This window comes from Mycobacterium sp. NGS29 (genome assembly GCF_059812965.1).
In genome coordinates, this window is the sequence record NZ_JCALDR010000004.1 from 55,278 (window position 1) to 111,796 (window position 56,519).

A 56,519-nucleotide genomic window follows, 5' to 3' on the forward strand; every position below is an offset into this window, starting at 1 on the left:
GAAGTCGGCGACATGCACGTCGACCGCATGGTCGGCGCGCTCCGGGTCGTAGGGCGCTTTGCCTTCCGAGGACACGTTGCGGCCGGTGACCCGGGCGGGCTTGAGGCCGGTGAGGTGGTCGTAGGTGTGGAAGTCGCGGTAGGCGGCGTGCCCGGGGTAGCCGGACTTCGGCGACCACACCCGGTAGCTGACCTGCAGGTCCCGCCCGAAGGCGATGACATCGGTGTCGGCGACGGGCCGGCCCAGCGCGGTGTCGCCGTGCAGCGACGGGCCGTCGACCATGAAGTGGCTGACCCCGGCGCCCGCGTAGTCGTGTTCCAGGCCGGGAGCGTAGGCGCATTCCGGCGCCCAGATTCCCGTCGGGGCACGTCCCAGCCGAAGCCGAGCGTCGGCCAGGCCTTCGCGCAGCGCGAACTCGCGCAGCCGCGGTGCCAGCAGCGGCTGGAACGGGTGGGCCAGCGGGCCGCCGAGCAGCTCCACCGTGCCGGCGTCGACGAGACCGCGCAGCAACGGGCTGCCGCCGTGCCGCCACCGGGTCGCGAATTCCTCAAGAGCCGCGCCGGCCTCGGCTGACTCACGAATCCCGAAGGCGCGCAAGGCTTCCGGTGTGCAGGACTGATAGTTGGCCGATTTCGACGCCGGAATGGTCCGCACGCTGGCGGCTTCGGCCGCGCGCAGCTGCCAGTTCGCCAGCCAGTGGTACACCCCGTCCAGGCAGTACGGATCGTCGAGCTGGGCGTTGACCACCGGCGTCATGCCCAGCGTGATCAGTCCGCGGCGGTCCTCCTCGGCCAGCGTGCGCAGCACCCGGAACAGCGGCAGGTAGGCCGCCGACCACGACTGGTAGAGCCATTCCTCGCCGACCGGCCAGCGGCCGTGATGGGCCAGCCAGGGCAGGTGGGTGTGCAGCACCAGGGTGAACATGCCGGGCACCGGCGGTGGGGAGGAGGTCAACGGCGCACCGCGATTGCCACGAGGTCCAGGCTGGCGTCGATGTCGTGAGTTGCGGCGCCGGCCTCGACGAGGTCGAAGTCGGCGGTGGTGACGGCCGCGACGTCGGCCATCAGTTCGGGCGACCAGGGGGCGTCCTTGACCGCCCGGTCGATCTGCGCGTCGATGATGGACCCGCCGTGCCGGGCATCCATCTCCTGCAACCGCGGACCATGAAAGATCCCGTACTGGCCGACCTCACCGAAGCCGCCGTCCTGCAGCAGGTCGGTGAGCTCATCGGCGTTGAGCTCGCGGGTGTGGAACGGGTTGATCGGGGTGTCGCGGCCGGGGGAGAAGGTGATCCGATTCGGGGTCGAGATCAGCAACAGCCCGGACGGCCGCAGGACCCGCGCACACTCGCGAATGAACTGGCCCTGGTCCCACAGATGCTCGATGACCTGGAAGTTCACCACCACGTCCACCGACTCATCCGGCAGCGGCAACTCGGTGAGGTTGGCCTGCAGCACTTCGACCCGGGGGTATCGGCTGCGCACGTGCGCCACCGCGGCCTCGTCGTAGTCCACCGCGACCACCCGGCGGGCCGACCCCGCGATCAGGTCCGCGCCGTAACCCTCGCCGCAACCGGCCTCCAGCACGTCCTTGCCCGCGCAGCGCGGCGCCAGGCGCTCATAGACCACCTCGTGACGGCGGAACCAGTAGTTCTCGATGTCCAGGTCGGGGATGGTGCGCTCCCCGGTCAGCATCATGACCGGATCGCTCGCGGGCGGACTCCCGGCGGGAAGGTGGGGGACGAATGCGCTCATTGCTAAGGCAGGCTAATGCCTGGCACCCGATTCGCGAACCGGACAGTGGATCCAGCCGAAAGAACGTGCACTACGACCCGCTATGGTGTGAGAGCGGACCGCACAAAGTTACCCACTAGTAACATGCGCTGTGCGGTTGCGGAACACGTGACCCAGGTCTTGCAGCGTCGCTGCCGGACGCCTTCGAGGAGGACGAACCCCACTCATGACGAACATCGTGGTCCTGATCAAGCAGGTCCCAGACACCTGGTCGGAGCGCAAGCTGTCCGACGGCGACTACACGCTGGACCGCGACGCCGCCGACGCAGTCCTGGACGAGATCAACGAACGCGCCGTGGAAGAAGCCCTGCAGATCCGCGAGCGCGAGGGCGGCGAAGGCTCGGTGACCGTGCTGACCGCCGGCCCGGAGCGCGCGACCGAAGCGATCCGCAAAGCCCTGTCGATGGGCGCCGACAAGGCCGTTCACCTCAAGGACGACGGCCTCAAGGGTTCCTGCGTGGTGCAGACAGCATGGGCGCTGGCCCGCGCACTGGGCACCATCGAGGGCACCGAGCTGGTCATCGCCGGCAACGAGGCCACCGACGGCTCGGGCGGCGCCGTGCCCGCCATCATCGCCGAGTACCTGGGCCTGCCGCAGCTCACCCACGTGCGGAAACTCGCCGTCGAGGGCGACAAGGTGACGGCCGAGCGCGAGACCGACGACGGCGTCTTTGCCCTGGAAGCCACCCTGCCGGCGGTGGTCAGCGTGAACGAGAAGATCAACGAGCCGCGCTTCCCGTCCTTCAAGGGCATCATGGCCGCCAAGAAGAAGGAAGTCACCGTGCTCACGCTCGCCGAGATCGGCGTCGAGCCCGACGAGGTGGGCCTGGAGAACGCCGGTTCGACGGTCACGTCGTCCACCCCGAAGCCACCGAAGACCGCCGGTGAGAAAGTCACCGACGAGGGCGAGGGCGGCAACGACATCGTCAAGTACCTGGTCGGTCAAAAGATCATCTGACGCAACTCCACGAAACGAGAGAGCGAAAATTCATGGCTGAAGTATTGGTGCTTGTCGAGCAAGCCGAGGGTGCGCTGAAGAAGGTCACCTCCGAGTTGATCACCGCAGCGCGCGCATTGGGCGAACCGGCCGCCGTCGTCATCGGTGCGCCGGGCACGGCCGAGCCGCTCATCGACGGATTGAAGTCCGCCGGTGCGGAGAAGATCTACGTCGCCGAGTCCGAGGTGGTGGACAACTACCTGATCACGCCGTACGTGGACGTGCTGGCGTCGCTGGCGGAGTCGTCGCAACCGGCCGCGGTACTGGTTTCCTCCAACGCCGACGGCAAAGAGATCGCCGGTCGACTCGCGGCCCGCATCGGGTCGGGCCTGCTGGTCGACGTGGTCGGCGTGCAGGAGGGCGGCAAAGGCGTGCACTCCATCTTCGGTGGGGCCTACACGGTCGAGTCGCAGGTCAACGGCGACACCCCGGTGATCTCGGTCCGGGCCGGCGCCATCGACGCCGAGCCGTCCGACGGCGCCGGTGAGGTGGTCAATGTGGACGTGCCCGAGCCGGCCGAGAACGCGACGAAGATCACCTCGCGGGAGCCTGCGGTAGCCGGTGACCGGCCGGAGCTCACCGAGGCCACCGTCGTGGTGTCCGGCGGCCGTGGCGTCGGCAGCGAGGAGAACTTCAAGGTCGTCGAGGAACTGGCCGACTCGCTCGGCGCCGCGGTGGGTGCCTCGCGCGCCGCCGTCGACTCCGGCTACTACCCGGGCCAGTTCCAGGTCGGCCAGACCGGCAAGACGGTGTCGCCGCAGCTGTACATCGCCCTGGGCATCTCGGGAGCGATCCAGCACCGGGCCGGCATGCAGACGTCCAAGACCATCGTCGCGGTCAACAAGGACGAAGAAGCGCCGATCTTCGAGATCGCCGACTACGGCGTGGTCGGCGACCTGTTCAAGGTGGCCCCGCAGCTGACCGAGGGAATCAAGGCCCGCAAGGGTTAACACTCCCCTGCGCGAGCAGACGCAGAATCGCCCCGGAACATCTTTTCCGGGGCGATTCTGCGTCTGTTCGTCATCTGACGTGCACCGACCCGTCAGCACGCCGATGCCGATTAGCTGAACGGCTACGCCACGTTGTTGGCATGAGTATCGCTTCTGTCCTCATACCCAGTGAAAAACAACGTGGTCGGGCGGCTTCGACCAGGGCGGGGTCGGCCGCCGGCCCGCACTACTCCCTTTTGCTGTCCACCGATCCCAGCCTCATCGAAGCGGCACAACGGTTGCGTTACGACGTGTTCAGCAGCACCCCGGGCTTCTCGCTACCCGCGGCCTGCGACGGCCGCGACAGTGACCGGTTCGACGAATTCTGCGACCACCTCCTGGTGCGCGACGACGACACCGGCGAACTGGTGGGTTGCTACCGGATGTTGCCACCGGCCGGTGCCATCGCCGCCGGCGGCCTGTACACCGCAACGGAATTCGATGTCCGCGCCTTCGATGCACTGCGTCCGTCGCTGGTCGAGATGGGCCGCGCGGCGGTGCGCGACGGGCACCGCAACGGCGGCGTGGTGCTGCTGATGTGGGCGGGGATTCTGGCCTATCTGGATCGCTGTGACTACGACCACGTCACCGGCTGCGTATCGGTGCCGATCGACACCGACGGCGAGGCGCCCGGCAGCCAGCTTCGCGGCGTGCGTGACTTCGTGCTCGCCCGGCACGCCGCGCAGTACCGGGTTCGGCCGTACCGGCCGGTGCGCATCGACGGCAAAGGGCTCGGCGAGATCACACCGCCGGCCCGCCCGGCGATCCCGGCGCTGATGCGGGGTTACCTGCGCCTGGGCGCCCGGGTCTGCGGCGAGCCCGCCCACGACCCGGACTTCGGCGTCGGGGATTTCTGCGTACTGCTGGGCAAAAAGGACGCCGACACCCGCTATCTCAAACGGCTGCGGTCGGTTTCGGCTGTCGCGCAACTGGGCGCGGGGACCGGCCGGTGACCCAGCTCGCCCCGGCCGGGCACTCCTGGTTGCCCCGCGCATCGTGCGACGCAAGCTGTGTACGTTCGGGTGCTTCCGTTGCGCCACAGTCGATTCGGGTTCATCTGCGGGTCGCGCTGCGGATCGCGTTGTTGCTGTTGCTGGCGCCGGGCCTGCCGTTGCTGGGCGTGCCGCTACCCGGTCGCACGCATCTGCAGCGCGCCTACTGCCGACTTGCATTGCGCGTCCTCGGCGTGCGAATCACGGTGTCGGGCAGCCCCATCCGAAATCTACGGGGCGTTCTGGTGGTCAGCAGCCACGTGTCCTGGCTGGACATTTTCGCCATCGGTGCGGTGCTGCCCGGCTCGTTCGTGGCCCGGGCCGACATGTTCAGCGGGCCCGCGACCGGCATCGTGGCCCGCATCCTGCAGATCATCCCCATCGAACGGACCAGTCTGCGACGGCTGCCCGGCGTGGTGGACGCCGTGGCGCGCCGGCTGCGGGCCGGTCACACGGTGGTGGCCTTCCCGGAGGGCACCACGTGGTGCGGTCTGGCTTACGGGAGCTTCTACCCGGCGATGTTCCAGGCCGCGATCGACGCCGCCCGTCCGGTGCAGCCGCTGCGGCTGACCTATCACGACATCGACGGCAGCGTGTCGACCGCGCCGGCCTTCGTCGGGAGCGACACCCTGCTGCGATCGGTCTACCGGGTGGTTCAGGTGCGCCGCACGATCGCCAGGGTGCGGGTGGAATCCCTGCAACTGCCGGGTGCGGACCGGCGGGCACTGGCCCGACGGTGCCAGTCCGCGGTACGGGGACCCACCGAGACCGTCGGTCAGGGTCACGGATACGCGCTGACGGCGTAGTCGCATGGACAATGGGGCGATGGTGCTGAGTCGTTGGCCGCAGCCCGATCCTGCGGGACCCGGACAGGAATCGGTGTGGGACTATCCGCGGCCGCCGCGGCTGGACGTTTTCACCGGTTCGATAACCATCGAACTGGGTGGTCAGACCATCGCCAGGGCAACCCGTTCGTGGCGGGTGTTGGAGACCAGTCACCCGCCGACGTACTACCTGCCCCGCGAGGCCTTCGTCGAGGGCGCGCTACATCCGGCCCCCGGGGCGTCCTGGTGCGAATGGAAGGGCCGGGCCAGCTACTTCGACCTGGTGACCGCCCAACGGCAGGCACCGGGCGCGGCATGGACCTACGAGCGGCCGACAGCGCCGTTCGCCGCGATCGCGCACGCGATCGCGGTGCTGGCGGCCCGGGTGGACCGGTGCACGGTGGACGGCGAGGAGGTGACTCCGCAACCCGGCGGCTTCTACGGCGGCTGGATCACCAGCCGGATTGCCGGTCCGTTCAAGGGAATTGCGGGATCGAGCGGTTGGTAGCCGCGCAGCGGGGAAACCCCTGCAGATGCTCAGTGTGCACCGAACCATATCCGCGTCGCCCGAGGCGGCCTGGCAGCTCCTGGTCGATCTGGACGCATGGCCCAAATGGGGGCCTTCGATCAGCGGCGCCGAACTGGACCCGCTGTACTCCGAGCTCGCGCTGGGAGCAACGGGTGTGGTTCAGACATCGCTGCTGGTGCGAGTGCCGTTCCTGATCACCGAGTTCCAGCCGGGCAGATTCTGGGCGTGGAAGGTCGCCGGTATCCCCGCGACGTCACACCGCGTCGACCCGACCGAGGGCGGAGCGCGGGTCACATTCAGCGCGCCGTGGTGGGCGTCGGCCTACCTGACGGTGTGTGCGCTGGCGCTGCATCGCATCGAAAAGTTGCTACTGGCCGCCAATTAAGGTGGGCGATTGCCCATTGCACGCTGCTGGGCCAGTACTTCGTCGAGATCCTTGAGCCGGCCCAGGCCGGCCAGCGGCTGCTTCATCCGGTGGTTGCCCTGCAGCGCTTCGCTATTCCGGGACAGGAACGACCAATACCCGGCAGTGAACGGGCAGGCGTCGTCGCCGACGCGGACACCGGGACGATACCGGCAGCCACCGCAATAGTCGCTCATCCGGTTGATGTATGCCCCGCCCGCGGCGTACGGCTTGGTCGCCATCAACCCGCCGTCCGCGTGCAATGACATGCCAACGACATTGGCGACCATCACCCAGTCGTAGCCGTCGACGAAACAACGGTGAAACCAGTCGGTGACCGCACTCGGGTGCCAACCCCGTTGCAGCGCATAGTTGGACAGCACCATCAGCCTCGGGATGTGGTGCACCCAGCCGTGGTCGCGGACCTGGGCCAGTACGTCCCTGAGGCAGTGCGCTTCGACGGCGTCGGCGTCCAATTCGGCGAACCAGTCCGGGAGAGCGGCGTGGGCCTGTAATGCGTTGCGGCGGCGGTAATTTCGGCCGAAATGCCAATAGACGTGCCAGATGTAGTCGCGCCAGCCGATGAGTTGGCGGATGTAACCCTCCACGCTTGCCAACGGCGCAGTGCCGTCCCGGTAGGCGTCCTCGGCGGCATAGGCGCACTGCAGCGGATCCAGCAGGCCCAGGTTCATCGGGGCCGAGAGCAGGCTGTGCGCCATGAAACGGTCACCGGCGAGCATGGCGTCTTCGTGCGGACCGAAGTGCGGCAACCGATCCCGGAGGAACACCTCGAGCGACTGCTGGGCTTCGGTTGCGGTGACGGCGAATTCGCGGGGGCCGTCGGATCCGACGAACGCGACCTCGCCGTCGCGTTCCCAGCGGTCCAGATCCGCGCGGACCTGTTCGTCGATCTCGTCCTCGTCGGGCCGCCACGGGGCGGGCACCCCCAGGGCTGGTTCGTTCTTCGGCGCGGGCTCCCGATTGTCGGCATCGAAGTTCCATCGACCGGTGACCGGTTCGTCGCCGTCCATCAGCAGATCGAACCGGCGGCGCGCGCTGCGGTAGAAGTTCTCCAGCCGCAGCGTGCGCTGCCCGCCCGCCCACCGTTCGAACTGGTCGCCGGTGGTGCAGAAGCCGCGGGCCGGCAACACCTCGACCGACGGCAGCGAACGCACGAATCGGTCCGCGGCCCACGACGTGGGCTGGCATACGCTGAGCGGGCCGTCAACCTGTGCGAGGGCTTCACGGTAGGTGCGGGTCTGCAGGAACACGGCCTGCCCGCCGAGTTCGGCGGCGCGATGCCGTAGCGCGGAGAGCACCAGATGGGCCTTGCGGCGATGGAAACGCCGTCGTTCGAACACCGCCCTGGACTCGATCAGCAGCGCGAGCTGATCGGGTCTGTCGAGGAAGTGCGGGCCGAGTTGGTCGGCAAAACACCAGCGCCGGGTTTCCCGGGCGGAGTCAGCCTCGGATCGGTCGGTCACGGCAGTTCGGGTTGCGCGGGCGGGGCTGGGCTGGGCACTTCTTCACCCTACGGCCGGCTGCGGCCGCTGCGGCCTGCGTCGTCGCCCGGACAGGCCGGTATCGTAAGCCGGGTCATGGTCTACCTCGATCACGCCGCCACCACCCCGATGCACCCCGCCGCCATCGAGGCGATGACGGCCGTCCTGGGCACCGTCGGCAACGCCGCGTCGCTGCACACCGCGGGCCGGGCGGCGCGCCGCCGGGTCGAAGAGTCCCGTGAGCTGGTTGCCGACAAGCTGGGCGCGCGTCCCTCCGAAGTGTTGTTCACCGCCGGCGGGACCGAAAGCGACAACCTGGCCGTCAAGGGGATCTTCTGGGCCCGCCGCGACGCGGAGCCGGGCCGGCGGCGCATCATCACCACCGAGGTCGAACACCACGCGGTGCTGGACTCGGTGAACTGGCTGGCCGAGCACGAAGGCGCCGAAGTGAGCTGGCTGCCGACCGCGCCCGACGGCTCGGTGTCCGCCGCCGATCTGCGCGCGGAGCTAGAGACCCACGAAGACGTGGCGCTGGTATCGGTGATGTGGGCCAACAACGAGGTCGGCACGGTCATGCCGGTCGCCGAGCTGGCCGCGGTCGCCGCCGAATTCGGCGTTCCCATGCACAGCGACGCTGTCCAGGCCGTCGGCCAGTTGCCGGTCGATTTCGCGGCCAGCGGCTTGTCGGCGATGAGCGTGGCCGCGCACAAGTTCGCCGGCCCGCCGGGGATGGGTGCGCTGCTGCTGCGGCGCGACGTCAGTTGTGTGCCGCAATTGCATGGCGGCGGTCAAGAGCGCGATATCCGTTCCGGCACACCGGATGTCGCGGGGGCGGTCGGAATGGCCACCGCCGCCCGCCTCGCCGTGGACGGACTGCAAGCCAATAGCGCGAGGCTGCGCGCATTGCGCGATCGCCTGGTGGCGGGTGTGCTCGCCGAGATCGACGACGTTCACCTCAACGGCGCCCTCGATCCGCTGCGACTGCCGGGCAACGCGCACTTCACCTTTCGCGGGTGTGAAGGCGACGCATTGCTGATGCTGTTGGACGCCAACGGAATCGAATGCTCGACAGGGTCGGCCTGCACGGCCGGTGTCGCGCAGCCCTCGCACGTGTTGCTCGCGATGGGCGCCGATCCGGCCAGTGCCCGTGGGTCGTTGCGACTGTCGTTGGGGCACAGCAGCGTCGACGCTGACGTCGATGCCGCGCTGCAGGTGCTGCCCGCCGCGGTGGCGCGGGCGCGCCGGGCGGCTTTGGCCGCAGCGGGGCTTTCGTAATGAAGGTCCTCGCCGCAATGAGCGGTGGCGTCGACTCCTCGGTCGCCGCCGCCCGCATGGTCGATGCCGGACATGACGTCGTGGGCGTGCATCTGGCGCTGTCAACCGCGCCGGGCACCCTGCGCACCGGATCCCGGGGCTGCTGTTCCAAGGAAGACGCCGCCGATGCGCGCCGGGTGGCCGATGTACTCGGAATACCGTTCTACGTCTGGGATTTCGCCGAGAAGTTCCAGGCGGATGTGATCGACGATTTCGTGGCGTCCTACGCCCGCGGGGAAACTCCGAATCCCTGCGTGCGGTGCAATCAGCAGATCAAGTTCTCGGCACTGTCGGCGCGTGCATTGGCACTCGGCTTCGACACGGTTGTCACCGGGCATTACGCGCGACTCGCCGACGGCCGACTGTGCCGCGCTGTCGACCGCGCCAAGGACCAGTCCTATGTGCTGGCCGTGCTCAGTGCCGCGCAATTGCGGCACGCGGCGTTTCCGATCGGCGACACCCCCAAGGCGCAGATCCGCGCCGAGGCATCGCGCCGTGGCCTGGCCGTCGCCGACAAACCGGACAGTCACGACATCTGTTTCATCCCGTCCGGCAACACCCAGGCGTTCCTGGGCGCCCGGATCGGCGTCCGTCCGGGCAGCGTGGTGGACCAGCACGGGACCGTAGTGGCCGAGCACGACGGCGTGCACGGGTTCACCATCGGGCAGCGCAAGGGGCTGGGCATCGCCGGACCCGGCCCGGACGGCCGGCCGCGGTATGTGACGGCCATCGACGCCGACACCGCGACGGTGCACGTCGGCAACGTGGCCGACCTCGACGTGCTGGCAGTGACCGGCCGGGAGCCGGTCTTCACCGGCGGCCACCCGCCGTCCGGCCCGATCGAGTGCGAGGTCCAGGTCCGGGCACACGGTGAAATCACCAGTGCGGTAGCAGAATTGGTGGACGACGAACTCGTCGTGCAGTTGCGTGCCCCGTTGCGCGGGGTGGCGCGCGGGCAGACCCTGGTGCTTTACCGTCCCGACCCCGACGGCGACGAGGTGATCGGCAGCGCGACTATCGCGGCTACGTCCCGGGGGTCGTGATCGGGCGGCCGGATGGTCAGCCGGGCACGTTGGCAGCGATGTTCGTCAGCACGATCTCCGACACCGATTCCGGGAAGCCGCAGAAGGTGACTTCCAGCAACGCCACCGAGAGCACCCGGTAGTCACGGCCGCAGTTGCCCGGCCGCATCCGCAGCGAGTCGGCACCGGCCTTCCACTCGTCGACGAGCAGCCAGCCCATCGAACTGGCCGCGCAACTGTCGACGGTGGCCACCAACGCGTCGAACGCGCGTCGGGCGGTGTCGGTGTCGGTGTAGCTCGCCGCGCCCTCCGAGATCAACCGGCCCTGTGGCGGGTCCTGAAACGTCGTCTTGTGAAACGCCTTCACTTCCGGGCCGAAGGTGGCGGTCTCGGCGAACACGAAGCGGCACTCCGGCGGTGCGGTGGCAGCGAGGCTGTCGACGTCGACGGGGTATCTGCCGTCCATCGACGGGATGATCGTCAGATGCTCACCCGCGCCGGTGATGGCGCGCATCCGCGACTGGTCCAGCAGCACCGCGCCCGCGTCGAGCACCCCGACCGGGACGGCGCCGAACTTGGGCAACGCTTCGCCGGCCACCACCCGGGTACACGCGGCGGTCAGCAACAGCGCGCAACACCACAGCAGTCTGGCCATCTGCCACCCTTCTGCGCCAAACCTACCCGCGCGCCGCCTGTTGCCGACGGAAAATCGTGACCCGTGCAACGCACTAAACACCCCTGCCAGCCGGTGCGCAAAGCGAAGTCGAATACGGTTGGCCGGTGAGTGTTTTCGCGGACCTGCCGGTCAAGGCCACCGGGATCGGCTCCTGGCCCGGGACTGTCGCGCGCCGGGCCGCAGAGGTCGTCGTCGGCGAACTGGCGGGCGCGATGGCCCATCTGACCGAGTTGCCTGGCAGGGGAGTGGGTGCCGACCTGATCGGACGCGCGGGCGCGCTGCTGGTCGACGTTGCCGTCGACACGGTGCCGCGCGGCTACCGCGTGGTGGCGCGCCCGGGCGCGGTGACGCGCCGCGCGATCAGCCTGCTGGACGAGGACATGGATGCGCTGGAGGAGGCCTGGGAAACAGCAGGTCTGCGTGGTGGCGACCGGGTGGTCAAAGTGCAGGCTCCGGGACCGGTCACGCTGGCCGCCGGGCTGGAGCTCAGCAACGGCCACCGCGCGATCACCGATCCCGGCGCACTACGGGACCTGGCCGCTTCGTTGGCCGAGGGCGTAGCCCGCCATCGCGCGACGCTGGCGCGCCGCCTCGACACGCCGGTGGTGGTCCAATTCGACGAACCGACGCTGCCGACCGCACTGGGCGGGGGCCTGACCGGGGTGACGGCACTGAGTCCGGTCCGCCCGCTCGACGAAACTGTTGCCGCCGACCTGCTGAACACCTGCGTGCAGGCGGTCGGCGGGGACGCGCTGCTGCACAGCTGTGCCCCGGACCTGCCTTGGAATCTGTTGCAGCGCAGTCAGTTCAGCGCGGTGTCGGTGGATGTCGGCACGCTCAAGGCCGCCGACTTGGACGCCATCGCGGCCTTGGTCGACTCGGGTCGTGGCATCCTGCTGGGCGTGGTGCCCGCTGCCGCCCCGGAGCGGCGGCCGTCCGCCGAGGAGGTCGCGGTCGCCCTGGTCGGCGTGGTCGACCGGCTCGGGTTCGGGCGTGCGGCCTTGCGGGACCGGGTGGGCGTCACTCCGGCTTGCGGCCTGGCGGACGCCACGTCGGAGTGGGCGCGCACTGCCATTGAGCTTGCTCGCCGGGCCGCTGAAGCGTTCGCCGACGATCCCGACCAGATCGGCGACTAGCGGCAGACCGGCATCAGGATCGGCAGCAGGACGCTGCGGGCGATCGAGCGTAGATAGTGGTCGTCCATCTCGCGATCCGGTGGGGCGTTGGACATCGAGTGCGCCAGCCGAATCGTGGCGAGCGCGGCGGCGTCCAGGCTGGCCGCGGTGTACGCGGACGCGTCCGGCGCCTCTGCGAGTGCTTTGCGGGTGACTTCGGTCGCGTATTCCAGCAGCCGGCCCGCGTCGGGACCTACCAGGAATGCCATCGCCGCCACCGGGTCGCGGTCGAGCAGCGCCTGCAGGATGTGCTGTTCGCGGCGACGGGAGACGCCGGCGACGAAACCTTCCTCGACTCGGGCGCGGAGGGTGTCCCCGGCGATGCGCTGGCCCACGTTGGCCAGGTAACGCCGCGCCTCGCGCACCATCACCGCGTCGGCCAGCGAAGCCTTGGTGAACTTCTGCGTCACGGTCCTGGGGTCGACACCGAGTCGTCTGGCCACGCTGTCGATGCTCGACCGATGGATGCCGAAGTCCATGTACTCCGCCAGCGCTGCGTCGAGGATGCGGTCTTCGAGATCGTCGCCCGCCACCGGCCTGCCGGCCTCGGCTGCCGCCCGGGTCGGTGGGCGTCGCGGTGCCATCGTCAAACTGTAGTCGGACCGTCCGAGGACCTGTCCAGCTGCGGCGGTCTGTTGCCGGGCGACGTGTCGGAGCGCTCGGTTAGCCTGCGAGAGTGAGCTCCTCAGCAGCCGACCAGACTGCCCCCGAAATCCTGCGGAAGTGGCAGGACCTGGCTGAGGAGGTCCGTGAACACCAGTTCCGGTACTACGTGCGCGACGCGCCGATCATCACCGACGCGGAGTTCGACGTGTTGTTGCGCAAGCTGGAAGCGCTCGAGACCGAGCATCCCGAGCTGCGTACTCCCGATTCGCCCACCCAGCTGGTCGGCGGCGCCGGATTCGCCACCGACTTCGAAGCCGCCGAGCACCTGGAACGGATGCTCAGCCTCGACAACGCGTTCAGCAGCGAGGAACTGGCCGCTTGGGCCGCCCGCGTGCACGCCGAGGTCGGCGACGCGGCGCACTACCTGTGTGAGCTCAAGATCGACGGCGTGGCCTTGTCGCTGGTGTACCGCAACGGCCGGTTGACCCGCGCGGCGACCCGGGGTGACGGGCGCACCGGCGAAGACGTCACCAACAACGCACGCACCATCGACGACGTCCCGCACCGGCTCACCGCCGACGATCGTTACCCGGTCCCCGACGTGCTCGAAGTACGCGGTGAGGTGTTCTTCCAGGTGGATGATTTCCAGGCGCTCAACGCCAGCCTCGTCGAAGACGGCAAGCCGCCGTTCGCCAATCCGCGCAACAGCGCAGCGGGATCGTTGCGCCAGAAGGATCCGGCCGTCACCGCGCGCCGCAAGCTGCGGATGATCTGCCACGGCCTGGGCCACACCGAAGGCTTCCGCCCGCCCACCCAGCACGACGCGTACCTGGCGCTCAAGGCATGGGGACTGCCGGTGTCGGACCACACCGCGCTGGTCGACGACCTCGACGGCGTGCAAGAGCGCGTCGACTACTGGGGTGAGCACCGGCACGAGGTGGCCCACGAGATCGACGGCGTCGTCATCAAGGTTGACGAAGTGGCCCTGCAGCGGCGGCTGGGCGCCACGTCGCGGGCTCCGCGCTGGGCGATCGCCTACAAATATCCGCCCGAGGAAGCTCAGACCAAGCTGCTCGACATCCGGGTCAATGTGGGCCGCACCGGGCGGGTGACGCCGTTCGCCTGGATGACACCGGTCAAGGTCGCCGGTTCGACGGTGTCCCAGGCGACCCTGCACAACGGCTCGGAGGTCAAACGCAAGGGTGTGCTGATCGGTGACACCGTGGTGATCCGCAAAGCCGGCGACGTCATCCCCGAGGTGCTGGGCCCCGTGGTCGATCTGCGGGACGGCTCCGAGCGCGAATTCCTCATGCCCACAACGTGTCCCGAATGCGGAACCACGCTGGCGCCAGCCAAGGAAGGCGACGCCGACATCCGGTGCCCCAACACCCAGCGTTGCCCGGCGCAGTTGCGGGAGCGGATCTTTCACGTCGCCAGCCGCAACGCCCTGGACATCGAAGGGCTGGGCTACGAAGCGGGTGTGGCGTTGCTGGGGGCGCATGTGGTCGACAGTGAGGGCGACCTGTTCGATCTCACCGAAGAGGACCTGCTGCGCACCGACTTGTTCCGCACCAAGGCCGGCGGTCTGTCGGCCAATGGCAAACGGCTGCTGGCCAATCTGGACAAGGCCAAGGCCGCGCCGTTGTGGCGGGTGTTGGTGGCGCTGTCGATCCGGCATGTCGGTCCGACCGCGGCTCGCGCCCTGGCCACTGAGTTCGGCAGCCTGGACGAGATCGTCGCCGCGTCCACCGAGCAACTCGCCGCGGTGGAGGGGGTGGGGCCCACCATCGCGGCCGCGGTCACCGAGTGGTTCACCGTCGACTGGCATCGCGAGATCGTCGAGAAATGGCGGGCGGCCGGGGTGCGGCTGGCCGACGAGCGCGACGACAGTGTGCCGCGCAATCTGGTGGGGCTGACCATCGTCGTCACCGGTTCGCTGACCGGTTTCTCGCGCGACGAGGCCAAGGAAGCCATCGTGTCCCGCGGCGGCAAGGCGGCCGGCTCGGTGTCGAAGAAGACTTCCTACGTGGTCGCCGGCGACGCGCCCGGGTCGAAGTACGACAAGGCCGTCGAACTCGGGGTGCCCCTGCTCGACGAGGACGGTTTCCGAAAGTTGCTGGCTGAGGGGCCGGCCGTCGAGGAAGGCGGCGCCGACTGAACGCACTCAGAAATCGGTGCGCACCGAGCCCACGGTCAGCAGTCGCTGGGTGGCCGCCGCGGTCAGCGGCGGGCTGAACAGGAAGCCCTGGGCGCGGAAGCAGCCCAGATCGAGCAGGGCTCGGGCCGCGCCTGCGGTCTCGACGCCCTCGGCGACGACGTTGAGGTCCAGCGCCTGAGCGAGGCCGAGGACCGCGCGCACGATCGCCAGATCGTCGCTGTTGGTCTCCAAATCGTGAACGAACCCCCGGTCGATTTTCAACGTGCTCACCGGCAGCGTTCTGAGCAGGCCCATCCCGCTGAACCCGGTGCCGAAGTCGTCGATGGCGATGTCGATCCCCATGTCGGTGAGCCCGCTCAGCACCGTTCTCGTGCTGACCAGGTCTCTGATCAGCATGCTCTCGGTGATCTCCAGGCCGATCGCGGTGCCGTCGAGTCCGCACCGGCTGATCGCGCGGTCCACCGCGCGCACCAGGTCGTGCGCCACCAGCTGGGCCGGCGAGACATTGACACGCAGCATGGTGGCGGCCCCCACCCCGGCCGCCCGCCAGCGCGCCATGTCGGCGCACGCGGCGTTGAGCACCCACTCACCGAGTTGCCCGGCCAGGTTCAACGATTCCGCGACCGGAATGAACAGGTCGGGCAACAGCAGCCCCCGCGTCGGGTGCTGCCAGCGCACCAACGCCTCCACCGCCAGGATGTTGCCCGTCACCATGTGAACTTCAGGCAGGTAGACGACGGTCAGTGCGCCGGTTTCGATGGCGTGCTGCAGATGCAATTCCATCTCGGCGCGCAACTCCCGCCGGCTGAGCATCTCGGGGGAGAAGACGCCGATCCGCTCCCCGGACGCCTTGGCTGCCGACAGCGCCTCGTCGGCGTACCGCAGCAAACTCAGGCTGGAATCTTTGCCGGGCGTACCGAATGCAACGCCGACGCTGACGGTGCGATTGAGAATCTCGCCGTCCACCCGCACGTGGTCGGTGAGCCGAACACTGAGGTCCTCCGCCAGTCGTCGCGCCTGCGCCAGGTCCATCGTCGCCGTGGGCACCACCACGAAGTCGTCACCTCCGACCCGGGCGATCAGGCCCCGACCCTGCAACGCCGCCCGGGTCTCGGTCGCGAAATCGCGGATGAACTGGTCCCCGGCCGCGCGGCCCAGATAGTCGTTGATGGCTTTGAGCCGGTCGAGATTGAAGGACAGCACCGCCACCGGTCCGTCATCGCCGGCCAGCCGCCCGTCGAGGTGCGCCAGCAGACTCTGCCGGTTGGGCAGCGCTGTCAGGTCGTCGTGCGCGGCCTGGTAGGTCAACCGGTCTTCGACGGTTATCCGGGCTTGGACCTGGGAGAACATTGTGGCGATGATGGTCATCGCATTGATCTCGTCGTCGTCCCACCGGCGGTCGCCCAGTTTCACAAAACCGAGCACGCCGGTGGTGACGTCACCGGACAACAACGGGAAGCACGCCGCCGAGACAGCCGGTATGCCGGTGGCCTCCGCGACGATTCGCCGGTATACGTCGCTCTGGGCGTCAGGCCGCAGCAGCACCGGCTTCTTGGCGTTTTCCGCCATCGCGAAAATCGGGTCGGCGTCGGCGAAGTAGATGGTGTGCAGCGGGTCCGGATCCGGGATGTTCGGCCGCTGCGGCCATTCGGCCACCAACACCGTTGCATGAATGCTGTGGTCGTTGTGCCGCAGGAAACTCACGTCGACATCGAGGAAACTCACCAGGTCGGCCAGCACCTCGGTGCTGATCTGCGCGGCGTTGCCGGTGGTCGCACCCAGGAGTTTGGTGGCGACCGCGGTGATGATCGCGTTCAGACTGAGAGGAGCGGAGCTGTCCATCGGTTCCTTGCCGCGTTGCCTGTCGCACAGTTCGCTGCGCTTGCAGCAAAGTCTCGCCCCGCCTGGATGGGAACCTCAATATAGCGCCACAGCGCGACCAGGACGACCGAGTCGCAGGTCGTCAGCGCAACATCGTCGCGACAATGCCTGCGAGGTAGCCCAGCCGAGCTACCTCCGACGGGCGAAACTCCGGGCCCGGCCGGCCCAGCACCACCGCCGTCTGCGGGTCACCCAACGGCGCGGCGGCCATGGTGGTGTCCAGGTCCCGCCAGGCCGGCGGGACCCAGTCGGCGCCACCGTCCAACGCCGCGGCGCGCTCGATCGGCAACCAGGGAGCAGCGTCGGCGCGGGTCTCCGGCGCTCCGGCGCTGGCGGCCAGTCGCTGCAGCTTGCCCTGTGTGCTGCGCAACACCGTGCACCAGCCCACCCGCAGGATTCGGGGAGCGTGATCGGCCAGCACCTGCAGTTTTGCCTCCGGGCCACCGGCCGCGGCCACCAAGTCGAGAAGTTCCAGCTCGCGGTGCGCCTCCAGCAGTCCGGTATGCGGGCGGACGCTGTCCACCCGCACCCCGGGCAGCGCTTCGGCGGCGGTGATCAGCGTGTCCGGCATGGATCCCGCCGGCAGCTCGATCACCAGATCGTCGATGGCATACCCCGAACTGCGCTCCACCACGTCCAACGACAGGATGTCGGCCCCCACCGAACCGAGTGCAACCGCGAGCGACCCCAGACTGCCTGGTCGGTCGATCAACTCGATGCGCAACAGATACGACGGCACGGCCAACACTGTTGCACAGCCGAGCCGCGAGGGCATGTCGGCTCTCAGCTGAAGCGCACCGCTGCGCGCAGCGCCGCCGCGAGGTGGCTGGCCGTCGGGATGCTGATGTGCGGAGCGTCGGTCACGGCGTCGTCGATCACGGCCGCGAGTCGCGGCGGCACCTCGAGGTTCAGCCGGCGGATCGGCGTAGCTGTCGTGCTCATCACGACCTCGGCGGGATCTCTGCTGTCCGAAGGCTGCCGGGGCGCGGCGCCGGACAGCATGTAGTACAGGCAGGCTCCCATCCGCCAGGTGTCGACGTCCCGGGCCGCGCGGTCGGGTCGGACCACCTGCGGCCGCGGGGTGAACTCCGGGTCCGGCGGTGTCGGCGTGGCGAAGCCGAAGTCGGCGATCTTGGTGACCGGATGCGGGCCGGTCCAGGTCAGCAGCAGGCTGGCCGGGGTGATGTTGCGGTGCATGACGCCCATCGAGCCGTCGCTGCGCATGAAGCTGTGCGCCGCGTCGATCCCGTCCAGGCACGGCAGGACCACTGACATCGCCTGGCGGACCGAGAGCCGGCCCAGCCGCCGGACGAGTCCCTGCACCGTGTCACCCGGGCAGTATTCCGAGACGACCAACAGGAACTCGCCGAGCGGTATGACTTCCTGCAGGGCGACGACGTTGGGGTTGCGCAAGCCCGACAGGTCCGCCAATGGCGCCGACCGCCGGGCCTCGTCGGGGGCTACCGCGGTCTTCGCCACCACGCGCAACACGCAGATGTCCCCGGTGACCTGCTTGCGGGCGCGAAACACCTGGCCGGGTCCGCCGCCCCGGTCCAGCGTCTCCAGCAACACGAAACCGGCGACGGTCACCGGCTCGTCCGAGGCGCCCTGCAGGCGTCGAACCAACTCGCCCGGCAATCCCTGCCGTCGGCAGCTCTCGCACAACAACTCGTCGGCCTGCGACCGGCCGCTGTCGACGACAACGCCGTGGCCGCACACGCCACAGCCCGGCAGCTGCAGCGGGACGGTGACCGCAGAGATCTCCGCGGTAGGAAGCGGGATGGCTTCCTCCATCGTCGGCGCTGCCACCGACTCCAGCGCTGCGCGGGCAGCCGCCGCCAGCTCTCCCGCGCTCTGGTAGCGCTGCTGCGGGTCTTTGGCCATGCCGCGCGCGATCACCGCATCGAAGGTGCGCGGCACCCACGTGTTCACCTCGCTGGGTCTGGGCGCGTCGTTGGCGAGCAGTCCACGGATCTGCTCTGCGGCGCTGCCGCCGAACGGCGACACACCCGTCAGACACGCGTACAGGATGCACGTCAGCGAATACCGGTCCCCGGCATTGGTGCGGTCGCCGGTCTGGAAGCGTTCCGGAGCCAGATACCCGAAGACAGGCGGTTCGGTGTCGAGGGGACTCGAGTCGGGATCGTCGTCCTGCAATACCGGTTCGCACAGCAGGTAAGCCAGGTGGTGTCGGCTCACCAGAATCCGATCCGGCACCACCGCTCCCGGTAGCGGCACCGCGCCGTGCACCGCGTCGAGCGCACCCGCGATGTGGCTGACGACCTGCACGGCCCGCGACGGGCTCAGCGGTCCGTACCGATCCAGCAACGTGCCCAGCGCCACGCCTTCGATGTAGGGCAGCTGCACGTAGAACTGGCCGTCGACCTCACCGACGTGATCGACCAGCACCAGCTGTGGCTCCCCGAGCGGCCGCAGCACCAGCGTCGCCATGCTCACCTCGCGCTTCACCCGACGCACCAGGGGATCGTCGGCATCGCGTGCCCTGAACATCTGCACCGCAACCCGCGCCGAGGTGGTGGTGTCCTCGGCCTCGTAACACGCATGGCGCCGGCCCGGCAGTCGCCGCAGCAACCGATACTGCCCGAACTGAGCCGGCGGCTCGTCGACGTGCGGTTCGACCAGTGCGTCGCGGATCGCGTGGGCCAGATGTGTCGCAGTGGCGAAGCGATCCGCGGGATCCCGGGACATGCCCCGATTCACCACGTCGTCGACGGCCGTGGGCAGGCTCGCGCGCAGCTGGCTGGGCGTCGCAGTGCCGGCCCGGTCGGCGGGCGCGCCGGTCAGGCAGGCATACGCCACCGCGGCCAGGGCGTAGACATGGGCGCGCTCGGACAGCCCGTTGCCGGTGAACTGTTCAGGGGGCCAACCGATCCGGGCATCGGCGAGCGTGTGGCCCGGGTCCAGAACGTCGTCGTACGCCTCGCATTGCGCAAGGAAATCGCGGTAACCGAGACCCAGCAGATACGCCGAACCGTCGTCCCCGACCAGGATGTTCTGCGGTGCGATCCCGGTGTGGATCAGACCGGCCCGGTGCGCGGCCTCCAGTGCCGCGGCGAGCTGATCCACCAGATCGGCTGCTGCCGCCGGTTCGAGTGGACCGTCGCGGTCCAGCAGGGTCTGCAGATCGCTACCGGCCAGCAGCGGCATCTGCAGGTAGAACCGGCCGTCGAGTTCGCCCCACTCGTCGACGGGAACGAGATGAGGTTCGTCGCGCAGCTGCACCGTGATGGTCATGTCCTGGCGCAACTGCGCGCGCAGCGTGTCGGGCGCGCGGCGCGTCGGCAGGATCTTCAGGGCGACCCGCTGCCCGCTGATCGTGTTCTCGGCCTCGTACACTTCGCAGCGCGACCGGGCCAGCGGCCGGAGCAGGCGGTAATGCCCGAGGTCTGTTCGCACGACTATCGATCCGATGCTCGGTGTGATCCATGACGAGGGTAACGCCGCAGCCGCGTCCTCCGGCTGCTCAACATCCCGTGCCGGGATGCATCGTCGCCGGAGGTTAGGCTTTTCGCTCGTGTCCCAGATCTCTCGCGACGAGGTGGCCCATCTGGCCCGGCTGGCTCGGCTTGCACTGACCGACTCCGAGCTCGACAGTTTCGCCGGTCAACTCGACGCCATCATCAACCACGTCAGCCAGATCCAGGCCGTCGACGTCACCGGCGTGGAAGCCACCGACAACCCGCTCAAGGACGTCAACGTCACCCGGCCGGACGAGCCCCGACCGTCCTTGACCCAGCCGCAGGCGCTTGCCGCGGCACCCGAAGCCGTCGACGGGCGCTTCGCCGTCCCGCAGATCCTCGGAGAGAGCCAGTGACGGAGATCATCCGGCTCGACGCGGCCACCCTGGCCGCCAAGATCGCCGCCAAAGAACTGTCGTCGACCGAGCTCACCCGGGCCTGCCTGGACCAGATTGCCGCCACCGACGCGCAGTACGGCGCATTCCTGCACGTCGCAGCCGACGCCGCGCTGACGGCCGCCGCCGCCGTCGACGACAAGGTGGCCGCCGGGGAGGAGCTGCCGTCGGCACTGGCCGGGGTGCCGCTGGCCCTCAAGGATGTTTTCACCACCGCCGACATGCCCACCACCTGCGGCTCGAAGATCCTCGAGGGCTGGCAAGCGCCGTACGACGCCACCCTGACCGCCCGGCTGCGGGCCGCGGGCATCCCGATCCTGGGCAAGACCAACATGGACGAGTTCGCGATGGGTTCGTCGACCGAGAACTCCGCCTACGGCCCAACCCGCAACCCGTGGGACGTCGAACGCGTCCCCGGCGGCTCCGGTGGCGGCAGCGCGGCGGCCCTGGCCGCATTTCAGGCACCGCTGGCCATCGGTTCGGACACCGGCGGCTCGATCCGCCAGCCCGCCGCGCTGACCGCAACCGTCGGCGTCAAACCCACCTACGGCACGGTGTCCCGGTACGGGCTGGTGGCATGCGCGTCGTCGCTGGACCAGGGTGGACCGTGCGCGCGCACCGTCCTGGACACCGCGCTGCTGCATCAGGTGATCGCTGGTCACGACCCGCGCGACTCCACCTCGATCAACGCCGAGGTGCCCGACGTCGTGGACGCCGCCAAGGCCGGTGCGAGCGGTGACCTCAACGGCGTGCGGGTCGGCGTGGTCCGCGAGCTACACAGCGGCGAGGGCTACCAGGCCGGGGTGCTCAGGTCGTTCGAAGCCGCCGTCGAGCAGCTCACATCGCTGGGCGCCGAGGTCAGCGAAGTGGACTGTCCGCACTTCGACTACGCATTGCCCGCCTACTACCTGATCCTGCCGTCGGAGGTGTCGAGCAACCTGGCGCGCTTCGATGCGATGCGCTACGGCTTGCGGGTCGGCGACGACGGCACACACAGTGCCGAAGAAGTGATGGCACTGACCCGCGCGGCCGGCTTCGGGCCAGAAGTGAAGCGCCGCATCATGATTGGCACCTATGCGTTGTCCGCCGGATACTACGACGCCTACTACAACCAGGCGCAGAAGGTCCGCACGCTGATCGCCCGCGACCTCGACGAGGCCTACCGGTCCGTCGACGTGCTGGTCTCGCCGGCCACGCCGACGACCGCCTTCCGGCTGGGGGAGAAGGTGGACGACCCGCTGGCCATGTATCTGTTCGACTTGTGCACGTTGCCGCTGAACCTGGCCGGCCACTGCGGAATGTCGGTGCCGTCCGGGCTGTCCCCGGACGACAACCTGCCGGTAGGACTGCAGATCATGGCGCCCGCTCTCGCCGACGACCGCCTCTACCGGGTCGGAGCCGCCTACGAAGCCGCCCGCGGGCCGCTGCCCACCGCTGTCTGAGGGCCGCTCCGACGGCTGGCGAGCAGACGCAGAATCGCACGAAATCAGCGGTTTCTATGCGATTCTGCGTCTGCTCGCGCCATCAGCGGGGCCACGGGGCAAGATGAACCCATGCGCATCGGAGTACTGACGGGCGGCGGCGACTGTCCCGGCCTCAACGCTGTCATTCGGGCGGTCGTGCGGACCTGCGACGCCCGCTACGGCTCGTCGGTGGTCGGCTTCCAGGACGGGTGGCGTGGGCTGCTCGAGAACCGGCGCATGCAACTGAAGAACGACGACCGCAACGACCGGTTGCTGGCCAAGGGCGGAACCATGCTGGGCACCGCGCGGGTGAATCCGGACAAGTTGCGGGCCGGGCTCGACCAGGTCAAGCAGACCCTCGACGACAACGGCATCGACGTGCTCATCCCGATCGGCGGCGAAGGCACGCTGACGGCCGCGCACTGGCTCGCGCAGGAGAATGTCCCGGTGGTCGGTGTGCCCAAGACCATCGACAACGACATCGACTGCACCGACGTCACTTTCGGCCACGACACCGCATTGACGGTGGCCACCGACGCCATCGACCGGCTGCACAGCACGGCCGAATCCCACCAGCGGGTGATGCTGGTCGAGGTGATGGGACGACACGCCGGATGGATCGCGCTGAACGCCGGCCTGGCCTCCGGAGCGCACATGACGCTCATTCCCGAGCAACCCTTCGACGTCGAGGAGGTGTGTCGTCTCGTCAAACGTCGCTTCCAGCGCGGAGATTCGCACTTCATCTGCGTGGTGGCCGAAGGCGCTAAGCCCGTCGAAGGATCAATTGCGTTGCGCGAAGGCGGCATTGACGAGTTCGGCCACGAAAAGTTCACCGGGGTGGCGGCCCAACTCGGATCGGAAGTGGAGAAGCGCATCAACAAGGACGTGCGGGTGACCGTGCTGGGTCACGTCCAGCGCGGCGGCTCTCCGACGGCCTACGACCGGGTGTTGGCCACCAGGTTCGGGGTCAACGCCGCCGATGCGGCGCACGCCGGCGAGTACGGACAGATGGTGTCGCTGCGGGGCCAGGACATCGGCCGGGTTCCGCTGGCCGACGCCGTACGTCAACTCAAATTGGTGCCCGAAAGCCGTTACGACGACGCCGCCGCCTTCTTCGGCTGACGCTGGCGGGACCGCCCCCGCAGTCACCGTTAGGATCGGTGTCCATGACGATTGCCAGGGCTGACCTGCTGGAATATGACGAGGTCATCGCACAGTTCGACCCGGTACTCGGACTCGAAGTGCACGTCGAGCTGTCCACCGCCACGAAAATGTTCTGCGGCTGCGCCAACGTGTTCGGCGGCGAGCCCAACACGCAGGTGTGCCCGGTATGCCTGGGTCTGCCCGGGTCGCTGCCGGTGCTCAACCAGGTTGCGGTGGAGTCGGCCATTCGCATCGGGCTGGCGCTGAACTGCGAGATCGTGCCGTGGTGCCGGTTCGCCCGGAAGAACTACTTCTACCCCGACATGCCCAAGAACTACCAGATCTCGCAATACGACGAGCCCATCGCCATCAACGGCTACCTGGAGGCGCCGCTGGAGGACGGCACCACCTGGCGGGTCGAGATCGAACGCGCGCACATGGAGGAGGACACCGGCAAACTCACCCACATCGGCAGCGAGACCGGCCGGATCCACGGCGCCACCACCTCGCTGATCGACTACAACCGGGCGGGTGTGCCGCTGATCGAAATCGTCACCAAACCCATCGTGGGTGCTGGGGACCGGGCACCGCAGATCGCACGGGCCTACGTCACCGCGCTGCGCGAGGTGTTGCGATCGCTGGACGTCTCCGATGTCCGGATGGACCAGGGTTCGATGCGCTGTGACTCCAACGTGTCACTGATGGCCAAGGGCGCCGCCGAATTCGGCACCCGCACCGAGACGAAAAACGTCAACTCGCTGAAAAGCGTCGAGGTGGCGGTGCGCTACGAAATGCAGCGTCAGGCCGCCGTGCTGCTGGCCGGCGGCAAAATCGTCCAGGAAACCCGGCATTTCCACGAGGCCGGCTACACCAGCCCGGGTCGCGCGAAGGAAACCGCGCAGGACTACCGGTATTTCCCCGAACCCGACCTCGAGCCCGTGGCGCCCAGCCGCGAGCTCGTGGAGAGATTGCGCCACACCATCCCTGAGCTACCGTGGTTGAGCCGCAAGCGAATTCAGGACGAGTGGGGCATCTCCGACGAGGTGATGCGCGACCTGGTCAACGCCGGTGCGGTGGAGCTGGTCGCTGCGACCGTCAAGCACGGCGCAGCAAGCAAAGAGGCACGATCGTGGTGGGGAAACTTCTTGGTGCAGAAGGCCAACGAGGCCGGCACCGGGCTCGACGAACTGCCCATTACCCCGGCCCAGGTCGCGGCGGTCATCGCGCTGGTCGAGGAGGGCAAGCTGTCCAACAAGTTGGCTCGCGAGGTGGTCGAAGGGGTGCTGGCCGGGGAAGGTGAACCGGCACAGGTGATGTCGGCGCGCGGCCTGGAGCTGGTGCGCGACGACTCGGTGACGCAGGCCGCAGTCGACGAGGCTTTGGCCGCCAATCCTGATGTGGCGGAGAAGATCCGGGGTGGCAAGGTGGCCGCGGCCGGCGCGATCGTGGGTGCGGTGATGAAGGCCACCCGGGGACAGGCCGATGCCGCACGGGTGCGCGAGCTCGTGCTGGCGGCGTGCGGACAGGGGTAGGCGGCTTTCCGGCCCGGACACGCGTGATCGGCCGACGATCCGGTGGTACATCATGATCGGGTGGGCAAGGACTGGCTGTACCGGCTGACTGAGCTGATGGACGCCGCCATGATCGCGGTGACCACCCAGGCCGACGGCGAACGCTCAGGCTGCCTGGTCGGTTTCGCCACCCAGGTCGGTATCGATCCGCCACGGTTCCTGGTGGGACTGTCGCGCACCAACCACACTTTCGGCGTGGCGCGGCGCTCGGACCACCTCGCCGTGCACCTCCTCGCCAAGCGCGAGATGAACCTGGCCCGGCTCTTCGGCGGCGAAACCGACGACGAGCTGGACAAGTTCGCGCACTGTGCCTGGCACCACGGTCCGCAGGACATGCCGATTCTGGACGGCGCGGCGGCCTGGATGGTCGGCAAGACAGTGGAACGCATCGACTTCGGCGACCACACCGGCTATCTCCTCGAACCCGTCGACGCCTGGTTCGCCGACAGCGAGGTGCAGGTCATGAGGTTCGCCGACGTCCTCGACGTCAAACCCGGCCACGACCCGTAACCCGTTGTTCGGTATTCGCTATGAATCCGGCCTTCGATCCACCAGAAAAACCGTCAGGACGGGCCGTCGACCACGCATCATGGTGAGGTGATCGAGGAACCGTTCGACGTCCTGATGTCCATGCTGGATTCGCCGGCGTTCGTGATGACGACGCAGGCCGACGGTCAGCCGGCGGGAGCTCTGGTCGCCTTCGCCAGCCAGACCAGCGTGCAACCGCCCAGCTTCATGGTCAGTGTGCCGCTGGACAGTCGCATCCACGAGGTGGCGAATCGGTCGGAATATGTAGCGCTGCATGTCCTGCCGCGCAACCAGCAGGTGCTGGCTGAGCTTTTCGGGCGCCGCGGCGACGGCGCCGCCGAGACCTTCGCCCGCTGTCCCTGGCGCGGCGGCCCGGCGGGAATGCCGATCCTCGATGACGCGGCGGCCTGGTTCGTCGCGCGGACCTACAGCCGCAGCCCGGTCGGCGATCATGTGGCCTACCTGCTGGAACCGGTCGCGGCGTGGGCGCCCGACGGCCCCGAGGACCTGCTGTACCTGTCCGATCTCGACGAGGATCTCGATCCCGGCCAGGAAGCTCCGCAGCGCCTGCACGACGGCAGCCGGTCCGATGCGAACGGCCGCTACGGCCTGAGGTTCACCCTCGACGTGCCCTGACCGTCAGGTCTTGTCGTCGTTGTTGCGGGGGAATCCGCCACCCTGCGGGAACAACGGGAACACCACGTCGTCGAGCTTCTCAGCGTCCCCGGCCGTCTTGTTCACCGTCGCGCCCCAGACGTTGCCGTCCGGCGACATCCGCAGCGCCCACGCGTGGCCGTGCGTGTCCTTGCGCACCACGTCGGGCTCGCCGGTGACCGCACCGGTCTTGGCTGCGAGCCTGACGGCGACGGTGAGCTTGGTGTTGATCAGGTTGACCAGCACGGTGCCGTCCATCGCCGCGCAGCCGGCCACGCCGGGTTTGTCCGGCCAGGTCCACACGGTGGAGACCTCGGACTTCTTGGTGATGCGTTGCAACCGGTCCGCGCCGGGGGTGCGGTCGGCGACGTAGAGCGACCCGTCGACGGGGTCGATGCACAGGCCCCCACCGGAACCGATGCCCGACAGCGCCGTCGTCGGCGGCGCCTGACCCAGCGTGGTGGGCTGTTCGATACGTAATACCTTGCCCGCCAACGATTTCGGATCCGCGGCCAGTGCCGGGTTGCCGGCATCACCGGTCAGCACAACCAGGGTGGTCGGACTGGTGAAGATCAACGCCCCGGTGTTGCCGGTGGCGCCTTTGGGAATTCCGGTCAGGATGTCCTTGGCCACGTCGCCCTCGGCGATGCGGATGACCCGGTTGTCGGTGGGAGTGCTGACGTAGGCGTACATCAGCCGATCCTGCGAGAAGGTGGGGGACAGCACGATATCCATCAAGCCGCCGTCCCCGGACGGGTCCACCGGGATGACCATCTTCACTTTGGGCTCGGCGCTGACGGAGACTTCCCGGACCACGCCGGTGGTGCGCTCGGCGACCAACGCCGTCTTGCTGTCGACCCCCATGATCAGACCGCTGGTGCTTTCCAGGCAGCCCTGCATCACCCCGGGTGCCGGACATGCCTTCGGAAACGGCGTCGCCGGTAACGGGGGCGGTGGGGGCGGCGTCGAGCTGGGCTGCGGCTTGAGCTCGGGCGCCGTGGTGAACGGTTGTGATTGGGCGTCGTTGAACCGCGCGCAACCGCTCGACACCAGCACCGCGGCGGACAGCGCCACCAGCGCGCACCGAACCGACCGCCGTAATCGCATGACCGACAGGCTACGGGAAATCGTGGTCGGGACAGCCTGCCGATAGGCCGAACTGCGGATTTAACAGACAGAAGCGCCGCTCAAATCCCAGCTTCCGGCGAAATTGCCCTTACCCTGGCACCCGTGACCAGTTCGAATGATTCGCATTGGCAGCGGCCGGGCAGTACCGCAGTGCCAACCTCCAGCCGTCCCGCTACGGCCAGCCTGGTTGACCCCGAGGACGACTTGACCCCGGCGGGGTATTCCACCAACTTCGGCAACACCGGAACCACGACCATCATCCCGCCCCTCGATGCCGGCGAGAGCGGCTCGGGGTACCACCTGCTCGACGCGCAGGAGCCGCTGCCCTACGTCCATTCGCCGCAGCCCGCCCGCCAGGTGCCGGTGGCGCCGGCCGCCATCGACATCGACGACGAGGAAGATCGGCTGCACACCGCCGGGCGGCGCGGTACCCAGAACTTCGGGTTGATGGTGCTGCGGATCGGACTCGGTGCGGTGTTGATCGCCCACGGACTGCAGAAGTTGTTCGGTTGGTGGGGTGGTTCAGGTCTGCACGCATTCAAGAACTCGCTGATCGACGTCGGCTACCAGCACGCCGACATCCTGGCCTACGTGAGTGCCGGCGGGGAGATCGTGGCAGGCGTACTGCTGGTGCTGGGACTGTTCACCCCGATCGCTGCCGCGGGTGCACTGGCCTTCCTGATCAACGGGTTGCTCGCCAGCGCCTCGGCCCGGCCGCGCTCGAACACGTTCACCTATTTCCTGCCCGACGGGCACGAATACCAGATCAGCCTGATCGTGATGGCTGTCGCCGTCATCCTGGCCGGTCCCGGTCGTTACGGTCTGGACGCGGGCCGCGGCTGGGCCACCCGGCCTTTCATCGGCTCGTTCGTGGCGCTGCTGAGCGGGATCGCCGCCGGTATCACGGTGTGGGTGCTGCTCAACGGCGTCAATCCGCTGGCTTGATTCGGCAGATTCTCCTCGTCAGCCGGCCGCTGATAACTTAGCCTGAGAGCCGTTGTCGCTCCGTGCGACGGTGGTTCAGTCGGTGTCGGGTCGACCATGGGGGTCACGGTGAGCACACCCCGCGATTACAACCAGCCGCCTTGGCCGCAGCGACCGGATCCGCGGCGCCCGGCCGGATATCCCCCGCAGCCCGGCAACCCGTGGGTACAGCGACCGCCGCAATACGGTCAGCCGCCGCGGCCTTACAGTCACCCGCCGGGACCATACGGTCAACCGCCGGCGCGCCAATATGCTCCACCCCCGGGGCAATACGGTCAGCCCAGTCCGCCGCCCGGTCTGCCGAAGAAAAGCGGATCGAAGAATAAACCAATCCTGATTATCGGCGGAATTGTCGCCGCCTTGATTGTGGTCATCGTCGTTGTGCTCGTGACCGCGGTGGTGAATCAGGACGTCAAGAAAATCGCCGTCGCCGATGTGCAGGCGCAGGTGCAACAAGTCCTGTTGGACCGGGTCATCGGTTACAGCTCCGGTGACATCAAGGACGTCAAATGCAATGGCGGCCAAGACCCTACGGTCGACAAAGGTGAGAGTTTCACCTGCACCGTCAACGTTCGCGGAAAGTCGCGCCAGGTGAAGGTGACTTTCAAAGATGACGACGGCACTTACGAGGTGGGGCTGCCCCAGTTGGACGGCGGCAAGTGAAGCGGGCCACGAAGTGGGGCAAAGTTGTTGCCGTGACCGCGATTACGTGTCTGGCCCTGGCCGGCTGCAGTTCGTCGGGCAAGACGACCATGGTCAGTGGACGGGCCGTGTCAGGTGTCTACGACCCCACCGAAGTCGGGGGGCTGCCGCTGAGTGAGGGGCCCAGCGGCCCCCGCCTGAACGCGCCCAAACCGACCGGGACGGTGAAAAACTCCGACAACGGCGAAATCGACCGGTTGTCCATGTTGGCACTCAATGACATCGAAGAATTCTGGAAGGCGAATTGGCCCGACGCCGCCAAACGTCCATTCAAAGCCGTCAGTGAAGTCTGGTCTTATGACTCGCGCGATTCGCGCAGTCCGGTCATCTGCCGGAACAGGTCCGCCGGGTCTATCAATGCCTCGTACTCGCCGAGCTGCAATCTCGTCAAATGGGACCGGGGCCAGTTGTTCCCCGCGGCGCAGAAGTATTTCGGCGATATGGCGGTGGTCGGGATTCTCGCCCACGAATTCGGGCACTCGTTGCAGCACAACGGGGGATTGATCAGTTCGCGGACCCCGACGATCGTCATGGAGCAGCAGGCGGATTGTTTCGCCGGGGTCTATCTGCAGTGGGTCGCGGCGGGCCACTCGTCACGGTTCACGCTGAGCACCGGCGACGCGTTGAGCCATGTGATCGCCGGAATGTTGAAGACATCAGATCCGATCATGAACGAGGAAGAATACGAGGAGTCCGAAGACTCCGAGCACGGCTCCGGGTTCGACCGGGTCAGCGCGTTCCAGATGGGCTTCGACAGCGGGTCGGGGACCTGCGCCAAGATCGACACCTCCGAGATCAAGAAGCGCCGTGAGGGCCTGCCGGTGGCCTTGCAGGAAAGCTCCTCCGGTGGCACGGAGGCCGGCGAGGTCACCGTGAACGAAGACACCGTTCAGACGCTGGTCGACATCCTCAACGTGGTGTTTGCGCCGAAATCGCCGCCCACCCTGTCGTTTACGTCCAGCGGCTGCTCGGACGCCAAGCCCACCCAGGGCGCCTCGTACTGCCCGGCGAGCAACACCGTCATCGCCGACCTGGCGAGCCTGCAGCAGATCGGCAAACCCGGCGGCCGCAAAGGAATGACCGATCCGCAGATGCTGCAGGGCGACAACACCGCGCTGTCCATCGTCGCCTCGAGGTACGCGCTGGCGGTGCAGCGCGAGCGGAGTTTGTCGCTGGACACGCCGATGACCGCGGTGCGGACGGCGTGTCTGACCGGTGCCGCTCAGCGCGGCATGGCGCAGCCCGTCTCGATCCCCTCCGGCAAGCAACTGGTGCTGACGGCAGGTGACCTGGACAAGGCGCTGATCGGGTTGTTGATGAACGGTGTAGCCGCCAGTGACGTCAACGGTGGCAACACCCCGGCCGGCTTCACCCGCATCATCGCGTTTCGGGCGGGCGTACTCGACAACATCGAGGAGTGCTTCAACCGAATCGCCTGATCAGCGGTACGGATTGGGAACCCGTCCGGCACTGGCTTCGGTCAGCAACGGCAGCGTTGCAAATGTCACGGCGGGTAGCCGCAGCTCAGGGCCGCTCTTGAGGTGCGCGCGCGCCCAGGAACCGCGGTGGAACCGCAGCCCGTCGATGTCGTCCCACGCCACCGACCGGCTGCCGAGCAGGGTCCGCACCGTCACGCCGTCGGCATCGGCCACGGTGCGCAGCCGGACGATCAGCGCCGACAGCAGCACCGGGATCACCAGCACCGGAGCGCTTGGCGGCCACGCCAGTACCGGGACCAGCAGGCACAACGTCAGGAAACCCACCGCGAGATGCGCCATCGGGGACACTTTGAGCACGACGGGCGACTTGGTAACCACCCACGCATCATCGCATCGCCGCTGGGATTTGACTGCTGAGCAGTGCGAAGGCTACCGTCGGACGCTATGAAGTCTGGAATGCTCGTAGTACTTAGTCGGCGCGTTGGTGCCTGACTAGCTCTATCGAGCACCAACGCGACCCTCGTACAGCAGCCCAGCTGACGGGGGTTTTTTCTTGCCCCGAGACGCCGAAGAAGAACACCCGAAGAGGACACAGTGAGCGCACCCACGCAGTCACCGGCACCGGCCCCCACGCCCGCATCCGAGAAGGCGGCCAGCATCGCCTCCGATGCCGGCAAAGCCGCGCGGAAGCCGGCCACGGGCCAGCCCAAACGCATTGCGCCGCACCAAGTTACCGGTGCCCAGGCGGTGATCCGATCGTTGGAGGCGCTCGACGTCGACGTCATCTTCGGCATCCCGGGCGGCGCGGTACTGCCCGTCTATGATCCGCTGTTCGACTCCCAGCAGCTGCGTCACGTGCTGGTCCGCCACGAGCAGGGCGCCGGTCACGCCGCCAGCGGCTACGCCCATGCCACCGGTCGCGTCGGGGTGTGCATGGCGACCTCGGGCCCGGGTGCCACCAACCTGGTGACCCCGCTGGCCGACGCACAGATGGACTCCATCCCGGTGGTGGCCATCACCGGTCAGGTCGGACGACAGCTGATCGGCACCGACGCCTTCCAGGAGGCCGACATCTCCGGCATCACGATGCCGATCACCAAGCACAACTTCCTGGTGCGCACCGGCGACGAGATCCCGCAGGTGATCGCCGAGGCCTTCCACATCGCCGCGAGTGGGCGTCCTGGCGCTGTTCTCGTCGATATCCCCAAGGACGTGCTGCAGGGCCAGTGCACCTTCAGCTGGCCGCCGCGGATGGATCTGCCCGGCTACAAGCCGAATACCAAGCCGCACAACCGCAAGATCGCCGAGGCGGCCAAGCTGATCGCCGCCGCCCGCAAGCCGGTGCTCTACGTCGGCGGCGGGGTGATCCGCGGTCAGGCGACCGAGCAACTGCGGCAGCTGGCCGAACTGACCGGAATCCCGGTGGTCACCACGTTGATGGCGCGCGGCGCGTTCCCCGACAGCCACCCGCAGAACTTCGGCATGCCGGGCATGCACGGCACGGTCGGCGCCGTGGCGGCGCTGCAGCGCAGCGACCTGCTGATCGCGCTCGGCACCCGCTTCGACGACCGGGTGACCGGACGACTCGACTCGTTCGCGCCCGAGGCCAAAGTCATCCACGCCGACATCGACCCCGCCGAGATCGGCAAGAACCGGCACGCCGACGTGCCGATCGTCGGCGACGTCCGCAACGTCATCACCGAATTGATCGAGATGCTGCGCCACTACGAGGTGCCCGGCAACATCGACATGACGGGCTGGTGGGAGTACCTGGAGGGGGTCCGCAAGACCTACCCGCTGAGCTACGACCCGCAGAGCGACGGCAGCCTCGGACCGGAGTACGTCATCGAGAAACTCGGTGAGATCGCCGGCCCGGACGCCATCTACGTGGCCGGGGTCGGACAGCACCAGATGTGGGCCGCGCAGTTCATCAAATACGAAAAGCCGCGCACGTGGCTGAATTCCGGCGGTCTGGGCACCATGGGCTTCGCGATCCCGGCGGCCATGGGCGCCAAGATCGCGTTGCCCGACACCGAGGTGTGGGCGATCGACGGCGACGGCTGCTTCCAGATGACCAACCAGGAGCTGGCCACCTGTGCCATCGAAGGCATCCCGATCAAGGTGGCGCTGATCAACAACGGCAACCTGGGCATGGTGCGGCAGTGGCAGACCCTGTTCTATGAGGAGCGGTACTCCCAGACCGACCTGGCCACGCACTCGCACCGCATTCCCGACTTCGTCAAGCTGGCCGAGGCGCTGGGTTGCGTCGGAATGCGTTGCGAGCGTGAGGAAGACGTCGCCGACATGATCCAGAAGGCGCGCGAGATCAACGACCGCCCGGTGGTGATCGACTTCATCGTCGGCGCCGACGCTCAGGTCTGGCCGATGGTCGCCGCCGGCACCAGCAACGACGAGATCCAGGCTGCGCGCGGGATTCGTCCCCTGTTCGACGACATCACCGAAGGGCACGCCTGATGGCTACCGGTTCGACGAAGACCCACACCTTGTCGGTGCTGGTCGAAGACAAGCCCGGCGTGCTGGCCCGCGTTGCGGCGTTGTTCTCCCGGCGCGGTTTCAACATCGAGTCGCTGGCTGTGGGCGCGACCGAGCAGAAGGACATGTCCCGGATGACCATCGTGGTCTCCGCCGAGGCGACTCCGCTCGAGCAGATCACCAAGCAGCTCAACAAGTTGATCAACGTGATCAAGATCGTCGAGCAGGATAACGACAATTCGGTGGACCGCGAGTTGGCGCTGATCAAGGTGCGAGCCGACGCGGGCACCCGTAGTCAGGTGATCGAAGCGGCAAACCTGTTCCGCGCCAATGTGATTGATGTGTCCCCGGAGTCGCTGATCGTCGAGGCCACCGGCAACCGCGGCAAGCTCGAAGCGCTGCTGCGGCTGTTGGAGCCGTTCGGCATCAAGGAGATCGTCCAATCCGGCGTGGTGTCCATGGCCCGCGGTTCGCGCGGCATCGGCACCGCCAAGTAGATTTTTCGCTGCCCAACTACAAGGAGATAGAGACGTGCCAGAGGCATTGGAGATGTTCTACGACGACGACGCAGACCTGTCGATCATCCAGGGTCGCAAGGTCGGAGTGATCGGCTACGGCAGCCAGGGGCACGCGCACTCGCTGAGCCTGCGCGACTCCGGCGTCGAGGTGAAGGTGGGCCTCAAAGAGGGTTCGAAGTCGCGGGCCAAGGTCGAGGAGCAGGGCCTCGAGGTCGACACGCCCGCCGAGGTGGCCAAGTGGGCCGACGTGATCATGCTGCTGGCGCCCGACACCGCGCAGGCCGAGATCTTCACCAACGACATCGAGCCCAATCTGAACGACGGCGACGCGTTGTTCTTCGGCCACGGGCTCAACATCCACTTCGACCTGATCAAGCCGCCGGCCAATGTCACCGTCGCGATGGTCGCCCCCAAAGGCCCCGGCCACCTGGTGCGCCGTCAGTTCGTCGACGGCAAGGGTGTGCCCGCGCTGATCGCTGTGGACCAGGACCCGACCGGCAACGGTGAGGCGCTGGCACTGTCCTACGCCAAGGCCATCGGCGGTACCCGCGCCGGCGTCATCAAGACCACGTTCAAAGACGAGACCGAAACCGACCTGTTCGGTGAACAGGCCGTGTTGTGCGGCGGCACCGAGGAATTGGTGAAGACCGGCTTCGATGTGATGGTCGAGGCGGGTTACCCGCCGGAGATGGCCTACTTCGAGGTGCTGCACGAACTCAAGCTGATCGTGGACCTGATGTACGAGGGTGGCATCGCCCGGATGAACTACTCGGTGTCCGACACCGCGGAGTTCGGTGGCTACCTGTCCGGCCCGCGCGTCATCGACGCCGACACCAAGGAGCGGATGCGCGCGATCCTGCGCGACATTCAGGACGGCACCTTCACCAAGAAGCTGGTGGCCAACGTCGAGGGCGGCAACAAGGAGCTCGAGGCGCTGCGCAAGGAGAACGCCGAGCACCCCATCGAGGTCACCGGCAAGAAGCTGCGCGATCTGATGAGCTGGGTGGACCGCCCGATCACCGAGACCGCCTAGCGGCGGGCAGCCCTACCGCACCTCGGGCGCCGAGCGTCACGCCAGAGTGGCGTTCGGCGGGCCGAGCGTCACGCCAGAGTGGCGTTCGGCGCCGATCGTTGCTCCAGCGTGACGCTCGGCGGACTTGGGTGCCGCATCAGCGCGACGGGCGGCCCGCTCAACCGGCGGCCAGTCGCCCTGCCACCGAGACCACCCGCCGGGCCAGATGATCCAGTGCGTTGATCGTGGCTTCGCCGAGCTCGGTGATGTTCTCGCGGTTGGCGACCAAGCTCACCCCGTAGGGGTTGCCGTCGACGAACTTCAGCGGGTCGGTGTATCCGGGCGGCACCAGGATCCCGCCCCAGTGCATCAACGACATGTAGAGGCTGACCAGCGTGGTCTCTTGCCCGCCGTGTGGTGATTCGGTGGACGTCCATGCCGCGTATACCTTGTCGGCCAGTTTGCCCTGGGCCCACAGACCCCCGAGCGAGTCCATGAACGTCTGAAACTGCGATGTCGTGGCGGCGAAGCGGGTGGGGGAACCGAAGATCACCGCGTCGGCCCACACGATGTCGTCGCCGGTGGCTGCTGGAAGGTCTTTGGTCGCTTCGTAATTCGCCGTCCACGCCGGGTTGTGCGCGAACGAGTCGGGGTCGCGGGTCTCTGCCACGTGGCGTAGCCGGACCTCGGCGCCCGCGGCTTCGGCGGCGGCCGCGACGCGCTTGGCCATCGTGGTGCCGTGGCCGGTGGCGGAGTAGTAAATGATCGCGAGTTTGGTCATGAGGTCAGCGTAGGCCGGTCCCGGTTGGCATTGACGACGATGTGCTGGGTGTTGTAGATCTGTGGGCCGATCGGACGTCCCTGGCCATCGTGGGGGGTGTGCCACTGGCTGACGAACAGATTCAGCTTGTCCAGCGTTGAACCAGGCAGCGGCACAAGGTAACCCCCGTAGTTCTGCGGGACGAAGTTGGGTAGATCCGGATCGTGTTGTTGTACGACGATCGTGCGAGACGCGTTCGGCGCGAGCACTTCTGGTGGGCTGCCGCAACCGACGTGCACCTCGACCGCACCGGGCCCGTTGGACGCGTTGAAGCCGGCCAGCACCGGTCGGCCGTCGATCTCCCGGAAGCTGAGTTCACCGAACCGGTCCCGGCCGATCGGTACGGTGGCGACCTTGCCGGGTGCGCCCCATCCGGCACCGGTCCAGGGCCGCCAGACGCCGCGGTCGGCTACCCGCCCCGCGGCGACGCGATACATGGTTACCGGCTGGGAGCGGTCGAACGAGTCGGCGGCGATGTAGACGAAACCGTCGGCGGCCTGGTATCCGCTGATCTGGGTAGGGTGGCTGAGCGGGCTGGTTCCGTGTTCGCCGGGTGTCCAGGGGCGCCATGATCCGCGCACCGGCGGCCAGCCCGACCCGGGATCGTTGGTAACCAGAACCAGCCAGGAGCCGCCGTCGGGCCGCAAACTCGTTGTGCCCGTGACCATCACGAAGGTGGTGCCGTCGCGCATCCGGATGCTGCCCGCCGGCAGTGTGTTGGAGCCGCGGGCCGGTGGGGGAGTGGGGAACAACACATTCGGGCTGTTCGTCGGCCCGGTCAGCGGAGCACCGAAACTCGGGCGATCGTTGGCGTCGAACGCCACCGGCACCGCCACCGACGCGTAGTGCAGCTCGGCGCCGACATGATCGCCGCCGAACGCGTCCCCGAAAATGGCGACATACCGCCCATCGGGGAGTTGCACGACTTCGCCCAGGTCCGCTGCACCGATCCCCGGTATCCCGACCCTCGAGCCGGTACCGGCGACCGACCCGAGGTTGAGCGCGCTACCGCGTTGCGGTCGCATCATCCGCTGCTGCGGGGCCCAGTCCGGGCATCTCAGTGATGCCGAATTCACGACGCAGCACGGTGCGGGCCGCGTAATAGCCCGCCATCCCGTGCACACCGGCACCCGGCGGGGTGGCGGACGAACACAGGTAAACCTTGGGAATCGGTGTGCTCCAAGGGTTCAGCCGCGGCGTCGGGCCCAGCGTAGCCCGAAGAACCGACGCCCCGCCTACCGCGATGTCCCCACCGACGTAGTTGGCGTTGTGGTCGGCCATCGCCGCCGCCGGCACCGCGCGGGCCGCTACCACGATGTCGCGGAAACCGGGCGCGAACCGCTCGACGACGGCCGTCACCGTTTCGGTGGCGTCGACGTTGGACCCCGACGGCACGTGAGCATAGGTCCAGAACGGCCGGCGGCCGGCCTCGTCGACCCGGCCGGGATCGACGAGGTGCGGCAACGAGGCGAGCACCATCGGCGATTCCGCATGCCGGCCGGCGGCGATCTCGGCCTCGGCGCGCGCCATCTGTGCGCGGGTACCGCCGAGATGCAGCGTCGGGGCGTTGCGCAGTCGCGTGTCCGCCCACGGAATTTCACCGCTCAACACGAAATCCACCTTCGCGACGCCTGAGCCAAAACGATAGCGGCGCAATGCTTTCGCGTAACCGGCCGGAATTGTGTCTGCGTACACCTGAAGCAGAGTGGTGGGCGCGGTGTCGAAAATGGTCACCGAATCCGGCGCAGACGTGACCTCGACGCCGGCCGTCAACTCACCGCCATGCGCGCGCAGATCGGCGATCAACGCATCGGAGATCAGCTGGGTGCCACCCACCGGAACAGGCCACCCGACCGAATGGGCGAGAGTGGCCAACATCAATCCAGCGCCCGCCGACGCGAGGGACGGCAACGGCGTGATCGCATGGGCGGCAACGCCGGTGAACAATGCGCGGGCATCCTCACCCCCCAGCGTGGCCCACGCCGGGGTGCCCTGAGCCAGGAGCCGCATGCCCAACCGCGCCGTGGTGAGCAACGAACCGGGGACCGACCGTTTGTCGCCGAGCAGAAAGTTCACCACCGCGTCGTCGTCGCGTACCAACGGGCCCAGAAAGCGTCGCCAGGACGTGCCATCGGTCAACTCGGCACAGGTGCGCTGCAGATCGCGGTAGGCAATCGCGGCCGGGCGGTCCGGAAGCGGGTTGGCGTAGGAGATTTCCGGGATGGCCAGTTGCACACCCCGTGCGGCCAGATCGAATTCGGCGAAGAACGGGGACGCGATCGCCAACGGGTGCACCGCCGAACATACGTCGTGCGAAACGCCGGAGTATTCGGCGTCGACCTGGGTGCGGGCGCCGCCGCCGAAGGTGGGCTGGGCCTCCAGCACCTGGACTTTCAGTCCGGCGCGTGCACAAATGACGGCCGCGGCAAGCCCATTGGGCCCGCTGCCGACGACGGTGACGTCCATACGTCCATTACAGCCGACGGCGTCCCGGAGAAACCAGGTGCCCTGCCGGCCGCGTATCAGCCACAGAGTGTGGCTCGCGGGCTCGCCCGGTAGCGAACGGACAGAATTCCAGATACAGATACCGCTCGAGCATTAGCGCGGGGTCGGCCGCCGGCAGGCAGGCATCGGCCACCCGTCTGCCAGACGTCGATGCAGCAGCTCAAATCAACCGCGCACTGTTGTCGCAGTTGGCTGCAATCCGTTGCCGATCGAGGTCGGGGATGTTGGGCCGGGCCAATATGCGCCGCCAGAGTGTCACGGCTTCGGCGTGCTCGTCGATCCACGACGCGCACACGGCCGCCTCGTCGAGCGCGCCCCAATTGTAGGTATCGGCGCTGACATTCAACGTGTCCTCGGTGGGTAACGGGATCTCGGCGGCGTGCTTGGCGAACAGATAGCCCAGTCGGTAGCGCATATCGAGGCGGTACCGAAAAGCGATGGCGTACAACGCTTCTGCGCGAGTCGGCCGGAACTCCCAGGCCCGCAGGTAGGCGTCTTGCACCTGCGGCCAGGGCGCACCCATCGACGACATCGACTCTCCGACACGGTACATCGAGTAGTACACCTCTTCGGCCCATCCGCCCATTTCGACGCGGTGCTCGTACCACTTGCGGGCGTTCTCGAAATCGCCCAAGTCGAAATAGCTTTGCGCCAGATAGAACACCGACCGGGCATCTTCGGGGTTACGTTCGAGCTCGGTGAGCAGCAGGTCGCGGTCGCTTTCGTACTTCTGCTGCGGATTCGAGTTACGGGCACCGAGGCGGCCAGACTCGATGTAGTAGTCACCATCGACTCGGTCGTGGCTGAAATCGGAGTCCACCATGACGTACTCGTGGATCACGCCCTCGTAGCGGACCGGCAGCCCGTCGCGGAACAGGTTCGGTCGCCAATTCATGTCGGAGCTCGGGCCATAACGGAGTTGGTAGAGGTCGTCGCCCAACTGGCCGAAATCGAGGTTGCCGACGACCTTGTCGTCAGCGTCGAGAACCCAGATGTAGTCGCCGTGGCCCTGAGCGAGGGCCAACGCCTCGGACCGGTTGTGCCCGAAGTTGCGCCACGGCCGCTGATGGAGCGCCCCGGGAATTCCGTGGCGCGCCATGTGATCGCGGATGACGTTCTGGGTTCCGTCGTCGGAACCGGTGTCCACGATCACCCAGGAGCTGATGTAGGGCGCGATGTTGTCCAAGGTCTCCCGAATGATCCCCGCCTCGTTTCGGACGATCATGTTGACGCAGATCGCTGGGCGTGCAGGGCAGGACACGGCCGGATCGTACCCAGCAGCGCTGGTGGTCGCTGGCAGATCCGCCCGACTCCGTCGTGCCGACGGCCGCCGCCGGGGGCGATGCGGGTGACCCGCGGCGCCCGACCGGGACTCTGCTGCCGCGCCCGCGGCAACGCCGCTACGCTGGCCCGCGTGAACTTGCCTGTTGTATTGATCGCCGACAAACTCGCCCAATCAACCGTCGCTGCCCTGGGAGACCAGGTTGAGGTGCGCTGGGTGGACGGACCCGACCGGGAGAAGCTGCTGGCCGCGGTGCCCGACGCGGACGCGCTGCTGGTGCGGTCGGCCACCACCGTCGACGCCGAGGTGCTGGCCGCCGCCCCCAAGCTCAAGATCGTCGCCCGCGCCGGCGTCGGGCTGGACAACGTCGATGTGGATGCGGCCACCGCCCGCGGCGTGCTGGTGGTCAACGCCCCCACCTCGAACATCCACAGCGCCGCCGAGCACGCACTGGCCCTGCTGCTGGCCGCGGCCCGCCAGATTCCGGCGGCCGACGCGACCCTGCGTGAACACACCTGGAAGCGGTCGAAGTTCTCCGGCACCGAGATCTTCGGCAAGACCGTCGGCGTGGTGGGTCTGGGCCGGATCGGGCAGCTGGTGGCCCAGCGGCTCGCCGCCTTCGGGACCCACCTGGTCGCCTATGACCCGTACGTGTCGTCGGCGCGCGCGGCGCAGTTGGGTATAGAGCTGCTGCCCCTGGACGACCTGTTGGCCCGCGCGGACTTCATCTCGGTGCACCTGCCCAAGACGCCTGAGACCAAGGGCCTGCTGAACAAGGAGGCGCTGGCCAAGACCAAGCCCGGCGTCATCATCGTCAACGCCGCCCGCGGCGGCCTGATCGACGAGGGCGCGCTGGCCGACGCCATCACCGACGGCCACGTCCGGGCCGCCGGCCTGGACGTCTTCTCCACCGAGCCGTGCACCGACAGCCCGTTGTTCGAGCTGCCGCAGGTGGTCGTCACCCCGCACCTGGGTGCGTCCACCGCCGAGGCCCAGGACCGGGCCGGCACCGACGTCGCCGAGAGCGTACGGCTGGCGCTGGCCGGGGAATTCGTGCCCGACGCGGTCAACGTCGGCGGCGGCGTGGTCAGCGAGGAGGTGGCGCCCTGGCTGGATCTGGTGCGCAAGCTCGGCGTGCTGACCGCGGCGCTGTCGGACGAACTTCCGGTGTCGGTGTCGGTGCAGGTGCGCGGCGAACTGGCCGCCGAAGAGGTCGGGGTGCTCAAGCTGTCGGCGCTGCGCGGACTGTTCTCGGCGGTGATCGAAGACTCGGTGACGTTTGTGAACGCACCTGCGCTGGCCGCCGAACGCGGGGTGACCGCCGAAATCAGCACGGCCACCGAGAGTCCCAACCACCGCAGCGTGGTCGACGTGCGGGCCGTGGCCGCCGACGGCTCGGTGGTCAACGTCGCGGGCGCGCTGTCCGGGCCGCAGCTGGTCGAGAAGATCGTCCAGATCAACGGCCGCAACTTCGACCTGCGCGCCCAGGGCATCAACCTGGTGGTCAACTACGCCGACCAGCCCGGCGCACTGGGCAAGATCGGCACGCTGCTCGGATCGGCCGGGGTGAACATCCAGGCCGCGCAGCTGTCCGAGGACACCGAGGGTGACAGCGCGACCATCCTGCTGCGGTTGGATCAGGATGTTCCGGGCGACGTGCGCGCCGAGATCGCCCAGGCCGTGGGCGCCAACAAGCTCGAAGTGGTTGACCTGTCATGACCAGACTCGCGGTCATCGCCGGCGACGGCATCGGCCCGGAGGTCATCGACGAAGCGCTCAAGGTGCTCGACATCGTCAAACCGGGAGTCGAGAAGACCACCTACGACCTGGGCGCCCGGCGTTTCCACGCCACCGGTGAGGTGCTGCCCGAGTCGGTGGTGCCCGAACTGCGCGAGCACGACGCCATCCTGTTGGGTGCGATCGGGGATCCGTCGGTACCCAGCGGCGTGCTGGAGCGGGGCTTGCTGCTGCGGATGCGTTTCGAGCTGGACCATCACGTCAACCTGCGGCCGGCCCGGCTGTACCCCGGCGTCAACAGTCCGCTCGCGGGCAACCCCGAGATCGACTTCGTGGTGGTGCGCGAAGGCACCGAGGGGCCCTACACCGGCAACGGTGGCGCAATCCGCGTCGGCACCCCGCACGAAGTGGCCACCGAGGTCAGCGTCAACACCGCGTTCGGTGTGCGCCGGGTGGTGACCGACGCGTTCGAACGGGCGCGCAAGCGTCGTAAACATCTGACGCTGGTGCACAAGACCAATGTCCTGACGTTCGCCGGCGGATTGTGGCTGCGGACGGTGCAGGAGATCGGCACGCAGTACCCCGACGTCGAGGTGGCCTACCAGCACGTCGATGCGGCCACCATCTTCCTGGCCACCGATCCCGGCCGCTTCGACGTGATCGTCACCGACAACCTGTTCGGCGACATCATCACCGACCTCGCCGCCGCGGTGTGCGGCGGCATCGGTCTGGCCGCCAGCGGCAACATCGACGCCACCCGGACCAATCCGTCCATGTTCGAGCCGGTGCACGGCAGCGCGCCCGACATCGCCGGCCAGGGCATCGCCGACCCGACCGCGGCGATCATGTCGGTGGCGCTGCTGCTGGCCCATCTTGGTGAGGACGCGGCGGCAGCGCGGGTGGATCGGGCCGTAGCCCAATACTTGGCGACTCGCGGGGACGAACGGCCTGCCACCAGCGATGCTGGCGCACGGATTGCAGCCGCGCTCTAGTCTCCAGGCCCGGCGGTAACAGGCGGGTCGGCACCAACGGGACGGCGGCCAGCGGGAACAGGCCGCACAGCGCCCACGCCAGGGGATATGCGGCGGCGGTGATCAGCGCACCGAACATCGGCGGTCCGGCGGCCGCCATCAACCGCTGCGTGGTGTTCTGGATGCCCAGCGCGCGTCCACTCCAGTACGGTCCGGCGAACTCGGTGATGGCGGTGGCCTCCAAACCGTTGTCGAGGACGGCGATCACCGCAATGGCGACCATCAGGAACACATCGAATCGCGTGTTCATCTGGTCGGAGAGGGCCAGCAGGAACAGTGTCAACGCGGCGCTGACGGCGATGATGCGCACCGGCCGGGTTCGGGAACCGATGCGATCCGACCACCGTCCCGCCAGGATGCGGCCCCCCGCACCGATCAGTTGCGAGATGGTCACCAGCCCGCCGGCCGCTGCCACCGACCAGTGGTGGTGGTTGATCAGCCAGACCAGCATGAAAGTGACGGTCACCGTCTGCGGCATCATCAGCAACGCCGACGCCGCGTGGATCCGCCACAGCGTCGACGAACCGCGATATGGACTGGCCAACTCTGTGTCGGTGGCCGTGTGGCGGGACTTGCGCGGCGGATCTTTCACCGCGACGATGCTGACCACTGTTGCGCACGCGCACGCCACCGCCGGGAACATCAGCCCAGCATGGGCGCCGCGCTCGGCTAGTTCGGGAATCACCAACGCGCCCAGGGCAATTCCGATGGGCTGCGCGGTCTGACGGATGCCCATCGCCAACCCGCGCTGTTGCGGCGGGAACCACCCCGACACCAACCGGCCACCGGCGGTGTTGCAGCTGGCGGCTGCCATGCCGCCGAGGAACAGGAACACCCCCATCCCCAGCAGCGAATGCACCGATGCCGCGGCGTAAGCGGCCGCCGCGGTGAGGCCCGAACCGAGCGCCAACACGATTCGCTCACCCACCCGGTCCAATACGTAGCCCCAGGCGACCAGGGTGACCACCATGCCCCAGCTGGGCATCGACGCCAACAGGCTGGCCTGGGCCAACGGGGTCCCGCGTCCGCTGACCAGCCGGGGGAGTAGGAAGGCGACGCCGTTGATGAAGAGGAAGGCACTTGCCGTCACGAACACCGAGACGACGACGATCGACCAGCGCCTGACCGCGCCGGCCTGCTCTTCGGGCATCCGCCAATGCTCGCACAGGCGACGCGGCGCGATGGGCTACCGAACCACCCGGCGACCGGCGGATTGTCGCTGCGCCCGCTCCTCGAGCCCGGGTGGTACCAGTCCGGTCGGCACCACCGGTACGGCGGCCAGCGGGAACAGGCCGCACAGCGCGAACGCCACCGGAAAGCCGAATGCTCCGATGATCACGCCGAACATCGGCGGACCGGCCAGGGTCATCAGTCGTTGTGTGGTGTTCTGCACACCCAGTGCACGGCCGCTCCAGAACTGTCCGGCGACCTCAGTGATCGCGGTCGCCTCCAAGCCGTTGTCCATCACTGTGATCACCGCGGCGGCGACCATCAGCCCCACGGCCAGCGGGGGATAGAAGTCATTGGTGAACGCCAGCAGCATCAGGGCCACGCTGGTGGCGAGCGCAACCAGGCGGATCGGTCGCATACGCGAACCGATGCGGTCGGACCACCGGCCGGCCAGGATGCGGCTCACCGCGCCCAGCAGTGCGGTGACGGTCACCAACGTGCCGGCATCCTCGAGCGGCCACCCGTGCTCTCGGACCAGCCACACCAGCATGAACGTCACGGTCACCGACTGAGGCATCACCATCAGCGCCGACAGCCCGTGGATCCGCCACAACACCGCGGAGTTGCGGTACGGGCTCGAAAGCTCGCCGTCGTGCGCCTCGGTGCGCGGCTTACGCGGCGGGTCGTGCGCGACGACGGCGGCGACCACCGCCGACATCGCGCACGCCAACGCCGGAAACAACAAGCCGGCCGCGGGTGGACCATGTTGGGCGAGTCGGGGAATGGCCAGCGCGCCCATCGCGATCCCCAGCGGCTGCGCCGTCTGGCGTACGCCCATCGCCAAACCGCGCTGCTCGGGCGGGAACCAGCCCGCCACCAGCCGGCCACACGCGGGATTGCAGCTCGCCGCGCCCATGCCGCCGAGGAACAGCAACACGCCCATCACCAACAGGGAATCCACCGCCGAGGCGGCATACGCAACCGCCGCGGTGATGATCGAGCCCAGGGTCAGCACGATCCGCTCGCCGATGAGGTCGGCGACGTAGCCCCAGCCGATCAACGTCACCACCATGCCCAGGCTCGGCATGACCGACAGCAGCCCGGTTTCGGACAGCGGGGTGCCGTGCGCGGCTTCCAGCGCCGGAATCATGAACGGGACCGCGTTGATGAAGCTGAACGCACTGGAGGTGACGACGAGGGCGACGACCACCATCGACCAGCGCTTAACGGCGCTGGTCGCGTCCGATGACATCAAGCAATGCTTGCACACAACCCGGGCATGAGCGCCCGGCTTCGCCGCGCTCGCGACCCTCGCTAGGTCTGATGGCGAGGGCCCGCAGCGCCCGGCTTCGCCGCGCTCGCGACCCTCGCTAGGTCTGAGGGCCGGGTTCCTCCTCGGGGCCTGCGGCCCCGCATCGTCACCCGGCTAGATCTGATGGCGAGGGCCTGCAGCGCCCGGCTTCGCCGCGCTCGCGACCCTCGCTAGGCTGATCCGAATGCGCCTTGGTCGAATCGCCAGTCCTGACGGAGTCGCGTTTGTCAGCATCGAAGGCCCACTCGACGATCCGGGTGCGATGACGGTCCGCGAGATCGCCGAGCATCCGTTCGGCACGCCGACTTTCACCGGCCGCAGCTGGCCGCTGGCCGACGTGCGGCTGCTGGCCCCGATTCTGGCCAGCAAGGTCGTCTGCATCGGCAAGAACTACGCCGACCACATCGCCGAGATGGGCGGTGTCGCTCCCGCCGACCCGGTCATCTTCATGAAGCCCAATACCGCGATCATCGGACCCAACGTGCCGATCCGATTGCCCGCCAACGCATCCACCGTGCACTACGAAGGAGAGTTGGCGGCGGTGATCGGCCGTCCGTGCAAGGACGTCTCGGCGGCACAGGCCGCCGACAACATCCTGGGCTACACCATCGGCAACGACGTGTCGGCGCGCGATCAACAGCAGTCCGACGGGCAATGGACCCGCGCCAAGGGTCACGACACCTTCTGCCCGGTCGGGCCCTGGATCGTCACCGATGTGGACCCGGCGGATCTGGAACTGCGCACCGACGTCAACGGCGAGGTCAAGCAGCATGCCCGCACCTCGCTGATGATTCACGACGTCGGCGCGGTCGTCGAATGGATCTCGGCGGTGATGACCCTGCTCCCAGGCGATCTCATCCTCACCGGAACGCCCGCCGGGGTCGGTCCGATCGAGGACGGCGACACTGTCTCGGTGACCATCGAGGGCATCGGTACGCTGTCGAATCCGGTGGTACGCAAGCCGGCCCTGTGATTCACAACACCAATCCTGTAGTGCGCAAAGGAAAGTCGTGACAGTACGAGTTCGGTTCTGCCCGTCGCCCACCGGCACGCCGCACGTCGGAATGGTGCGCACCGCGCTGTTCAACTGGGCCTATGCCAGACACACCGGTGGCACCTTCGTCTTCCGCATCGAAGACACCGACGCCGCCCGGGACAGCGAGGAGAGCTACGCGGCGCTGCTCGATGCCCTGCGTTGGCTGGGCCTGGACTGGGATGAAGGACCTGAGGTCGGCGGGCCGTACGCGCCCTACCGGCAGTCGCAGCGCGGCGATCTGTACCGGGACGTGGTGGCCCGACTGCTCGAGGCGGGCGAGGCCTACTACGCGTTTTCGACGGCGGAGGAGGTCGAGGCGCGCCACGTCGCCGCCGGCCGCAATCCAAAGCTGGGCTACGACAACTTCGATCGCCAGTTGACCGATTCGCAGCGCGCGGCGTTCCTCGCCGACGGCCGACATCCGGTGGTGCGGTTGCGGATGCCCGACGAGGACCTCAGCTGGGACGACCTGGTGCGCGGACCCACCACGTTCGCAGCGGGCTCGGTACCCGACTTCGCGTTGACGCGCGCCAACGGAGATCCGTTGTACACCTTGGTGAATCCGTGCGACGACGCACTGATGAAGATCACCCACGTGCTGCGCGGCGAGGATCTGCTGCCGTCCACACCGCGCCAGCTCGCGTTGTACCAGGCGCTGATCCGGATCGGGGTGGCCGAGCGTACCCCGCAATTCGCCCATCTCCCAACTGTTTTAGGTGAGGGAACCAAGAAGCTGTCCAAGCGTGACCCGCAGTCCAATCTGTTCGCGCACCGCGACCGCGGTTTCATCCCCGAAGGGCTGCTCAATTATCTTGCGTTGCTGGGCTGGTCGATCGCCGACGACCACGACCTGTTCAGCCTCGACGAGATGGTCGCCGCGTTCGACGTGGTGGATGTCAACTCCAACCCGGCCCGGTTCGACCAGAAGAAGGCCGACGCCCTGAACGCCGAGCACATCCGCCGGCTCGCCGTCGACGATTTCACCGCACGGCTGCGCAGCTATCTGGATGTGCACGGCCATCGCCTGGGCTTGACCGATGCGGATTTCGCTACCGCGGCCGAGCTGGTGCAGACCCGCATCGTGGTGCTCGGCGACGCGTGGGGTCTGCTGAAATTCCTCAACGACGACGAGTACGCGCTCGACCCCAAGGCCGCCGCCAAGGAACTGGGACCCGACGCGGGCCCGGTGCTCGACGCCGCCATTGCGGCGCTGGACTCGCTGACCGACTGGACCACCCCGCAGATCGAGGAAGCCCTCAAGGGCGCGCTGATCGAGACCTTGGCGCTCAAACCGCGCAAGGCGTTCGGCCCGATCCGGGTCGCTGCCACCGGAACCACCATCAGCCCGCCGTTGTTCGAGTCGCTGGAACTGCTGGGTCGCGACCGCAGCCTGCAGCGGCTGCGGGCCGCGCGCGACGTGGCCGGTTGAATCTTTGGTAGTGTGCACTTCGGCTTCAACTGGCCGGCCTCAGCGGCACCGGATGCGGGTATCACCCGTTAACGGGCTCTGAGCAGCGGTTTTAGGCGGCCGATGGGGTATGGTGTAATTGGCAACACAGCTGATTCTGGTTCAGCCATTCTAGGTTCGAGTCCTGGTACCCCAGCAAGATCCCACCGGGTCAACCGATTAGGTGGGGTTTCCGTGTTCGGCTATGCTGACTCTCCGGATCGTGTCCGGCCCCGTCGTCTAGCGGCCTAGGACGCCGCCCTCTCACGGCGGTAGCGTGGGTTCGAATCCCATCGGGGCTACAACATTGCGCGTCACCCAGTCTGCTGGGTTCCGCGCACAGCCGGAGCGGTCGAGCCACCCACCGGCATCGGGGGCATTCCCAGCTTGCGGTGATCCCAGGACCGGGTGCGGTTGCTGACGATGCGCACGCAGACGCGCTTGTTCATCATCTGCTCGACGAACGGCTTCATCTCGTCGCTGTAGGGACCGGTGTAGCGCTCCCACACGCTGACGCCGACGCGGTGCGAGGTGTCGGGATCGTCGACGATTTCAGCGGTGCCTTCGAAGGACACCCCGCGCAGCGTGTCGTAGGTGTCGCCGTCTTCGATCAGGAAACTCACCCGCGGGTCGCGCTTGAGGTTGACGGCCTTCTGCGACTTGGCCTTGGTCTCCAGCCAGATCTCGCCGTCCAGCACCCCGTACCACATGGCCGTCAGGTGCGGTTGGCCGTCGGGACCGATGGTGGCCAGCGTGCCGGTACGGCTGTTGGCGACGAACTCGGCGATCTCGTCGGGGGACATGACGATGCTCGCGCGCTGATTGGTTCCCATGGCGTCAGTGTGTCAGGTCGCCGGTGCACGCCTGCGCCGAGCCTGCACTGATGGCGCCGAGCCTGTATTGAGGCCGCAGTTTTTGTGATCTGCCCGTCCTGAGTGCAGTCTCGGTGCGGAATTCACAGCCGCCGCGTCAGCTCCTCGGCAGCCGCCAACAGATCTGCGGCCCAACGCGCCCCGGGCCGCCGGCCCATCCGGTCGATCGGGCCGGACACCGAGATGGCCGCCGTCACAATGCCGCGGCTGTCGCGCACCGGTGCCGAGACACTGGCCACACCGGGCTCGCGTTCGGCCACGCTCTGTGCCCAGCCGCGCCGGCGCACGTCAGCCAGCGTCCGGCTGCTGAACTTGGCGTCCGGCAAGACCACCTGCTGAGTGGCCGCATCGCTGTGCGCGAGCAACACTTTGGCGGCCGAACCCGCCGTCATCGGCAACCGGGCGCCCACGGGCACCGTATCGCGAAGCCCGGCAGCAGGTTCCAGCGCTGCCACGCACACCCGCATGGTGCCTTCGCGACGGTACAACTGCACGCTCTCGCCGGTGGTTTCCCGCAACCGGGGCAGCACGGCGGCACCCGCGGCCAGCAGCGGATCGTTGACGTGCCCGGCCAGTTCGGTAACCGCCGGACCGAGCCGCCAGCGGCCGTCCTCGTCGCGTCCCAGCAGCCGATGCACCTCCAGGGCAGCTGCGACCCGGTAGGTGGTGGCCCGGGGCAGGCCGGTCCGCTCGCACAGTTCGGCGAGCCCGCAGGGGGATTCCGCGACCGCGTGCAGGACGCCCACCGCTTTGTCGAGGACGCCGATCCCGCTATGCTGTCTCATATATAGATACTAGCGTCTCACATACTGAGATCCAGCCCGACGGATCGGTGTGGGACGCAATCGACGAATCGAGGCAATGCGCATATGTGTGCTGCGAAAGACAACCCCCGAACCCTGGCAGAGAAGGTCTGGGACGACCACGTCGTGGTGTCGGGTGAAGGAAACGCACCCGACCTGATCTATATCGACCTGCATCTGGTGCACGAAGTCACCAGTCCGCAGGCCTACGACGGGTTGCGGCTGGCCGGCCGTCGAGTACGGCGGACCGATCTGACGATCGCCACCGAAGACCACAACGTGCCGACGGTCGACATCGACAAGCCGATCGCCGACCTGGTCTCCCGCACCCAGGTGGAGACGTTGCGGCGCAACTGTGCCGAATTCGGTGTCCGGCTCTACCCGATGGGTGACATCGAGCAGGGCATCGTGCATGTCGTCGGTCCGCAACTGGGCCTCACCCAACCGGGCATGACGATCGTGTGCGGAGACAGCCACACCTCGACGCACGGCGCATTCGGGGCAATCGCCATGGGGATCGGGACATCTGAGGTCGAGCACGTGCTGGCCACGCAGACGCTGCGGCTGCGACCGTTCAAGACGATGGCGGTCAACGTCGACGGACAGCTGCCTGCCGGGGTGAGCGCCAAAGACATCATCCTCGCGCTGATCGCCAAGATCGGAACCGGTGGCGGACAGGGATATGTCATCGAATACCGGGGCAGTGCCATCGAGTCGCTGTCCATGGAAGGCCGGATGACGGTCTGCAACATGAGCATCGAAGCCGGCGCCCGCGCAGGCATGGTGGCTCCCGACGAAACGACCTACGAATTCCTGCGTGGTCGCCCGCACGCCCCGAAGGGCGCCGACTGGGACCACGCACTCGCCTATTGGCAGCAGCTGCGTACCGACCCGGGCGCGGTTTTCGACACCGAGGTCTACCTCGACGCATCCTCGCTCAGTCCGTTCGTCACCTGGGGGACCAACCCGGGCCAGGGGGTGCCGCTGGCTGCGGCGGTGCCGGACCCCGAGTTGATGACCGACGATGCACAACGCCAGGCCGCGGAGAAAGCCTTGGCGTACATGGACCTTCGGCCCGGGACGGCGATGCGCGACATCGCGGTCGACGCCGTGTTCGTCGGATCCTGCACCAACGGCCGGATCGAAGACCTGCGGGTGGTGGCCGACGTGCTGCGCGGGCGCAAGGTGGCGCCGGGGGTGCGGATGCTGGTGGTGCCGGGCTCGATGCGGGTGCGCGCACAGGCCGAAAGCGAAGGGCTGGGGGACATCTTCACCGCGGCCGGCGCCGAATGGCGCCAAGCCGGCTGCTCGATGTGCCTGGGCATGAACCCTGATCAGCTCGCGCCCGGAGAGCGTTGCGCCGCCACGTCGAACCGCAATTTCGAAGGGCGACAGGGCAAGGGCGGCCGGACGCACCTGGTGTCCCCGGCGGTCGCTGCGGCCACTGCCGTTCGCGGCACGCTCTCCGCGCCCGCCGACTTGACCTGACCGACTTTGATTTCACGCTGAGAAATAGGGGAAGAAGATGGAAGCCTTTCACACCCACACCGGAATCGGTGTGCCGCTGCGGCGGTCCAATGTCGACACCGATCAGATAATTCCCGCCGTCTTTCTGAAGCGCGTCACCCGAACCGGTTTCGAGGACGGTTTGTTCGCCAGCTGGCGTTCGGATCCGTCATTCGTGCTCAATCTCAGTCCCTTTGACCGAGGCTCGGTCTTGGTTGCTGGACCCGATTTCGGAACCGGATCCTCACGCGAACACGCGGTCTGGGCGCTCATGGACTACGGATTCCGGGTGGTTATCTCCTCTCGCTTCGGCGACATTTTCCGCGGCAACGCCGGCAAGGCGGGTCTGCTGGCCGCCGAAGTCGATCAAGACGGGGTCGAGCTGCTCTGGAAGCTGATCGAGCAGAGCCCGGGGCTGGAAATCACTGTCAATCTTCAAGATCGAAATATCACCGCGGGAACGGCGGTGTTGCCGTTCAGGATTGACGATCACACCGCGTGGCGATTGTTGGAAGGACTCGACGATATAGCCCTTACGCTGCGGAAACTCGATGAAATCGAAGCGTTCGAGGCATCGCGCCCGGTGTGGAAGCCGCGCACGGCGCCAATCTGACCGACCCCCTTGAGGTCTGGAATTCCAACCGGGCCGGCGCGCGCCAAACAAGCGCAATTCACATCGGCGCCACCGGCCAAGGGCGGCAATCGGATTGCCGAAATTGCAGTCATTCGCGCTTGAAATTGCGCGTGGCTCTTGGCAATTTGCCAGCAAAGGGTTTACCGTGTCCTCTAGTCGGTTCCAAATCGAGGACCACTGGCTTCGGAGGGTTGGATGAACAAAGCAGAGCTCATAGATGTGCTCACACAGAAATTGGGCTCAGACCGCCGGCAGGCCACCGCCGCTGTCGAGAATGTCGTCGACACGATTGTGCGTGCGGTGCACAAGGGCGAGAGCGTCACGATTACTGGTTTCGGTGTCTTCGAACAGCGTCGCCGCGCAGCCCGCGTTGCCCGCAACCCGCGCACCGGTGAGACCGTGAAGGTGAAGCCCACATCGGTTCCGGCGTTCCGTCCAGGTGCCCAATTCAAAGCGGTTGTGGCTGGCGCACAAAAGCTCCCGGCCGACGGTCCCGCAGTGAAGCGTGGCGTAGTCGCGGGTGCGGCGAAGAAGACGACCGCCAAGCGGGCTCCGGCAAAGAAGGCTGCGACCAAGGCGCCGGCCAAGAAGGCCGCGACCAAGGCTCCGGCGAAGAAGGCTGCGACTAAGGCTCCGGCGAAGAAGGCTGCGACCAAGGCGCCGGCCAAGAAGGCTGCGACTAAGGCTCCGGCGAAGAAGGCTGCGACTAAGGCTCCGGCCAAGAAGGCCGCGACCAAGACGCCGGCCAAGAAGGCCGCGACCAAGGCTCCGGCCAAGAAGGCCGCCAGCAAGGCGCCGGCCAAGAAGGCTCCGGCCAAGAAGGCCGCCGCCACACGCCGCGGTCGCAAGTAGCACTCACACGCGAATACCCTTCGGCGGGCAGCGATGCCTACCGGAGGGTATTTGCGTTGTCAGGTGCGCACGTTGGGGGCCAGTGCCCCGCCGATGTGGTCGGCGGCGATGAGCCGACCGCCCGACAACGACAGCACCCAGGTGCTGCCCTTGTGGTTGCGGGCCTTGTCCGACCGCACCCCGTTGCGGTCGCACCACCATCCGATCAGATCCGGAATCACCTTGCCCTGCGAGCAGATCACCGGTGTGCCGGCCCGTCCGGCGATCTGCAGCACCCGCTGTCGGCCGCGTTTGGCGTTCTTGGCGTAGGCCTCTTCGGTGAGGTGCGGTTCGTTGTGAATGGTCACGCCCAGTTCCTCGGCAAGCGGTTCCACGGTTTGGTGGCAACGCACCCGGTCGGCCGCGTAGACGTCGGTGGCGCCGAAAGCCAGTAGCTGGGCCACCAGCGCCTCAGCTTGCGCGCGGCCTTTCTTGTCCAGCGGTCGTTTGGTGTCGTCGCCGCGGTAGCGGGCCTTGCTGCCGGCGGTACCGTGCCGCACCACCAGCACGGTCTTGGTGTCCGCCGGCTGTTTGGTGAACCGTCGCAATACCTTTCGGTCTTGTGCGTAGCCGAGCTTCTTCATGGCCTCGGACACCGGCAGCCAGAGCAGATCGTCGACCTCGTCCCCGGCGGCGAAGGTCCCGCCGGTGCTTCTGGCGGCCCAGTAGTACACCTTCTTGACGCGCTGGTCGATCGGGTAGGTGATCGTGGTGAGGTACCTGCCCAGCTGACTGTGATGGCCGGTCTCTTCGAGCACTTCGCGCACGGCGGTCACCGGCGGGGTCTCACCCGGATCCACCTTGCCTTTGGGCAGCGACCAGTCGTCGTACCGGGGCCGGTGGATCACCGCGATCTCGACCGACTTACCTGATTCGCGGGTCGGTCGCCACAGCACCGCTCCCGCGGCGTGCACGATGCGGCCACGGCGGGCCGACGAATTCTGGGACGACACCTCAACTCCTGCAGATCAATTCGAACAGGTCTTGACGCGGCTGGACGGGTCAGGGGCTGCGGTGCCGCTCCATCAGGGACACCTGATGATCGCGCACGCTCAGTCCCTCCCGCGGCGAGGCCGTCCACTGGCCGTCGGATCCCAATTCCCAGCAGCGGGTGGACGGATCCAGTGCGGATTGGAACAACTCGTCGAGCTGTGTGGTCAATCGCGGGTCTTTGACCTGTGCCATGACCTCGACCCGACGGTCGAGATTGCGATGCATCATGTCGGCACTGCCGATCCAGAATTCGCCGATGGCGTTGAAATGCAGAATCCGCGAGTGCTCCAGGAAACGGCCGAGAATCGAGCGGACGCTGATGTTTTCGGAGAAACCTGCGGCACCGGGGCGCAGCGCGCAGATGCCGCGCACCACCACTTCCACCCGCACACCGGCCTGTGATGCGCGGTAGAGCGCATCGATGACCTGTTCGTCGACCAGGGCGTTCATCTTCAACCGGATCCTGGCGTCATTGCCCCGCCGGTGGGCCTCGACTTCACGCTCTACCCGCTCGATGATGCCGGTGCGAATTCCGTGCGGTGCCACCAACAAATTGCGATAGGTGAGCTTGCGCGAGTAGCCGGTCAGGGTGTTGAACAAGTCGGTCAGGTCGGCGCCGATGTCGGGATCGGCGGTCAGCAGCCCGACATCCTCGTACAGTCGTGCCGTCTTACCGTTGTAGTTGCCGGTTCCGACGTGGCAGTACCGCCGGATGATCGGACCTTCGCGGCGCACCACCAGGCACGTCTTGCAGTGCGTCTTGAGCCCGACGAATCCGTAGACAACGTGGACCCCCGCCTGCTCCAGCGTTCGCGCCCAACGGATGTTGGCCTGTTCGTCGAAGCGCGCCTTGATCTCCACCAGTGCCACCACCTGCTTGCCGGCTTCGGCGGCGTCGATGAGCGCCCGCACGATCGGCGAATCACCGGACGTGCGATACAGCGTCTGTTTGATGGCCAGCACGTTGGGGTCGGCGGCGGCCAGTTCGATGAAGCGCTGCACGCTGGTGGAGAACGAATCGTAGGGATGGTGCACCAGCACATCGCCTTCGCGCAGGGTCGCGAAGATGCTCTTCGGGGTCTCCCGGTCGGCGAAGGCTGGATGGGTGGCCGGCACGAACGCCCGGTCCTTCAGGGCCGGACGGTCCACCCCGTAGATCTGCCACAGCGACGACAAGTCCAGCAGCCCAGGCACTTCGATGACGTCGCCGGGATGGACATCGAGTTCGCGCAGCAGCAGTTCGAGCATGCTCTCGGTCATGTCGTCGGCAACTTCGAGTCGCACCGGCGAACCGAAGCGCCGTCGTGCCAACTCCCGCTCGAGTGCCTGCAACAGGTCTTCGTCGCGATCTTCTTCCACTTCGAAGTCGGCGTTGCGGGTGATGCGGAACGTGTGATGTTGAACAATCTCCATGCCGGGGAACAGCACTGGGAGGAAAGCGGCGATCAACTCCTCCATCGGCAGGAATCGCACGATGCCCCGCTCGCGCCGCTCGCCGTCGGATTCCGCTTTCGTTTCCAGCTCCACAAAGCGGTCGACGTTGTCGGGCACCTTGACCCTGGCGAAGTGCTGGGTGCCGTCGTCGGGCTGTTTGACGGTGACCGCGAGGTTCAGACTCAACCCACTGACGAAGGGGAACGGGTGGGCGGGGTCGACGGCCAGCGGGGTCAGGACGGGGAAGACCTGATCGTGGAAATACGTCGACAACTGTTCGCGCTCAGCCTCGTCCAGGTCGGCCCACGTGATGATGTAGATGCCTTCTTCCTCCAGCGCGGGGGATACCTCGTCGAGGAACACCCGGGCGTGGCGGCTGGCGATCTGCTGGGTCTGTTCGCCGATGCGCCGCAACTGCTCACGCGGCGTCAGTCCGTCGGCCGAGCGGACCGACAGCCCCATTTCGTCGCGGCGTTTGAGGCCGGCGACCCGAACCATGTAGAACTCATCCAGGTTGGAAGCAAAGATCGCCAGGAATTTGGCGCGCTCCAGCAGGGGCATCGAATTGTCGGCGGCCAGCGCCAGCACCCGGGCGTTGAAGTCCAGCCAGCTCAGTTCCCGATTCAGGTAGCGCTCGTCGGGCAGCGGGTCGTTGATCGCGGCGGGAGTCGCCGCCGGCGGTGCTGCAGGTGCCGAGTCGCCTGACTGCCGAGCACCCTCGTGGGTGGATGCATCCGCTTGGGGTGGGGCTTCGATTTCGGTCACCCTGCGATCATTGCCTATTACCCGTGGGCGAGGCCACCAGTCCTGGGAGATCGGCAACCCATCCATCTGGCGTTGAGATGCGATTCACCGAGCGGACATGTTGGGCCGTGTCTGCCGTCCCGCGGATTGCTGCTGCGGGGAATCAGCGGTGCGCGATCGCGCGCGCGGTCGCCGGGCCCACCCCGAGGCGGCGCGCGGCGGCCAGGTCGGCCGGTGTGTCGACGTCGCAGCGCAGACCGGGCCACGCTCCGGTGAGTTCGACGGCACCCGAATGCCGGTGTCGCGCGGCGGAATCCGGCCCGAACCGGGGATCGAGCGGGGTGCCGAAGGCACACAGTGCCGCGGTCCCCGTGCCGGCCCGGTCGGCGACGAAGCTGCGCTGGTGCGCGCGGGCGGCTGCGACCGCCTCGGCCAGCTCCTGGGACTGCAATGCCGGTAAATCACCTTGCAGCACAACAAGATTGGGAATGCTCGCGGCCATCGAACGTTCGGCGGCGACGATGGCGCTGTTCAACGGATCGGGATCACCCGCCGGGGTGGGGTCGGTCAGCACCTCGGCGCCGAGCCCGGATGCGGCCGCCCCGGCGGCCTCGTCCGGTGTGATCACCACGATCGAGTGCAACGACTCCACCCGGGCCGCGGCGGTCAGCGTGTCGACCAGCATGGCCAGCACCACCGCTTCGCGGGTCGGGGCCGAGAACACCGGCGCCAGCCGGGTCTTGGCGGCAGCCAACCGTTTGACGGCGATGATCAACCCCACATCTCCGCCTGCGCCGCCCATGGGGGCCATCCTGCCAGCGAGGCTTGGGCGCAACGCCTGCGAGTGTCAAGCTAGCGTGATGCCGGCAGGCGAGCGTCGCGCCAGAGTGACGGTGGCCGCAGAGCTCCGGGAGGGTGGATGACCGGCACGGGAACTGTCGTGGTGATGGGCGCCGGTGCGTGGGGCACCGTATTGGCCAAGGTGCTCGCTGATGCCGGGGGAGAGGTCACCCTGTGGGCGCGGCGGGCGGAGGTCGCCAAGCGGATCAACGCCACCCGGTCCAATCCCGACTACCTGCCCGGTATGCACCTGCCGGCCGGGATTCGCGCCACGTCGGACGCCGAGGAGGCCCTCACCGGCGCGACCACCGTGCTGCTCGGAGTCCCGGCGCAGACCATGCGATCCAACCTGGAGAACTGGAACGGGATGTGGGCCGACGGTGCCACCCTGGTCAGCCTGGCCAAAGGCATCGAGCTGGGCACCCTGATGCGGATGAGCCAGGTCATCGTCTCGGTCACCGGAGTCGACGCCGCGCAGGTCGCGGTGATCTCAGGACCCAACCTGGCCAGCGAGATCGCGCAGGGCCAGCCGGCCGCCACCGTCGTCGCCTGCAACGACTCCGGGCGTGCCGTCGCGCTGCAACGGTTCTTGAACAGCGGCTATTTCCGCCCGTACACCAACTCCGACGTGGTGGGCACCGAAATCGGCGGTGCCTGCAAGAACGTGATCGCGCTGGCCTGCGGAATGGCGGTCGGGGTGGGCTTGGGCGAAAACACCGTCGCAGCCATCATCACCCGCGGGCTGGCCGAGATCATGCGGCTGGGTCTTGCCCTGGGCGCCAAAGGCGCAACCCTGGCGGGTCTGGCCGGGGTGGGCGACCTGGTGGCAACCTGCACCTCGCCCTACTCGCGCAACCGCTCGCTGGGCGAACGCCTGGGCCGCGGGGACACCGTGTCCTCGGCGTTGCACAGCAAGGACGGGCACGTCGTGGAAGGCGTCACGTCCTGCCAGTCGGTGCTGGCGCTGGCGTCCAGCTACGACGTCGAGATGCCGCTCACCGACGCCGTGCACCGGGTATGCCACAAGGGCCTGTCGGTGAACGAGGCGATCGCCCTGCTGCTGGGCCGCAGCACCAAGCCGGAGTGAAATGA

50 protein-coding genes, 2 tRNA genes and 1 pseudogene (1 of these 53 only partly in view) are annotated in these 56,519 nt (G+C 67.6%); 32 read left to right on the top strand and 21 right to left on the bottom strand.

The window, feature by feature from the left end; genetic code table 11:
• Window positions 1–924: the 5' portion of a 1,4-alpha-glucan branching protein domain-containing protein gene (locus AC5Y5Z_RS06820; RefSeq protein WP_463827190.1), read on the bottom strand. The gene continues 627 nt to the left of window position 1, outside the view; the window shows 924 of its 1,551 coding nt (coding positions 1–924); it begins with the start codon at window positions 922–924; its stop codon lies off the left edge, out of view.
• A gap of 26 nt (window positions 925–950) precedes the next feature.
• Complete coding sequence (locus tag AC5Y5Z_RS06825; RefSeq protein WP_499924098.1) at window positions 951–1,754, bottom strand: class I SAM-dependent methyltransferase; 804 nt, start codon at window positions 1,752–1,754, stop codon at window positions 951–953.
• Window positions 1,755–1,959: 205 nt separating this feature from the next.
• On the opposite strand from AC5Y5Z_RS06825, the gene AC5Y5Z_RS06830 reads away from it, so the two are divergent.
• From AC5Y5Z_RS06830 to AC5Y5Z_RS06855, 6 genes are all read left to right on the top strand, one after another.
• Complete coding sequence (locus AC5Y5Z_RS06830; protein ID WP_463827109.1) at window positions 1,960–2,751, top strand: electron transfer flavoprotein subunit beta/FixA family protein; 792 nt, start codon at window positions 1,960–1,962, stop codon at window positions 2,749–2,751.
• A 32-nt stretch (window positions 2,752–2,783) separates the two neighbouring features.
• On the top strand, window positions 2,784–3,740 hold the full coding sequence (locus tag AC5Y5Z_RS06835) for an electron transfer flavoprotein subunit alpha/FixB family protein (RefSeq protein ID WP_463827108.1): 957 nt from the start codon (window positions 2,784–2,786) through the stop codon (window positions 3,738–3,740).
• Between the two features lie 140 nt (window positions 3,741–3,880).
• Window positions 3,881–4,732, top strand: a complete 852-nt coding sequence (locus AC5Y5Z_RS06840; protein ID WP_499924100.1) for a GNAT family N-acetyltransferase — start codon at window positions 3,881–3,883, stop codon at window positions 4,730–4,732.
• Complete coding sequence (locus AC5Y5Z_RS06845) at window positions 4,729–5,577, top strand: lysophospholipid acyltransferase family protein (RefSeq protein ID WP_499924101.1); 849 nt, start codon at window positions 4,729–4,731, stop codon at window positions 5,575–5,577. The genes AC5Y5Z_RS06840 and AC5Y5Z_RS06845 overlap by 4 nt, the downstream gene beginning before the upstream one ends.
• 4 nt (window positions 5,578–5,581) lie before the next feature.
• On the top strand, window positions 5,582–6,103 hold the full coding sequence (locus tag AC5Y5Z_RS06850; protein WP_499924105.1) for a DUF427 domain-containing protein: 522 nt from the start codon (window positions 5,582–5,584) through the stop codon (window positions 6,101–6,103).
• Window positions 6,104–6,128: 25 nt separating this feature from the next.
• On the top strand, window positions 6,129–6,509 hold the full coding sequence (locus AC5Y5Z_RS06855) for an SRPBCC family protein (RefSeq protein ID WP_473138965.1): 381 nt from the start codon (window positions 6,129–6,131) through the stop codon (window positions 6,507–6,509).
• Here the strand turns inward: AC5Y5Z_RS06855 and AC5Y5Z_RS06860 are convergent.
• Window positions 6,506–8,011: a cryptochrome/photolyase family protein gene (locus AC5Y5Z_RS06860; RefSeq protein ID WP_473138964.1), complete on the bottom strand. Its 1,506-nt coding sequence runs from the start codon at window positions 8,009–8,011 to the stop codon at window positions 6,506–6,508. The genes AC5Y5Z_RS06855 and AC5Y5Z_RS06860 overlap by 4 nt on opposite strands.
• A gap of 114 nt (window positions 8,012–8,125) precedes the next feature.
• Between AC5Y5Z_RS06860 and AC5Y5Z_RS06865 the strand changes: the two genes are divergently transcribed.
• On the top strand, window positions 8,126–9,304 hold the full coding sequence (locus tag AC5Y5Z_RS06865; protein WP_499924108.1) for a cysteine desulfurase family protein: 1,179 nt from the start codon (window positions 8,126–8,128) through the stop codon (window positions 9,302–9,304).
• Window positions 9,304–10,386 (top strand): tRNA 2-thiouridine(34) synthase MnmA, encoded by a 1,083-nt coding sequence (mnmA, locus tag AC5Y5Z_RS06870; RefSeq protein WP_499924110.1) that lies wholly within the window; start codon window positions 9,304–9,306, stop codon window positions 10,384–10,386. The genes AC5Y5Z_RS06865 and mnmA overlap by 1 nt, the downstream gene beginning before the upstream one ends.
• 16 nt (window positions 10,387–10,402) lie before the next feature.
• On the opposite strand, the gene AC5Y5Z_RS06875 is transcribed toward mnmA, so the two are convergent.
• Window positions 10,403–11,020: a sensor domain-containing protein gene (locus tag AC5Y5Z_RS06875; protein WP_499924112.1), complete on the bottom strand. Its 618-nt coding sequence runs from the start codon at window positions 11,018–11,020 to the stop codon at window positions 10,403–10,405.
• A gap of 125 nt (window positions 11,021–11,145) precedes the next feature.
• Between AC5Y5Z_RS06875 and AC5Y5Z_RS06880 the strand changes: the two genes are divergently transcribed.
• Window positions 11,146–12,177, top strand: a complete 1,032-nt coding sequence (locus AC5Y5Z_RS06880) for a uroporphyrinogen decarboxylase/cobalamine-independent methonine synthase family protein (protein WP_463827099.1) — start codon at window positions 11,146–11,148, stop codon at window positions 12,175–12,177.
• Here AC5Y5Z_RS06880 and AC5Y5Z_RS06885 read toward each other — a convergent pair.
• A complete protein-coding gene (locus tag AC5Y5Z_RS06885) occupies window positions 12,174–12,800 on the bottom strand; it encodes a TetR/AcrR family transcriptional regulator (protein ID WP_499924114.1) in 627 nt (208 codons plus the stop codon). The genes AC5Y5Z_RS06880 and AC5Y5Z_RS06885 overlap by 4 nt on opposite strands.
• 92 nt (window positions 12,801–12,892) lie before the next feature.
• Here AC5Y5Z_RS06885 and ligA point away from each other — a divergent pair, with 92 nt between their 5' ends.
• Window positions 12,893–14,980 (top strand): NAD-dependent DNA ligase LigA, encoded by a 2,088-nt coding sequence (ligA, locus tag AC5Y5Z_RS06890; RefSeq protein ID WP_499924116.1) that lies wholly within the window; start codon window positions 12,893–12,895, stop codon window positions 14,978–14,980.
• A gap of 6 nt (window positions 14,981–14,986) precedes the next feature.
• On the opposite strand, the gene AC5Y5Z_RS06895 is transcribed toward ligA, so the two are convergent.
• From AC5Y5Z_RS06895 to AC5Y5Z_RS06905, 3 genes are all read right to left on the bottom strand, one after another.
• On the bottom strand, window positions 14,987–16,822 hold the full coding sequence (locus AC5Y5Z_RS06895; protein WP_463827096.1) for a bifunctional diguanylate cyclase/phosphodiesterase: 1,836 nt from the start codon (window positions 16,820–16,822) through the stop codon (window positions 14,987–14,989).
• 121 nt (window positions 16,823–16,943) lie between these two features.
• Window positions 16,944–17,600 carry an ACT domain-containing protein gene (locus AC5Y5Z_RS06900; RefSeq protein WP_463827095.1) on the bottom strand — a complete coding sequence of 219 codons (657 nt, stop codon included), beginning with the start codon at window positions 17,598–17,600 and terminating at the stop codon, window positions 16,944–16,946.
• 44 nt (window positions 17,601–17,644) lie between these two features.
• Window positions 17,645–20,278 (bottom strand): protein kinase domain-containing protein, encoded by a 2,634-nt coding sequence (locus tag AC5Y5Z_RS06905; protein ID WP_499924118.1) that lies wholly within the window; start codon window positions 20,276–20,278, stop codon window positions 17,645–17,647.
• 118 nt (window positions 20,279–20,396) lie between these two features.
• Here AC5Y5Z_RS06905 and gatC point away from each other — a divergent pair, with 118 nt between their 5' ends.
• The 6 genes from gatC (at window position 20,397) to AC5Y5Z_RS06935 (ending at window position 26,076) form a co-directional block, all read left to right on the top strand.
• Window positions 20,397–20,696, top strand: a complete 300-nt coding sequence (gene gatC / locus AC5Y5Z_RS06910) for an Asp-tRNA(Asn)/Glu-tRNA(Gln) amidotransferase subunit GatC (RefSeq protein WP_463827093.1) — start codon at window positions 20,397–20,399, stop codon at window positions 20,694–20,696.
• On the top strand, window positions 20,693–22,177 hold the full coding sequence (gatA, locus tag AC5Y5Z_RS06915) for an Asp-tRNA(Asn)/Glu-tRNA(Gln) amidotransferase subunit GatA (RefSeq protein WP_499924123.1): 1,485 nt from the start codon (window positions 20,693–20,695) through the stop codon (window positions 22,175–22,177). The genes gatC and gatA overlap by 4 nt, the downstream gene beginning before the upstream one ends.
• A gap of 111 nt (window positions 22,178–22,288) precedes the next feature.
• Window positions 22,289–23,320, top strand: a complete 1,032-nt coding sequence (locus AC5Y5Z_RS06920) for an ATP-dependent 6-phosphofructokinase (RefSeq protein WP_463827091.1) — start codon at window positions 22,289–22,291, stop codon at window positions 23,318–23,320.
• Window positions 23,321–23,364: 44 nt separating this feature from the next.
• Complete coding sequence (gene gatB / locus AC5Y5Z_RS06925) at window positions 23,365–24,873, top strand: Asp-tRNA(Asn)/Glu-tRNA(Gln) amidotransferase subunit GatB (RefSeq protein ID WP_499924130.1); 1,509 nt, start codon at window positions 23,365–23,367, stop codon at window positions 24,871–24,873.
• A gap of 60 nt (window positions 24,874–24,933) precedes the next feature.
• Window positions 24,934–25,422, top strand: a complete 489-nt coding sequence (locus AC5Y5Z_RS06930; RefSeq protein WP_499924133.1) for a flavin reductase family protein — start codon at window positions 24,934–24,936, stop codon at window positions 25,420–25,422.
• Between the two features lie 114 nt (window positions 25,423–25,536).
• Entirely contained in the window at window positions 25,537–26,076 is a 540-nt protein-coding gene (locus AC5Y5Z_RS06935) for a flavin reductase family protein (protein ID WP_473139253.1), read from the top strand.
• Window positions 26,077–26,079: 3 nt separating this feature from the next.
• On the opposite strand, the gene AC5Y5Z_RS06940 is transcribed toward AC5Y5Z_RS06935, so the two are convergent.
• On the bottom strand, window positions 26,080–27,201 hold the full coding sequence (locus AC5Y5Z_RS06940) for a PQQ-dependent sugar dehydrogenase (protein ID WP_499924136.1): 1,122 nt from the start codon (window positions 27,199–27,201) through the stop codon (window positions 26,080–26,082).
• 123 nt (window positions 27,202–27,324) lie between these two features.
• On the opposite strand from AC5Y5Z_RS06940, the gene AC5Y5Z_RS06945 reads away from it, so the two are divergent.
• From AC5Y5Z_RS06945 to AC5Y5Z_RS06955, 3 genes are all read left to right on the top strand, one after another.
• Window positions 27,325–28,167, top strand: a complete 843-nt coding sequence (locus tag AC5Y5Z_RS06945) for a DoxX family protein (protein ID WP_499924140.1) — start codon at window positions 27,325–27,327, stop codon at window positions 28,165–28,167.
• A 405-nt stretch (window positions 28,168–28,572) separates the two neighbouring features.
• On the top strand, window positions 28,573–28,869 hold the full coding sequence (locus AC5Y5Z_RS06950) for a DUF4333 domain-containing protein (protein WP_499918102.1): 297 nt from the start codon (window positions 28,573–28,575) through the stop codon (window positions 28,867–28,869).
• 89 nt (window positions 28,870–28,958) lie between these two features.
• Window positions 28,959–30,347 carry a neutral zinc metallopeptidase gene (locus tag AC5Y5Z_RS06955; protein ID WP_499924580.1) on the top strand — a complete coding sequence of 463 codons (1,389 nt, stop codon included), beginning with the start codon at window positions 28,959–28,961 and terminating at the stop codon, window positions 30,345–30,347.
• Here AC5Y5Z_RS06955 and AC5Y5Z_RS06960 read toward each other — a convergent pair whose 3' ends face one another.
• Window positions 30,348–30,686, bottom strand: a complete 339-nt coding sequence (locus tag AC5Y5Z_RS06960) for a PH domain-containing protein (protein WP_499924581.1) — start codon at window positions 30,684–30,686, stop codon at window positions 30,348–30,350.
• A 255-nt stretch (window positions 30,687–30,941) separates the two neighbouring features.
• Here AC5Y5Z_RS06960 and AC5Y5Z_RS06965 point away from each other — a divergent pair, with 255 nt between their 5' ends.
• Genes AC5Y5Z_RS06965 through ilvC form a run of 3 tightly spaced genes read left to right on the top strand, consistent with a single transcriptional unit; the run spans window position 30,942 to window position 34,391 of the window.
• Window positions 30,942–32,822: an acetolactate synthase large subunit gene (locus AC5Y5Z_RS06965; RefSeq protein WP_463827085.1), complete on the top strand. Its 1,881-nt coding sequence runs from the start codon at window positions 30,942–30,944 to the stop codon at window positions 32,820–32,822.
• A complete protein-coding gene (gene ilvN, locus AC5Y5Z_RS06970) occupies window positions 32,822–33,337 on the top strand; it encodes an acetolactate synthase small subunit (protein WP_463827084.1) in 516 nt (171 codons plus the stop codon). The genes AC5Y5Z_RS06965 and ilvN overlap by 1 nt, the downstream gene beginning before the upstream one ends.
• Window positions 33,338–33,389: 52 nt before the next feature.
• Complete coding sequence (gene ilvC / locus AC5Y5Z_RS06975; RefSeq protein ID WP_463827186.1) at window positions 33,390–34,391, top strand: ketol-acid reductoisomerase; 1,002 nt, start codon at window positions 33,390–33,392, stop codon at window positions 34,389–34,391.
• 157 nt (window positions 34,392–34,548) lie between these two features.
• Here the strand turns inward: ilvC and wrbA are convergent, their stop codons facing one another.
• The 4 genes from wrbA to AC5Y5Z_RS06995 form a co-directional block, all read right to left on the bottom strand.
• A complete protein-coding gene (gene wrbA / locus AC5Y5Z_RS06980; protein ID WP_463827083.1) occupies window positions 34,549–35,151 on the bottom strand; it encodes an NAD(P)H:quinone oxidoreductase in 603 nt (200 codons plus the stop codon).
• A complete protein-coding gene (locus tag AC5Y5Z_RS06985) occupies window positions 35,148–36,218 on the bottom strand; it encodes a DUF4185 domain-containing protein (protein ID WP_499924150.1) in 1,071 nt (356 codons plus the stop codon). The genes wrbA and AC5Y5Z_RS06985 overlap by 4 nt, the downstream gene beginning before the upstream one ends.
• Window positions 36,196–37,656, bottom strand: a complete 1,461-nt coding sequence (locus AC5Y5Z_RS06990) for a phytoene desaturase family protein (RefSeq protein WP_499924154.1) — start codon at window positions 37,654–37,656, stop codon at window positions 36,196–36,198. Before AC5Y5Z_RS06990 ends, AC5Y5Z_RS06985 begins: the two co-directional genes overlap by 23 nt.
• 199 nt (window positions 37,657–37,855) lie before the next feature.
• Window positions 37,856–38,956, bottom strand: a complete 1,101-nt coding sequence (locus tag AC5Y5Z_RS06995) for a glycosyltransferase (protein WP_499924158.1) — start codon at window positions 38,954–38,956, stop codon at window positions 37,856–37,858.
• Window positions 38,957–39,109: 153 nt separating this feature from the next.
• Between AC5Y5Z_RS06995 and serA the strand changes: the two genes are divergently transcribed.
• Window positions 39,110–40,696, top strand: coding sequence for a phosphoglycerate dehydrogenase (gene serA / locus AC5Y5Z_RS07000; RefSeq protein WP_499924162.1), 1,587 nt, complete (start codon window positions 39,110–39,112; stop codon window positions 40,694–40,696).
• Window positions 40,693–41,706, top strand: a complete 1,014-nt coding sequence (locus AC5Y5Z_RS07005; RefSeq protein WP_473138953.1) for a 3-isopropylmalate dehydrogenase — start codon at window positions 40,693–40,695, stop codon at window positions 41,704–41,706. The genes serA and AC5Y5Z_RS07005 overlap by 4 nt, the downstream gene beginning before the upstream one ends.
• Before the next feature lie 133 nt (window positions 41,707–41,839).
• On the opposite strand, the pseudogene AC5Y5Z_RS07010 reads toward AC5Y5Z_RS07005, so the two are convergent.
• Window positions 41,840–42,895, bottom strand: a pseudogene (locus tag AC5Y5Z_RS07010) (MFS transporter); the annotation flags it as partial.
• A gap of 36 nt (window positions 42,896–42,931) precedes the next feature.
• The gene (locus AC5Y5Z_RS07015; RefSeq protein WP_499924166.1) at window positions 42,932–44,167 is read right to left on the bottom strand and encodes an MFS transporter; all 1,236 of its coding nucleotides are present in this window, start codon (window positions 44,165–44,167) and stop codon (window positions 42,932–42,934) included.
• A 244-nt stretch (window positions 44,168–44,411) separates the two neighbouring features.
• On the opposite strand from AC5Y5Z_RS07015, the gene AC5Y5Z_RS07020 reads away from it, so the two are divergent.
• From AC5Y5Z_RS07020 to AC5Y5Z_RS07035, 4 genes are all read left to right on the top strand, one after another.
• A complete protein-coding gene (locus AC5Y5Z_RS07020; RefSeq protein ID WP_473140385.1) occupies window positions 44,412–45,200 on the top strand; it encodes a fumarylacetoacetate hydrolase family protein in 789 nt (262 codons plus the stop codon).
• 37 nt (window positions 45,201–45,237) lie between these two features.
• On the top strand, window positions 45,238–46,692 hold the full coding sequence (gene gltX, locus AC5Y5Z_RS07025) for a glutamate--tRNA ligase (RefSeq protein ID WP_499924168.1): 1,455 nt from the start codon (window positions 45,238–45,240) through the stop codon (window positions 46,690–46,692).
• Between the two features lie 103 nt (window positions 46,693–46,795).
• Window positions 46,796–46,867, top strand: a tRNA-Gln gene (locus AC5Y5Z_RS07030).
• Window positions 46,868–46,939: 72 nt separating this feature from the next.
• Window positions 46,940–47,012, top strand: a tRNA-Glu gene (locus tag AC5Y5Z_RS07035).
• A 12-nt stretch (window positions 47,013–47,024) separates the two neighbouring features.
• On the opposite strand, the gene AC5Y5Z_RS07040 is transcribed toward AC5Y5Z_RS07035, so the two are convergent.
• Together AC5Y5Z_RS07040 and AC5Y5Z_RS07045 are read right to left on the bottom strand one after the other, a co-directional pair.
• Window positions 47,025–47,543, bottom strand: coding sequence for a PPOX class F420-dependent oxidoreductase (locus tag AC5Y5Z_RS07040; RefSeq protein WP_463827074.1), 519 nt, complete (start codon window positions 47,541–47,543; stop codon window positions 47,025–47,027).
• A 122-nt stretch (window positions 47,544–47,665) separates the two neighbouring features.
• Complete coding sequence (locus AC5Y5Z_RS07045; protein ID WP_473140383.1) at window positions 47,666–48,367, bottom strand: IclR family transcriptional regulator; 702 nt, start codon at window positions 48,365–48,367, stop codon at window positions 47,666–47,668.
• A gap of 84 nt (window positions 48,368–48,451) precedes the next feature.
• Here AC5Y5Z_RS07045 and leuC point away from each other — a divergent pair, with 84 nt between their 5' ends.
• The 3 genes from leuC (at window position 48,452) to AC5Y5Z_RS07060 (ending at window position 51,377) form a co-directional block, all read left to right on the top strand.
• Window positions 48,452–49,873, top strand: coding sequence for a 3-isopropylmalate dehydratase large subunit (gene leuC, locus AC5Y5Z_RS07050; RefSeq protein WP_499924170.1), 1,422 nt, complete (start codon window positions 48,452–48,454; stop codon window positions 49,871–49,873).
• Window positions 49,874–49,910: 37 nt separating this feature from the next.
• Window positions 49,911–50,504, top strand: a complete 594-nt coding sequence (gene leuD, locus AC5Y5Z_RS07055; RefSeq protein WP_463827071.1) for a 3-isopropylmalate dehydratase small subunit — start codon at window positions 49,911–49,913, stop codon at window positions 50,502–50,504.
• 216 nt (window positions 50,505–50,720) lie between these two features.
• Entirely contained in the window at window positions 50,721–51,377 is a 657-nt protein-coding gene (locus AC5Y5Z_RS07060; protein ID WP_463827070.1) for an HU family DNA-binding protein, read from the top strand.
• A gap of 59 nt (window positions 51,378–51,436) precedes the next feature.
• Here the strand turns inward: AC5Y5Z_RS07060 and mutT1 are convergent, their stop codons facing one another.
• From mutT1 to cofC, 3 genes are all read right to left on the bottom strand, one after another.
• Entirely contained in the window at window positions 51,437–52,369 is a 933-nt protein-coding gene (gene mutT1, locus AC5Y5Z_RS07065; protein ID WP_499924175.1) for an 8-oxo-(d)GTP phosphatase MutT1, read from the bottom strand.
• A 49-nt stretch (window positions 52,370–52,418) separates the two neighbouring features.
• The gene (locus AC5Y5Z_RS07070) at window positions 52,419–54,674 is read right to left on the bottom strand and encodes an RNA degradosome polyphosphate kinase (RefSeq protein WP_463827068.1); all 2,256 of its coding nucleotides are present in this window, start codon (window positions 54,672–54,674) and stop codon (window positions 52,419–52,421) included.
• Window positions 54,675–54,750: 76 nt separating this feature from the next.
• Entirely contained in the window at window positions 54,751–55,389 is a 639-nt protein-coding gene (cofC, locus tag AC5Y5Z_RS07075) for a 2-phospho-L-lactate guanylyltransferase (protein ID WP_499924178.1), read from the bottom strand.
• A 117-nt stretch (window positions 55,390–55,506) separates the two neighbouring features.
• Between cofC and AC5Y5Z_RS07080 the strand changes: the two genes are divergently transcribed.
• Complete coding sequence (locus tag AC5Y5Z_RS07080; protein ID WP_473139993.1) at window positions 55,507–56,514, top strand: NAD(P)H-dependent glycerol-3-phosphate dehydrogenase; 1,008 nt, start codon at window positions 55,507–55,509, stop codon at window positions 56,512–56,514.
• The last annotated feature ends 5 nt before the right edge of the window (window positions 56,515–56,519 follow it).

Bases quoted from the DNA above. Each gene is read 5' to 3' on its own strand.
- mnmA (WP_499924110.1), top strand. From the start codon at position 9,304: ATGAAGGTCCTCGCCGCAATGAGCGGTGGCGTCGACTCCTCGGTCGCC.
- AC5Y5Z_RS06855 (WP_473138965.1), top strand. From the start codon at position 6,129: ATGCTCAGTGTGCACCGAACCATATCCGCGTCGCCCGAGGCGGCCTGG.
- AC5Y5Z_RS06955 (WP_499924580.1), top strand. From the start codon at position 28,959: ATGGTCAGTGGACGGGCCGTGTCAGGTGTCTACGACCCCACCGAAGTC.
- AC5Y5Z_RS06840 (WP_499924100.1), top strand. From the start codon at position 3,881: ATGAGTATCGCTTCTGTCCTCATACCCAGTGAAAAACAACGTGGTCGG.
- ilvC (WP_463827186.1), top strand. From the start codon at position 33,390: ATGTTCTACGACGACGACGCAGACCTGTCGATCATCCAGGGTCGCAAG.
- AC5Y5Z_RS06835 (WP_463827108.1), top strand. From the start codon at position 2,784: ATGGCTGAAGTATTGGTGCTTGTCGAGCAAGCCGAGGGTGCGCTGAAG.
- AC5Y5Z_RS07020 (WP_473140385.1), top strand. From the start codon at position 44,412: ATGCGCCTTGGTCGAATCGCCAGTCCTGACGGAGTCGCGTTTGTCAGC.
- ilvN (WP_463827084.1), top strand. From the start codon at position 32,822: ATGGCTACCGGTTCGACGAAGACCCACACCTTGTCGGTGCTGGTCGAA.
- AC5Y5Z_RS06885 (WP_499924114.1), bottom strand. From the start codon at position 12,800: ATGGCACCGCGACGCCCACCGACCCGGGCGGCAGCCGAGGCCGGCAGG.
- AC5Y5Z_RS07005 (WP_473138953.1), top strand. From the start codon at position 40,693: ATGACCAGACTCGCGGTCATCGCCGGCGACGGCATCGGCCCGGAGGTC.
- AC5Y5Z_RS06985 (WP_499924150.1), bottom strand. From the start codon at position 36,218: ATGATGCGACCGCAACGCGGTAGCGCGCTCAACCTCGGGTCGGTCGCC.
- leuD (WP_463827071.1), top strand. From the start codon at position 49,911: ATGGAAGCCTTTCACACCCACACCGGAATCGGTGTGCCGCTGCGGCGG.
- gatB (WP_499924130.1), top strand. From the start codon at position 23,365: ATGACGATTGCCAGGGCTGACCTGCTGGAATATGACGAGGTCATCGCA.
- AC5Y5Z_RS07040 (WP_463827074.1), bottom strand. From the start codon at position 47,543: ATGGGAACCAATCAGCGCGCGAGCATCGTCATGTCCCCCGACGAGATC.
- cofC (WP_499924178.1), bottom strand. From the start codon at position 55,389: ATGGGCGGCGCAGGCGGAGATGTGGGGTTGATCATCGCCGTCAAACGG.
- AC5Y5Z_RS06935 (WP_473139253.1), top strand. From the start codon at position 25,537: ATGTCCATGCTGGATTCGCCGGCGTTCGTGATGACGACGCAGGCCGAC.
- AC5Y5Z_RS06875 (WP_499924112.1), bottom strand. From the start codon at position 11,020: ATGGCCAGACTGCTGTGGTGTTGCGCGCTGTTGCTGACCGCCGCGTGT.
- wrbA (WP_463827083.1), bottom strand. From the start codon at position 35,151: ATGACCAAACTCGCGATCATTTACTACTCCGCCACCGGCCACGGCACC.
- AC5Y5Z_RS06850 (WP_499924105.1), top strand. From the start codon at position 5,582: ATGGACAATGGGGCGATGGTGCTGAGTCGTTGGCCGCAGCCCGATCCT.
- AC5Y5Z_RS06990 (WP_499924154.1), bottom strand. From the start codon at position 37,656: ATGGACGTCACCGTCGTCGGCAGCGGGCCCAATGGGCTTGCCGCGGCC.
- AC5Y5Z_RS07070 (WP_463827068.1), bottom strand. From the start codon at position 54,674: ATGGATGGGTTGCCGATCTCCCAGGACTGGTGGCCTCGCCCACGGGTA.
- AC5Y5Z_RS07060 (WP_463827070.1), top strand. From the start codon at position 50,721: ATGAACAAAGCAGAGCTCATAGATGTGCTCACACAGAAATTGGGCTCA.
- AC5Y5Z_RS06920 (WP_463827091.1), top strand. From the start codon at position 22,289: ATGCGCATCGGAGTACTGACGGGCGGCGGCGACTGTCCCGGCCTCAAC.
- AC5Y5Z_RS06960 (WP_499924581.1), bottom strand. From the start codon at position 30,686: ATGGCGCATCTCGCGGTGGGTTTCCTGACGTTGTGCCTGCTGGTCCCG.
- AC5Y5Z_RS06830 (WP_463827109.1), top strand. From the start codon at position 1,960: ATGACGAACATCGTGGTCCTGATCAAGCAGGTCCCAGACACCTGGTCG.
- AC5Y5Z_RS07045 (WP_473140383.1), bottom strand. From the start codon at position 48,367: ATGAGACAGCATAGCGGGATCGGCGTCCTCGACAAAGCGGTGGGCGTC.
- AC5Y5Z_RS06865 (WP_499924108.1), top strand. From the start codon at position 8,126: ATGGTCTACCTCGATCACGCCGCCACCACCCCGATGCACCCCGCCGCC.
- leuC (WP_499924170.1), top strand. From the start codon at position 48,452: ATGTGTGCTGCGAAAGACAACCCCCGAACCCTGGCAGAGAAGGTCTGG.
- AC5Y5Z_RS06895 (WP_463827096.1), bottom strand. From the start codon at position 16,822: ATGGACAGCTCCGCTCCTCTCAGTCTGAACGCGATCATCACCGCGGTC.
- AC5Y5Z_RS07015 (WP_499924166.1), bottom strand. From the start codon at position 44,167: ATGTCATCGGACGCGACCAGCGCCGTTAAGCGCTGGTCGATGGTGGTC.
- AC5Y5Z_RS07080 (WP_473139993.1), top strand. From the start codon at position 55,507: ATGACCGGCACGGGAACTGTCGTGGTGATGGGCGCCGGTGCGTGGGGC.
- AC5Y5Z_RS06940 (WP_499924136.1), bottom strand. From the start codon at position 27,201: ATGCGATTACGGCGGTCGGTTCGGTGCGCGCTGGTGGCGCTGTCCGCC.
- AC5Y5Z_RS06825 (WP_499924098.1), bottom strand. From the start codon at position 1,754: ATGAGCGCATTCGTCCCCCACCTTCCCGCCGGGAGTCCGCCCGCGAGC.